Consider the following 57,671-nt stretch of genomic DNA (forward strand, 5'->3'; position numbering starts at 1 on the left):
GATAAGTTAGATAAGTTAGAAGAAACAGCGCCAATTCGGTGCTGTTTCTTCTTGTTACTGACCTCTTAGCCTGTCTTCAGGCTGGCATTCCTATCACACATCAACAGAGAGCTGATGCTTCAAGGAAGGGACAAAGGTTATTGAACCTTTTGCTCTGCTTGATCGAGCAAGCCTTGCATCTTTTTCTGAGCTCTGCGACTCACACGTTTTTTTGCCGCGGTGCGAGCTTCTTCTAAGTTAACACTTGGATCACCAACAACCACAAGTGCCACCATTCCGTGTCGGTGATGTACTTTACATTTTATGCCATAAACTCCGGGCTTATCAAAAGTGACTTCCTGAGCATTTGACCCAGATATCATAAGAGGTTTAGCTCCGTCAGGAAGCATCCCTTGAATGCTATGAGCAGTATGAGAGCCAACGGTTCCTTTAAAAAGCACCTTGTCACCAGGTTCGATCTCTACGTAATCAGGAATGAATTGATACATCTTATCGATGTTTTCAGAATTCATGTCCATCACTTGTTTGATGACCTTTGTTTCAGCAAACGCAGGGGCTGCAATTATAGATAGGATTAGTAAAATTAGGCGCATCGTATTCACTCTATTAAATAAGAATTATTTTCAACAATGCTAATTTATTCAGGGTTTGGTTGGAAGTTGATTTTTACATCACACATGTGAATCAAAAGGGTTCTTGTGTTAGATCAAGCAAACAAACCGATGACCCAAGCTATAAACTGAATTCATCACGACATTAAAGGGCGAACAGCTTTGTTTACATTCCGAATAGGTAGGAGTGGTTTTCACAATTACACATAGTTTTTCACGCAAACGGTGTTCTACATGTATTTATAGGCTTCTATATATATTTATAAGAACCTAAATGAAAATGATTGTCATTTACTTACGTTATTGGTAACCTATTGTGAAACTTTACAACACTCTTTCAAGTGCGCCAAAGTGTATATAAAATCCCGCTAAACCCTATCAAAACCAAGGTTATTCGTTTGCTCAGCTCGATAAATAAGCAGATCTACCTCTTTTGTTCTACCCCTTTCGGGTAGTTCGTTTTCGTAATTGATTTACATCATATTTTCATTTTCTTTCATAATTCATTATTCGTGTAGTTAAGAAATATATAACCTTCAGGAATTCTTATGAGCAAGATGAAGCTAGTCGTAATCGGTAACGGGATGGTAGGCCATCGCTATATCGAAGATTTAGTCGAGAAGACAGATGTTGCAAACATGGACATTACGGTGTTCTGTGAAGAACCACGTGTTGCGTATGACCGTGTTCACCTTTCTTCTTACTTTTCACACCACACTGCAGATGAACTTTCTTTAGTTAAAGAAGGTTTCTACGAGAAACACGGCATCAATATGCTGATCGGTGAACGTGCTATCAACGTTAACCGTGAAAAGAAAACAGTTTACTCAAGCACGGGTCGTGAAATTCAATACGACAAACTTGTTCTTGCGACTGGTTCTTTCCCGTTTGTACCGCCAATTAAAGGCCACGAAGGTAAAGACTGTTTTGTTTACCGTACTATCGAAGACTTAAAAGCTATCGAAGCGACGGCAAAGAATTCTAAATCTGGTGTTGTTGTTGGTGGTGGTCTACTTGGTCTTGAAGCGGCTGGTGCACTAAAGGCATTAGGTGTGACGACTCACGTTGTAGAGTTTGCTCCCAAGCTTATGGCAGAGCAGCTTGATCTTGCTGGTGGCAATCAACTTCGTCAAAAAATCGAACGTATGGGCGTAAACGTTCATACAAGCAAGAACACGCTTGAAATTGCTCCTGAAGGCACTGAAGCTCGTAACGTAATGCGTTTTGCAGACGGTACAGAGCTAGAAACTGATTTCATCGTATTCTCTGCTGGTATTCGCCCACAAGACAAACTTGCTCGTCAAATGGGCCTAGGTATTGCGCCTCGCGGTGGTATCGAGATTAACGATCACTGTCAAACGACAGACAAAGATATCTACGCTATCGGTGAGTGTGCATCTTGGAACCAAACGTTCTACGGTCTAGTGGCTCCTGGTTACAAAATGGCGACCGTTGCGGTTGACCACGTTGTTGGTAACGAAAGCACATTTGAAGGTGCAGACATGTCTGCGAAGCTTAAGCTTCTTGGCGTGAAAGTAGGTTCTATCGGTGATGCTAACGGCCGCACTCCAGGTTGTAAGAGCTACGTTTACCAAAACGAAGAACAAGAAATTTACAAGCGACTAATCGTTTCTGAAGACAACAAGAAGCTGCTTGGTGCGGTAATGGTCGGTGATACGTCTGACTATGGTGATCTTCTTCAGCTAATGCTGAATGAAATCGACCTGCCAGAGCATCCAGATGCATTGATTCTTCCTGCTCACGCGGGTGCTGAAAAGCCAACACTTGGCGCGGATTCTTTACCGGAAACTGCTGTTATCTGTTCTTGTTTCGATGTAACTAAAGGCAAGATTGCACAAGCCGTTGCTGAAGGTCACCACACAATTGGTGATATCAAAGCAGTAACTGGTGCTGGTACTGGCTGTGGTGGTTGTATTCCACTTGTGACTTCAGTACTGAACGCTGAACTTGCTAAAGCCGGTGTTGAAGTGAAGAACGACGTATGTGAGCACTTTGCTTACTCTCGTCAAGAGCTTTTCCACCTGATTCGTATCGAAGAGATCAAAACATTTGATGAGTTACTAGAGAAATACGGTAAAGGCTACGGCTGTGAAGTATGTAAGCCTCTAGCGGGTTCTATTCTTGCTTCTTGCTGGGGTGAGCACATCCTTAAGCCTGAGCTAGTGAAACTGCATGATACCAACGATAACTTCTTAGGTAACATCCAAAAAGACGGTACTTACTCTGTTATCCCTCGTATGGCAGGTGGTGAAGTAACGCCTCAAGCACTAAGCGTTCTTGCTGATGTAGCGGCTGAATACAACCTTTACACCAAGATCACAGGTGCTCAGCGTATCGGTCTATTCGGTGCTCAAAAAGATGACTTACCAGCAATCTGGAAGAAGTTAGTTGCTGCGGGCTACGAAACAGGTCAAGCGTACGCGAAGGCGCTACGTATGGCTAAGACATGTGTCGGTTCAACTTGGTGTCGTTACGGCGTTCAAGATTCAGTTGGCCTAGGTGTGATGATCGAGAACCGTTACAAAGGCATCCGTACTCCTCATAAGATGAAGTTTGGTGTGTCTGGCTGTACTCGTGAGTGTGCTGAAGCTCAAGGTAAAGACTTAGGTATTATCGCGACTGACGCAGGTTGGAACATGTACGTATGTGGTAACGGTGGTATGAAGCCTCGTCACGCAGACTTACTTGCAAGCGACCTAGACCAAGAAACGCTGATCAAATACATCGACCGTTTCATGATGTTCTACATCCGCACGGCTGCGCCACTACAACGTACTTCGGTATGGATGGACAACCTAGAGGGTGGTGTTGACTACCTACGTGAAGTGATTGTCGACAACAAGCTTGGCATCAATGACCAACTTGAAGCGGACGTAGCTGGCCTTGTGGGTAACTTTGCTTGTGAGTGGACTGACACTATCAACGACGAAGCTCAACTTAAGCGCTTCTCACACTTCATCAATGCTGACGACCGTGATGAAAACGTTGTGTTTGTTGACGATGGCCGTGAACAACACCGCCCAGCAACATTCACAGAAAAACACCCAGAAGCGAAGGGCGATATCCTTCACGTTGAACTGGTTTAATTGGGAGACGACATCATGGCATTTACCAAAGTTTGTAAGATCGAAGACATTATTCCAGGTACCGGTGTTTGTGCGTTGGTTGGTGGTGAGCAAGTTGCTATTTTCCGCCCAACTAAAGCCGAAGAAGTGTTCGCTATTAGTAACACTGACCCGTTTTTTCAATCAAACGTTTTATCTCGCGGTTTAACGGTTGAGCACAAAGGTGAGCTTTGGGTGGCAAGCCCACTTAAGAAGCAACGCTTTAACCTAGCAACAGGTGTGTGCATGGAAGACGAGAGCTTCAGTGTAAAAGCGTATAAAGCTCGCGTTACTAAAGGTGCTGTAGAAGTTTCAGCATAGTTAATTCGAAACCATAGCTAGTGCGAAACCATAGCTAGTTCGAAACTTCGACACAGTTACTTAGCAAGATTTGATAGATCAAGGGTTCTAGTTATCGACATTGCCTTAATTCGGCAATTAGAACCTTTTCCTATCCGATTTCAACTTTTAATTTTAACTTTTTAAGGACAATCTTATGTCTACTGATTTTAAACCAGCAGAATTCGTTCAAACAATGATCGATGTAGGTGAAGCGAAAACGAAAACAAGTACTCGTGATCTACTGATTCGAAGCACAATGGCAGGCATCATTCTTTCTCTTGCTGTTGTAGTGGCAATCACGACTATCGTGCAAACAGGCATTGGTATTGTTGGCGCTCTTGTGTTCCCTGTGGGCTTCGTCATTCTAAGTGTAATGGGCTATGACCTAGTAACCGGTGTATTTGGCCTTGCTCCTTTAGCGAAATTTGATAACCGTCCAGGTATTACTTGGGGTCGTATTTTACGTTGTTGGGGTCTTGTTGGTCTTGGTAACCTTATCGGTTCTTTAATTGTTGCAGTGTTAGTGGCAATTTCACTCACAGGTAACTTCTCTTTAGAACCAAACGCAGTTGCTCAAAAGTTCATTGCTGTTTCTACAGGTCGTAGCCTAGGGTTTGAAAACATGGGCATGGACGGCTGGATCACATGTTTCGTGCGCGGCATCTTCTGTAACCTAATGGTTTGTCTAGGTGTGATTGGTAACATGACTGCACGTACAGTTGCTGGTCGTGTAGCAATGATGTGGTTCCCGATCTTCATCTTCTTCGCACTTGTATTTGAGCACACAGTGGTAAACATGTTCCTATTCCCACTGGGTATGATTCTTGGCGCTGACTTCGGTATCGCGACATGGTTGAACTTCAACCTTATCCCAACAATCTTAGGTAACATCGTTGGTGGCCTACTGTTAACGTGTGTTCCTCTATACCTGACTCATGCTAAAACAGCTCCTTCTCTAGGCGCGAAGTAATACGGTAAACGTAAGTTAGTATGAGATTGAAAGCCCCAACAACGTGTTTGGGGCTTTTTTAGTTGGAAAGCTGTCAGTGTATTCTCGGGCAGACAACATCTTAGTTATCATAGATGCGTTGTTTGCTATTGAGCAAAACATCCGCAATAGATTGTTTTGTTATAATTATTTCTATCTTCGTTAGTATTTAGACTGAATATTTATTTCAACACCTGATAGTCTAAGAGTTAAGGATTTTGATAAGTCATCATGAATACAGTGACTTATCACATAGATTGAAGCTTGAGATAAAACAAGCAAACCTTCGGAGCGCAGAATGTCAGAAGTATCGTCATCGAATGTTAAAGAAGTAAGCAATGGATTTGTTTCATTGGTAGGTGCAGGTCCGGGCGACCCAGACTTACTTACACTAAAAGCCGCACGAGTGATTCAACAAGCAGACGTGTTGGTTTATGACCGCTTGGTATCAAAAGATATCTTAGCGATGGCTAATCCAGAAGCTGAAATGTTGTATGTGGGTAAGAAGCTCGATCATCACTGCGTGCCACAAGATCAGATCAACCAACTATTGGTGACCAAAGCACAAGAAAACAAGCACGTTGTGCGTCTAAAAGGTGGTGATTCGTTTATCTTTGGCCGTGGTGGCGAAGAGTGCGAAACGTTAGCTGAGAATGACGTGAGATTTGAAGTGATTCCTGGCATTACTGCAGCCGCAGGAGCGACCGCATATGCGGGAATTCCATTGACTCACCGTGACCACGCGCAAAGCGTACAGTTTATTACGGGTCATTTGAAGAAAGATGGCGAAGATATTGACTGGCGTTCTCTTGCTCAGCACAATCACACGATCGTGTTTTACATGGGCTTGAAAGAGAGTCCTAATATTCAGAAGAATTTACTCGATAACGGTATGCGAGAAGACATGCCAGTTGCGATTATCGAAAATGGCACTCGCCAAGAGCAGAAAGTGTTTAGAGGTGGGCTACGTGACCTAGCTGATCTTGCTGGCGTTGCAAAGAGCCCTGCACTGATTGTGGTTGGAAGTGTTGCTCAGCTCCATGAAAAACTGGCTTGGTTTAACAAGCAAGCTTAAGTGATTGATGATCAAGCTTAGCTTGTTAGCTTGTTAGCTTGTTAGCTTGTTAGCTTGTTAGCTTGGTTGATGGTTAACCAAAGGCTTAGCTGACTAAGAATCAAATACTGCAGCGGCTACTCTGTCGCTGCATTTCTTGTTGGCGCATGGGCATTTCGTCAATAATATTAGTGATTAAACTCCAGTCGGTTTTACCACTCCACCTATGTTTCTCTTTCCCGTCTTTACCAATCAACACGGCAGTGTGTGAACCTTTGGGTATTCCATAACTGTTAGTCACTGCATCCAAATTAAACTCTTCAACTAACCATGCAGGAACGGTGTAGCCGCTTTCGGCGATGACCATGATAACTACATCTCGCTCGTCCAATTGACAATTGTTAATCAAGACTTCATTGAGAAACTCTTTTACGATCGAATCTTCTGTTGGAGCGAAATAAATAACACTGCGGTGTGGCAGAGCTTTGGATTGAGAGTAGGCTGGGTAGGCGTGTAACGAGTTGACTGACAGAATCATAAACATAACCGTGCTTGCTATTAGAGCGTTCAGTGGTTTGGAAATTACGTTTGTTCCCGATGCCTTAGTTATCGCTGCCTTAGTTATGGCAGCGTTAGTTATGGCAGCGTTAGCTATTGCCGCGCAGCAACGTGTCAATACTGAGTAAATGGTGTCGCTGCCAAGGCATGATCTGATTATTTGTCGGTACTTCATGTTCCACCTTCCTCGATAAACCCAAACAAGCTCTAAGTTAATAACAACTACGTTAAGCCAATAACAACTACGTTAAGCATAGCTAATGAGTTCATTTTTATTAAAGAAAGCGACTCGCATTTTAGAAGTGAATAGAATAGGGTATACGGAAAATCTAAAGGTATGAATTTATGGAAAACATAGCAATTTTGGTCGACGTTCAGAACGTTTACTATACAACACGCGATAAATACCGTTCTAACTTCGACTATAACCAGTTTTGGTATGTTGCCACGGAAGGACGTAACGTTGTCGAAGCCAATGCTTACGCAATCTCAAGCCAAGATCCTAAACAGCGCCAATTCCACCATATCCTTCGTGGTGTTGGTTTTAATGTGAAGCTAAAACCGTTTATTCAGCGTCGTGATGGTAGCGCCAAAGGGGATTGGGATGTCGGTATCGCGTTAGACGCGATAGAGCTTGCGGAGACGGTTGATACGATTGTTTTGGTATCCGGAGACGGTGATTTTGAAATCTTGGTAGAGCGAATCAAAGAGCGTTTTGGAAAGCCTGTTGAAGTGTATGGCGTTCCTGGGTTAACAGCTCAAAATCTTATCGATTCTGCCTCAAAATTTGTACCGATTGAAAAAGATTTTCTTCTATAGAGGAAATCACGCACTTTATAATTGAAATCAATAATAACGATAATTAGAATGCAAACAGTTCTTATTTATCGGTATGTGAAATGTCTCGTGTTTTAGTTGTTGATGATGATATTCAGTTGTGTGAGTTACTGGGTGAAGTGTTGGAAAATGAAGGGTATCACGTTGATACCGTTCATTGCGGTGAATCAGCTCTAGAGTTTATTCAATCAAATCCTGTTGATTTAGTCTTACTCGATGTGATGCTCCCCAATTTAAGTGGTATTCAAGTCGCTAGACGTATTTGTCAGCGTTTTGCTACTCCTATCCTTATGCTAACTGCGCTTAATGATGATGCCTCCATGCTAGATGGCTATCAAGCCGGGGCAGATCAATACATCGCTAAGCCTTTCAATGTTCCTGAGCTTTTGACCCGGATTAAGGTGATCTTACGCCGAGTTGGGTTTGAGCGTCAAAGACAATCAATGGCTTCATCTAATCAAGGTTTGTGCGAGCAACTTACCCGTTTACCTTTAACGGGCACTGAAAAAGAGTTGCTCGATTATCTGATCAAAAATAATGGCATCGTTGTATCAAAATCTGACTTGCAAATACATGTCTTGAAGAAAGAGCTGTGCCCCTTCGATCGTAATCTAGATATGCATATCAGCAATATACGTCGAAAATTGGTGCAGGCTGGCTTATCAAAGCAACATATTAAAACTGTGCGCGGTCAAGGCTACAGTTACCTAGAGTCGGTAGGAGTATGAGTAACTGGTTTCTACGGTGCCCTGATTTTGTTATCAAGCGTAAGGATGGCTTAACGTTTCAGCTGTTCAGTTGCCTGACAGTGATTTTAGTCAGCATACTCATCCTTCAAGGTGTCGCAGAACGAGCGCTGATGAAAGCTTTGTTGAAGGTACCTGAACCTGTCAAAGCTGAAATGTTGGATTTGGCTTATCAAGCTAATGTACTGATCGAAGAAGGGGACATGGATGAGCTTGCCGACTGGGGCAATGCCCAACGTTATTATTTATTCATCATCGATGAAAACAACCGACCGATTACCCACCGACACATGCATCCGCATTTTGAATTTAAGTTGAAGTATCTGCGTACATTAGACCATCAACTCAGTGATCGTGTGAGTAAGCCTATCTTCGGCTTGCCACTTGATAACGGCAATACACTCGTGATCCAACTGCCAGGCCAGTTTCATCCAGCAAAATCCTTTGCTCCGTATTCCTATGCGCTGAAAGCTGTGATTGCTTTGATCGTGTTATCGCTGTTTTCCATTATTATGGCGAAAAGTTTGCAGCAGCCACTCGATCGTTTAAGGGAGGCCAGTCGAAGGCTCGCACAAGGAGACTTTTCAGTGAGTGTTGTGTCTGAGTTGGATTCAACTACACGTGAATTCAATGAGCTTGCCAAGGATTTTGACCATATGACCTTTGAGATTAAGTCTCTGGCTGAAAAGCAGCGTCGTTTGATTCGTGATGTATCACATGAGTTGAGGACACCGTTAGCAAGGCAGAATCTCGCATTACATTTACTACGTAGTAAAGTCGATGAAAAAAGTATGGGGTTACTCGAACGGATGGAAAGCGAAACGGAAGAGATGAATAAGCTGGTGGGTGAAATTCTTGAGTTCAGTCGCCTAGAAACCTCTCGTTATGATTCTAAGTTAACTCCAATGCATCTTGAGCAGTATTGCTCAATGCTAATTGTACAGATGCAAAATGATTTGAAACCTAATCAAACCTTGACTGGTGATTTGGAAACAGCGACATCAATGGTTAATGTTGATGAGAGGCTACTTTTGAGGGTGATCAGTAACCTTGTAGGAAATGCGATCAAATACGCAGGGGGCAATGCGGATATTGTCGTCAAGACCTACGGGCAGGTCAATGATAAGCGTTACAGTGTCATTTCTGTGGAGGATGATGGTGAAGGTATTCCAGATAACAAGATTGCAGATATCTTTGACCCGTTTACCCGCATTGAGTCAGCCAGAGATAAACAGTCTGGTGGTTACGGTCTTGGACTCGCGATCGTTAAGGAAGCCATGGGAGTGATGAATGGGCATGTTACCGCTGAGAACAGAGAAGGTGGGGGACTTAGAGTGAACCTTATGTTTCCTATCGTAGATTAAGCGTTAGGCTCGGCACTCAACGCTCAGCCCCTGTAATGAGAAGATAGATGAGAGTTGAATCGTTTCGGCTCAAAGAGAACCCAATTAAAAACGCCACTTTATCAGCAGTGGCGTTTTTGTATACACGCTTTTCATTATCAGGCTAAGGCACAGCCATTAATTGCGCCTTGGCTTGAAAGTAAGAGCACCAGAGAAGCTAGATTATGCCTGTTGGCGTGCTAGCTTTACTTCTTCTTCTTTTTCACCGGCTGCTGGGTCATTGAAGCGAGCTTCGTCAAAAGATCCTTCAGATTTAGCCACAATGATAGTTACGGCACTATCACCAGTGATGTTTACGGCAGTACGGATCATGTCAAGAAGACGGTCAACACCCATGATTAATGCGATACCTTCGAGCGGCAGTCCAACTTGGTTCAATACCATCGCCAACATAACAAGACCAACACCAGGAACACCTGCTGTACCAACAGAAGCCAGTGTCGCTGTTAGGATCACCATTAGGTAATCACCCATAGTCAGGTCGATGTTGTACGCTTGTGCGATAAACGCCGTTGCAACACCCTGCATGATAGCAGTACCGTCCATGTTGACAGTTGCGCCTAGTGGAACTGTGAACGAAGCGACTTTGTTGTCTACGCCCATGCGGTTTTTAGCCGTTTCCATTGTCACTGGAATCGTTGCGTTTGAAGATGCTGTTGAGAATGCAAACATGATTGCATCTTCCATCTTACGTAGGAACGTAATTGGGCTAAGGCCTGTAAACCCTTTAAGCATCGCACTGTAAGTTACTAAACCGTGTAACAGTAGAGTACCAGCTAACACTAAGAAGTATTCCGCTAGGTTCCAAATCGCGCCCAAGCCAAGGCCTGAGAACAGTTTAGCCATCAAGAAGAACACACCGTAAGGCGCAAGGTTCATCAGAAGAGCGACAAGCTTCATGATCACTTCGTTCAAATCAGAGAAAACCGCAGCGATACGCTCACCTGGTTTACCCGCTGCACTGATTGCAATACCAAACAACACAGCAAATACGATAACTTGTAGCGTTTTGCCCTCAGCCATCGCCTGAATAGGGTTGGTCGGGAACATGTCGATGATGACTTGGCCCAAAGAAGGAGCATCAGCTGATTTGAAAGAGCTCGCAGCAGTAAGATCCGCACCCGCTCCAGGTTGGAACAGGTTACCTATAGTCAATGCTAGAGTGATAGCAACGGCTGTAGTACCGATATAAAGTGCAAGCGTTTTGCCACCCATACGGCCAAGAGTTGATAAATCTTTAAGAGAGCTTGTACCGCACACGAGTGAAACGAAGACGAGTGGTACAACAAGCATTTTTAAACTGGCGACAAAGATCTGTCCGCCTACTTCAAAGAGTCCGTTAACGATGTAGTTGTTAACAAATCCGCTGTCTGCAAAAAGGGATTGAATGGCAAATCCCGTTAATATGCCCACGACCATGCCGAGGATAACTCGACCAGTTAGAGACATAGGTTTCTTGGTATTCATTTAGAACACTCCTTATTATTTATAACTTTGATACCTTTCCAAAGTGAGCAGGAGATTAGCAGTCGGTTGTTTAAATCGAAAAACAAAAAATGAGTTTGGAATTACAGATGTGATCATAATCACTGATAATCGTTCAAATAAAACAAATTAAAACAAAATAATTCACCAGTCATTTACATTTATCGAGTGTTTTATACAAAAATTCGTCGTTCTGAAGGTAATAAATAAGATAAGAGGATTTTGTTATAGATGTTTGCTTATTACATTGACTGCGCAAATGGCGGTGTTTCAAAAAGTTTGGCGCAGAGAACCGATTTTTAATTCAAGTGCTCGTTAAATGACTGTATTGAATTGGTTTCTTTTAACTGCAGGTTAACGACTGGTCAGCTCGTCTTTACAAAACTTTACGAATGCAAAGAATGTAAATTTAATGCAAATAGTAATAGTTATCACTTATATTCCCCCTCGAAATAATTCAGTGGTACCGGAAACGGTCTAACGGACACATCGAATAAATAACAAAGTGTTCGTCTAAAAGAATAAAAGTGGAGAAAAGGACATGTTTTCAAAAAAGCCATTGGCTTTAGTGATCGGCGCAGTATTAGCTTCACCAGCAGTATTGGCAGAAGCAGTAAAAACTGACGAGCATATGGTTGTTGAAGGTCGTGATTACGGTTATAAAGCCGACACGAATACAACAGCAATGCGCATGGAGGCGACTCAATTAGAGACTCCAGGACAAGTTACGATTATCAGTGAACAAATCATTGATGAGCAACGCGCAAGCACGCTTGGCGAAGTATTAAAAAATGATGCGTCAATTTCAGCGGGTTCTAAATCAACAAACCGTGAGCGCTTCAACCTACGTGGTTTCTCTCTAGGAAGCAGTTCTGGTTACTTGCGCGATGGCGTTCAACACTGGTCTCATTACCGTCAACCGGTAGAACTACTAGAACGTGTTGAAGTACTAAAAGGCCCTGCAGGTTTGCTCTACGGTAAATCAGCACCTGGTGGCCTTGTTAACATGGTTGCTAAGAAGCCTACGTATGAAACTCAAGTTAGCGTAAGCCAAGACATTGGTTCTGACAGCTACACACGTACTACCGCTGATGTAAGCGGTTCATTGAACGCTGATCAAACTCTACGTGCTCGTCTTATTGTTTCACAAGAAAACCAAGACTCTTACCGCACACGTTTTGACGGCACAGATGTAGAGACTGACCGCTTTGTTGGTGGCCTATTTGTTGATTACGATATCAACGAAGATGTGATGCTATCTGCGCATTACGACCGTACTCAAGAGTTGGGTGATCTAGATAACGGCTCAAAGATTGATACGAAAACAGGTAAAGCGATTACCCCAAATACGGTTAATGACCAACGCTTCGCACAAACAGACAACGACGTAGCAAACTACGGTGTGGCTGTTACAGCAAACTTGAGCGATACATGGGCAGTTAAATCGGGTATCAGTCGTCAGTTTTACGAACGTCGCCGTACTGAATCAGATAACGTTATTGATTCAAAGAAAGACAGAAAAACCAAGAAAACACTAGGTTATGGTTACAAAGTGTCAGACCGTCATGATGAGTGGACGTTTGATACGGCTTACGTAGATTTTACTGGTGATGTTGATGCATTTGGTGTGAATCACCGTCTGTTGGTGGGTGCAAATGGGTTGCACTACGATTACAAGCGCCTGTACGTATCAGATTACGCTTGTTTTAACGCTTCAGAAGCAGACACAATGAAAGAGTGTGGCAAAGGCTTTGATATGCCTGCAGACATTCACTATAACAACGATGATTCAGTATCACACTCGAAGAGCCAACACTACGGTCTATATCTTCAAGATTTAGTGACGTTCAATGAGCAGTGGCAAGCACTTGCTGGTGTTCGTTTCGCTTACGATGATACGACGAGCAGTTCTGGTAAAGAAGAGAGCTACAATAACATCCTACCTAAGTTCGGTGCGATTTACTCTCCGGCGCCAAACGGTTCTATTTACGCGGTTTACTCTGAAAGTTTTGAACCTGTAAGTGAGATTTCTGATAAAGATGATGTGAACTTCGGCCAGTCTCAAGATGCGAAGAAAGGTACACTTTATGAGCTAGGCTCAAAGTGGGAACTGTTTGATGAGCGTTTATTCGTATCAGGAGCAGTATTCCAGATCACACAAACGAACATGCAAGTTACAGAAGACCTTCCTGCATCTCATGCAAAAGATACTCGTACTACACAGGTGGGTGAGCAAGTTCACACCGGTGTGGAGCTAGCTGCGACGGGCTACGTGACGGATGCGCTCTCTGTAAGTGCATCAACAATGTTCTTAGATGCTGAATATAAGAATGACCCTGCTCTTAATGGTAAAACACCAGCAGACGTTCCTGAATTTACTGCAAGCATCTGGTCTACTTACGCATTCAACAACGGTACTGATGTAAACCTAGGTGTGTATCACGTAGGTGAGCGTTACACTGAAAGTGCTAACACATTTAAGAAAGACGCTTACACTCGTGTAGATGCAGGTGTTGCACATACTATCAAGTACGATGAAAACTTAGACTTTGTTGCACGCTTTAATGTAGAGAACTTATTCGATACAGATTACCTAGAAGGCGGCAGCACTCGCGGCGTTGTTGTTGGCGAAGGTCGTAACTACATGGCTACGTTACAGGTAAAATACTAATTTGTTAGTAGGGTACTATTGGTAGCTTAAATATTAAGGGGAAGGTTTCGACTTTCCCCTTTCTTGATTCTGCTATTTAGTAAAAATACCCCTAGCAATGCGAGTGGTTTTTAATGATAATGAGACTGCTTATCAATAAAACTCATTTGTTCTTCTTCTAAAGTAAATGACTACAATTATGAATCTTTTAAAAACTAGCCTAGCACTTGCCATCAGTTTGGTTGCAACGTCATCGATGGCAAACAGCTTGGATCAAGCTCAATCAATTCAAAACAAGACCAATAACGCGTCGGCTTCAAGCCAGAAGGTTATTGATAAAAGCTCACAAGCAACATTATTGCTGCAAGCTGAGGTTGAGCGTCTGCAAGAAGAAGTGAAAAATTTAGAAATCTATCACGATCACCTTGCCGCATTGGTTAAGAGCCAAGATCAAGAAGCGCAGAGTATTGAAGGGCAGATCGACGAAATCAAACTAACACGTCAAGGTGTAGTGCCTTTGATGTACAAGATGATCGATGGTCTCCAAGAAGTTATTGAAAGCGATCTACCTTTCAAGACAAATAGCCGTCTGCGTCGCGTTGAAAAGCTGAAAGCGATGATGACTCGTGCTGATGTCAGTGATGCTGAAAAATATCGCCGTATTTTAGAGGCGTACCAAATTGAAGTGGATTACGGTATTAAGCTAAGTTCTTATTCAAGCCGTGTCGAGTTAAGTCAAGATAAAGTGCTTGAAGTTGATATTTTGCATCTTGGCCGCATTTCACTGGTCGCTCGTAACTTAAATGGTACCCAATATTGGTCTTGGGACCAAAATAGCGATCAATGGCAAGAGTTGGATTCTTCGATGAAATCTGAGTTGGACAAAGCGTACGATATTGCTAATAAGCAAGCGTCTCCAAGCTTAATTACTTTACCTGTTTCTTTAACTGTTGCGGAGGTTAAGTAATGAACTTAAAGCCATTAGCAGCATTGCTTTGCATTACGTCAATTTCATTTTCTGCTTTCTCTGCATCAGACACGACAGCTCAGCTTGTTAACAAAGCAAAATCAGAGAGTCGCACGCAAGCGTCTCATAACGTAATTCGTGAAGCTGACTTTAAAAAGACAGAACAACAACTCAAAGCGATCAAAGCACAGCTTGAAGCTAAACGTAGCTCTATTCAAGGTGCGACCGATGTTCTGACTCAGACATTCAGTGATAACGAAAACAAGCTTGCTCGTTTAGAAGAGAAACTGCGTTTAGAAACAGGTAGCTTAGGTGAGTTGTTTGGCGTTGTAAGACAAAATGCAAAAGACCTTGAACATGAGCTTACGGATACAGTAACTAACGTAGATCGCGCAGCGTATACAGAAACTGTTTATCAAATCGTGGACGCAAAATCATTACCGTCAATGCCCCAGTTAACAGGTCTTTGGTTGAGCATGATGGAGCAAATTCAAGCAAGTTCAGAGATAAGCAAGTCGACAGTTTCACTAGTTAATAGTGAAGGGGTTACTGAAAAGGCAGAAGCTTATCGACTGGGTTCTATTGGCTTAGTTGCTGAGTCAGGTTACGTATGGTGGGATGCTAGACATCAAGATGCAATAGTTTACTTGAAGCAGCCTTCACAAGGTCCAACACTGGCGTCGCTTTCTACTTTAGCGAATGGTGAAGTGTCTAACGTGGTCGTCGATCCCTCTCGTGGATTCATGCTAGAACAATTAGCTTTGGAACCAAGCCTAGCTGATCGCCTGCAAGCAGGTGGCCTAGTTGGTAAAGTTATTCTTGGCTTGTTGGCAATCGGCTTAATCATCGCATTGGTTCGTGGTATTTCTTTGGCTATCGCTCGTCAGAAGATTCGTGCACAGCTTAAGAACCCAAAACAAGCTGGCAATAACCCTCTGGGTCGTGTTCTTGCGGTTTACAGCAAAGAGAAAAATCAAACAGTAGAAGCATTAGAACTGCGACTTTTAGAAGCGGTAGTGGATGAACAAACTCACCTAGAGAAAGGTTTATCAATGCTGAAGCTTCTAGCTGCTCTAGCACCAATGCTTGGCTTGCTAGGTACCGTAACCGGCATGATCGAAACATTCCAAGTGATCACACAGTTTGGTAATGGTGACCCTAAAGTAATGGCGGGTGGTATTTCGATGGCACTTGTTACAACGGTACTTGGCCTTGTTGCTGCAATGCCACTGCTATTGGCACACAACATTCTGAGTACTCAGTCAGAGAACATTCGCAATATTCTGGAGAAGCAGGGCATTGGCCTTGTTGCTGAGCAGGCAGAGAAGTCTATTGAACCAAGCGCTGTTATTTCACAAGTTGGGACTGCCGCGTAATGGATATTTTGTCGGGTTCTCTATTACCAGCGAGTTGGTTAACGAGTAACTGGCTGCTGTCTTTATCAAACTTTATGGAGCAGGGCGGTTTCGTTCTGTGGTGGCTAGCGGCTGTCGTCCTCGTTTTTTGGGTACTTGTGGTAGAACGTGTGCTTTATCTCGCGTTCTACTTTCCAAAGCAGCGTCAAGCTTGGATTAATCAGTGGCATGAAAGAGAAGATCACTCTTCTTGGCATGCTAAAGCCATTCGTGAAGGTTGGTTGGGGCAAGCGAGTATTTTACTTAACCAAAACTTGAACTTTATTAAGCTGTTAGTTGCTATTTGTCCAATGCTGGGTTTGCTCGGTACCGTAACCGGTATGATCTCCGTTTTTGATGTCATGGCGACTCAAGGAAGCAGTGACCCTAAATTGATGGCTTCAGGTATCTCGTTGGCAACTTTACCAACGATGGCGGGTATGGTTGCTGCATTAGCGGGCATGTTTGTTCATGCTCGTTTAGCGAAAGTCTGTAACCGCTTAGAATTGAAATTAGAAAAATCTTTAAGGAGTCAACGATGAGACTCGGTCGACGTCATTCTAAAAACGAAGAGGCTCAAATAGACCTTACTTCGATGCTTGATATCGTATTCATCATGCTTATTTTCTTCATTGTGACGAGTTCATTTGTTCGTGAATCTGGTGTTGAAGTCAATCGCCCGCAAGCTTCAAATGTAGTGAGCCAAAAAGATGCAGGTATCTTTGTCGCGATTACTTCTGCGAATGACATTTTCATAGATAAACGTGTTGTGGATGTTGAACGTGTTCAAGCGACGTTAGAACACTTGTTGCTAGAACAACCTGATGCTTCTTTGGTTATTCAGGCGGACGAGCATGCTTATAACGGTACGGTTGTTAAAGTGATGGACGCTGCCAAAGGTGCGGGTGTTAAAAATATTGCGCTTGCAGCTGAAAAGCGATGATCTTGGAGGATCTTAATCAATGATTCGCCTATTTCTTGCATTACCTTTAGCGGGAGCGTTGGGTTTAGCACTATTTTCTTTCATGGCTTGGATGGTCGATAATGGACACCAACGTTCGCCAGAAAATGGTGAGACGTTAAGTTTCAACATGGTGATGGTTGAACAAGAACAAGAAGTACAGAGAAGACAACGTGCAGTCCCGGAACAACCCGAAATGCCAGAGCCGCCACCGCAAGCGCAAACGTCTCAGTCGCAAGCTGAAGTAACGCCTCTGAATTCAATGTCTTCACTGTCTTCACTGGATTTGAATACTTCAATTGAAGGCCTAGCGATTAACGCTCCAACATTTTCTGATTTTGGGTCAAATCAACAGGTAATGCCGCTTTATCGAGTTGAACCTCGTTATCCAGCAAAAGCGCTAAAGCGTGGCGCAGAAGGGTATGTCATTTTGTCTTTTACAATCGATGAAACAGGACGTTCTGTTGATATTCAAGTTACGGATGCAAATCCACGTCGTATGTTTGAACGTGAAGCGATAAGAGCACTTAAAAAATGGAAGTATCAACCTAAAGTCGTCGATGGAAAAGCGGTAGCGCAGGTTGGTCAAACCGTGAAACTAGAGTTTAAGTTGGCAAAATGATGAAACAGATATGGATATTAGTGGGCTTGTTGATAATGCCCCTTACAGTACCGGCAAAAGAGCTTACCCAATACACCGTTATTCGTGTTCAAAAGGCGAATAAACTTGCTCAAGAGGAGCAGGTTAAACAGGCGATTGAGGTTTTGGCTAGTTTGGAGTTATCTAAAGGCTATGACAAAGCCTATGTCGCTCGCATGCTTGGTGTGTTTTACTGGCAAGATGGTAAAACAGAGACGGCAATCAAGCAGCTTACTTATGCAGTGGATAGTCGCTTATTGGTCGATGAACAAGCTTGGGTAACGAAACGTATGTTAGCTGATTTACTGCTTAGCGAGCAGGATTTTAAAGCGGCATTACCACACTATTATGAGCTCGTTAAAACAGCACCGGAAACTGAAAAGAAAGACACACTATGGATGCGAATTGCTCAAGCTGAATACCAAATTGAAAACTGGACGAAAGTACTGGCGGCTATAGGTAGTCATAACAAGTTTAATTCAAAACCACAGTTGTCGCCTCTCTCGTTAAAGCTGGGTGCTCAACTACAGTTAAAACAATGGAAGCAATCAATTCCTACGTTAGAAAGTTTAGTTGAACTTCAACCCGAAAAAGACAACTGGTGGCGTCAACTGGTCGGGATTCAGTTAAGGCTAGAGCGTAGCCGAGATGCGTTGAATACCTTAGCGCTTGCTGAGCTACAAGGTGTTGAACTGAATAATTCAGACCGTAGGCTACTTGCTCAACTGTACGCGAAACGAGGCATCCCTGAGCGCGCTGCGCAAGAAATTAGCAAGTTAGATGACGCAAACAGCGATGTTCAACTTCTGGCTGAGCAAGCAACCTACTGGCAGCTAGCGAAAGAGTGGGACAATGCTATTGAAGTGTGGACGTTAGCGTCGAATATGAACACTCGATACCATTGGAATGTTGCTCAATTATTGGTTCAGCAAGGTTACTACAAGCGAGCTCTGGTTGTTTTAGACAAAGTGAAAGACAAGAACAAGCAAGCTGACGTTGCATTAGCGAAAGTACGTTCATGGTATAAGTTGAAGAACTTAGATAATGCTCTCGCTCAAGCTAAGCGGGCGAACAACATTGAACCGTCTCCTGAGGCTAAAGGGTGGATCAAATATTTGACCCAGCTGAGAACGGTAAGCGAAAGTGGAAACGCCTAATCACATATAGTTAGAAGCTAGAAAACAGAGTACTAAATAAGACAGTGAAAGGGTGTCATTTGAATGTTCAAATGACACCCTTTTTTTGTATTCAATAGACTTAAACCTTAAACCTTGGTGCCTGAGCGGTGCTGTTGTTTGACTGAGGTAAGAATATTACCAATCACAGTAAGTAAGTGATCATAAATAGCGCAGGAAAAATGCTTGAGAACAAGGCGGAAATTTTCGATAAGTAGTTATTCTACAATGAAAATTTCTAACGATGTTATCGAGTGTTTTAACCAGCTAGGATGAACAGTTATTTACTACGATTGGTATAAAGATAAAGAGAATTCTAGTTAAAGGCTGCACATCTCGCCACTGTGTGATCCCGCAATGATCATTCCGCTTTGGTTTACAATCCAGTTAATGGTGCAGTCACGATAGGGGTTTTTGAAAGAATGCTGTATTTCACCATTCTCGAGTGAGGTTTGAGTTTCTACCCAAGCAAATGTGCGTGACTCCCAAAATGTAACAGCTTGAGAGTGGGGCGTTAAATACAAAGCTTGAGCATCTGCAATATTGGAACCGATGTAACTCTCGACATGTTCGTCAGTACTAACAATCTGGCTAGTACAAGCGCTGATAAAAATCATAGCAATGGGAATATAGATACGCATTAAAAATCCTTTTTAGTGAGTATGATTATTCATATATCTAAATATACAACAGCGTTATTTAAATTAGTAAACACGCCATTGCAGTATCTCTATCTTAGCCATGCTTAACCCCCAACCTTTGTCTGAAAACGTGACATACCGACGAACCGGAGTGGACATACTGAGTTATCTCAGTGAAGAGTATTTTATTGCGTCCTTTTCAAATTGAGCGACTTTAGAGCCTACTGATTTTAGTGCTCGTTGATATGCATCAACATCATGCCCGACAACAGATAATGCAGCGTCGTAAGGCGACATTGCTTTTTCCAGTTGTTCTATTTTGTAACCAAGTTGGTCTAAAAGATAAATGACAGAGGCGCCACTGTTATAAAAAACGTAGAATCCAAAGTGCCACTTTACGTCTTTTTTATTTTTTAGATTCAAGCTAAAACTTCTTCCTTTATCGAAGCTCAAGCTATTGTTTTTATATACTTTTCTGGCTGTTAAGACGGTGATGTATTCTGCCGAGCCTTCTATGCGTTCTTGTGCTAGGGCCATGTTCTCAACCAACGATGTATTGTCGTTAAGCATTTGTCGTTGCCTAATTGCCACATATTGTTTCAACAGCTCACGAGCTTCCACCTTAGTCAATTTTCTAGGTAGTCCATCAAACAGCTCGGTGAGTATTAACTCGTCTTGGATAATGCTTTTGGTTGTAGGGTAATTGTCAACGTCCTGTCGCCAATTGCTTTTTTTCGCCCAAGAGGTTTGATAGATGTGGAATACCTCATGAGGCGCAAATAAAAGGTCATTGGTAAATGGGTGTTGATTGTTAGCGACTGCATCCGTGTATTTTTGTGCGTAGTATTTGTGACCATCAATAAGTAAGTCGAAGGTGTACAGGTTATTTGAACCGTTGTTTATCTTAGTTACGGCACTATGCATTTCCTTTTTGTATTCATAGATTTTCATACCACCAGATTCTGCTGAACTGATCTTGGTCGCACTTTTTAGAACTGACTGAGGATTAATAATGAATGCATTTATAGGCTCATCTTTAGCATTGACACGAATCAGGTAGTGGGGTCTTTTGGCGTAATTATATCGATCCCAGTAATTCAATTTCATGTACGCTCCGATCTGCTTGATCATCGCTTTGTCAGCCACATTTTCAACGCTAGCAACGGCCGTCGGTGTCGTGGATTTAGGTGAACTCGAGCTTGAATTTGAATTACAAGCAGACAGTAGAAGAATGGTTACCCCTAGCAATAAACTTTTCATGATGACCCTTATCTAAGCAAATGTTGCTTAATACATTAACGGTATTCTTAGGAGCGTTCTGTAATAACTTGTAACTCGGCCACTTACATTATGGATAACGTAAATAATGTAAATTGAATGCCAATACGAATGATTATCAACTAAATTGTCGCCATAAAATCTATAGGTATTGGTTTGTATGTCGTTAAAAAGTAGGGCGGTTCAATCATGGGCTCGTCGACTTCATGTTTATATTTCAATGGCACTGTTGTTTGTTGTTCTCTTCTTTTCAGTGACAGGTATTACCCTTAATCGCCCTGAGCTGTTCGAATCAAGCCAACCCAATATCCAACACTCTACGCTAACGCTTCCCACGAGTTTGTTTACGATTCAAGACGGTCGACTGAAAGCCGACGAGTCTGCTTTTGAAACGTTTTTATTTGAAGAAGCAAACCTATCTGGCGTTCCTTCGGGGTTAGACATATACGCAGAGATTGAAGACGGTGAGTTACTCATCGGTGAAGTGTCTATGGACTTCAAAGGACCTGGCTACAACGCTTCTGTGTTTGTTGATGTGACTTCTGAAATGGTGGAAGTCGAAACAACGAATTATGGCGTTATTGCATTGTTGAATGACCTACACAAAGGGCGTAATAGCGGTGAAGTGTGGAAGTGGTTTATCGATATCACTGCGCTGCTGATGATCTTCTTTGTACTGACTGGCGTGTGCTTACTGTTACCTAAGAAAAAAACACTCAATACCTCTATTAAATGGACGGTATTTGGGTCTGCAATTTCACTTGCTATCTATTTTGTCGCCGTACCGTAACCCGCGATCCGATCCATGAGGCGGTGTGAAGGTGAATTAAAGGCGCAACGGATTTGAAAGGTTGTTAAACATGAAAAAAATGAATTGGAGCAAATCGCTCCTTGCTTTGTCTCTTATACCAAGCTTAGGCATGGCTGAGGTGCTTCCTGACACAGCAAAGCTCGATGTGCATTTCGAGTTACCAAGAATTGAGGCTTCTCCATACAAGCGCCCTTACGTAGCGATATGGGTAGAGAACAGTGAAAGAAAGTCAGTGAAAACCATTGAGCTTTGGGTCGGCCAAGATGAATGGCTTAAAGATTTACGAAGTTGGTGGCGAAAAGTCGGCCGTTACGACCGCGAACTCGTTGATGCCGTGACTTCCGCAACACGTCCTGTTGGTCAATATCGTTTTGCTTGGGATGGCAAAAATGATGCCGGTCAATCGTTAGAGCAAGGTGAATACACTGTTCATATTGAAGTTGTACGTGAACATGGTGGCCGAAACTATCTTCGCCAAAAAGTAGCACTCACTGACAAAAATGCTTCTTACCAATTAGAACCAACGGAAGAGACCGGTCAGATTGCGCTCAACTATATCGTTAAGTAGTAGATAAAGAAGCGATAAATAATGGTAGCCATCGTAGACGCTCATTGAGTGACACGATTAAAAATTACAAATAATGGAATTGAACATGATGAAACAGACAAAAATAAAGGCACTTGCTCTAGCGGGTGTTATGGCGTTCGGCCTAGCGGCTACGACAACAGCACAAGCCCACCCACGCTGGATTTTGCCATCACACTTTACCGTATCGAAAGAAGGCGGTGATTGGCTAACGTTCGACGTGACTGCGTCTCACGGTACGTTTGTTTTTGATAAGCCTGCAGGCAGCGAAAATGCACATGTCATCATGCCTGATGGCCGTAGCGAGCGTCCAAACTTTGTTGTTCGCGGTAAACGTCGTTCAATCTTCGATTTCTACTTCGAAGAAGAAGGTACACACAAAGTTGCGATTAACAACCAGCCATCTTACTACACACAGTACAAAGCGGGCCGTCGTGACACTGTGAAATGGATCAAAGCAAACAAAGCGGAACGTGACTCTGTACTTCCTGAAAAATCACGTGACGTGGTAACACAAATCAGCTTCACTCGTGCTGAAAGCTACATCACAGTAGGTAAGCCAACGGATTCAGTATTCAAAATTGAAGGGAAGCTTCTAGAAATGAAGCCTGTGACACACCCTTCAGACATCGTTGAAGGCGAACCAGTCACGTTCCAATTCTTCTACAACGGTGAAATTCAAAAAGACGTGAAAGCTGAGATCACTCGTGAAGGCACGCTTTACCGCAACCACCAAGAACAGATTGATGTAGTGAGCGACGAGAACGGCGAAATCACGTTCACTCCAGATGTAGCGGGTCGTTACGTAATGAAAGCGAACTACAAAGGTGAGTTGATTGACAACCCACTGGCAGACAAAGCAAGCGCGAACGTTCACCTAACGTTCGAAGCACTGCTTCAATAGTCTGTGATGTCGGGGCTAGATCCCTGATTAAGCAACCAAAAAACTTAAGGGCTCATTTGAGCCCTTTATCGCTCAGTTTACTACTGAGAATTTGCAATGTGGCTAGGGTACGAACCATGACAATAAAAACAAAACTAAAATCGATAATCACTCCATGCTTGGCTCTGGGACTTGGTTTCGCTGCATTACCTGCGCAAGCACACTTTCCATTGATGAGCTGCTGGTTTGAACGCAAAACAGTGGCTTGCGAAGCGGGCTATTCAGACGGTAGTAAAGCGATTGATTACGCGGTTGAGATGTATGACTACGAAGACAACTTGATTGCAAAAGAGATGACGGATAAACGCTCTATTGTCGAATTTCCAAACCCAAATTCTGAGTTTTACCTCGTGTTTGATTCAGGTCACGAGTTTCCTGTTGAAGTCGACGTTGTAGAGATCAAAGAAAAATGATGATTCAAAGTGTACGCGCTGACACAGGCGGAAGAGAGGGCAAGTGGGTTGGCCTAATCATTATATTCATCCTTTGTTTTGCGACGGTTGCTATTCCGTTTAATCAAGCAGAATCTCATATCGAAGTGACCCTTGATCACCAAGTCTTAGTGACTGATGTTGAGCAAGAAAACTTGGCGATGCTGTCAGAACTCCGTTTGGCTCATGAAGAGATTCGAGATCTTCGCATGGACTTAGACGGCGAATGGCCAAGCGTTGTGTCGCTGAAAGACGAATGGGTCGCGCCTTTTGTTGAAGACCAGAGTTGGAAGCGCAAAGGTTCTCATACTTGGTTATTGGACGAGCGTGGTTATTACTTCTCTACGCCAAGTGAATACGCTACACCAAGCGAACAAGCTACGCCAAACACTCATGGCTTCGCGGACTCGTTTATTTTAAACGCGAACAGTGTTTCTCCGGAAATCTGGATTTTCTTTGGTGGTGTCGCAAGCCAACCTACTCAATTTGATGAAAACACATTGGAATCCGCAGGCTGGAAACTGGTGGTGAACGAGTCAGAAGTATCTGAACAACATGACGCTGCTTCTCATTAAGCAATGTTTCAAACTTTAGGTTCTCATCAGCAATATGTTCAAAAAGAAGATGTTCACAAAATCAAAAAGCTTACGGACTAATCAGCTCATTGACCATAAGTTCACAAATAATAAGAGATTTACTATGCGATTCATGACTCTATTGATGTCGTTAATGGCGGTGTTATCGACACCCAATGCATTGGCAAAAGAATACACAGTCGACAGCGATAAGTTGACGATAGGTATTACCCTACAGCCTTACTATAGCTACGTAAAAGCAGTGGTAGGTGACAAAGTGAACATCCTTCCTTTGGTTGATGCTGGCTTTAACCCGCATAACTACTTACCACAACCAAATGACTTGAAGCGATTGAGCCAGATGGATGCAATCGTGGTAAACGGTATTGGCCACGATGACTTCGCACTAAAAGTCATTTCAGCTGCGCAACGTGATGATTTAATGGTCATCGAAGCGAACAAAGAAGTACCTCTACTTCCTGCATTAGGCCAGTCTGTTGGCCAAGGCGCAGTGAACCCACATACGTTTGTTGGACTTTCTACAACAATCCAAAAGGTGTACACCATCGCGAGTGAAGTTTCTAAGCTCGACCCAGACAACGCGGCGTTTTATCGCAAGAACGCGCGTAAGTACGCCAAGCAATTTCGTTTTATGAAGCGTGATGCGATGTTGTCATTAGGTGAACTCGATACTTCAGGCATGAAAGTGGCGACCACGCACAATGCTTATGGGTACATTCTGCAAGAGTTTGGTGTTGATGTCGCGGCGGTGATCGAGCCGGCACACGGTGTTGAACCAAGTGCGAGCCAACTGCAAGATACGATCGAGAAAATCCGCGCATCAGGCATTGATGTTCTGTTCTACGAGCTAAACATGCCAAACCGCTTTGTTGACACGATTGAAGCAGAAACAGGCGTTCAGCTTTACCGTTTCTCTCACATGACGCACGGTGAGTATCAAGACGATAAGGTAGAAGTTGAGATGAAGAAGAACTTAGAAACGTTAATCGAAGCCATGAAATTTGCTGCGGCTAACCAGGCTAAAAGTGGGAAGGCGTAATGCAAGGTCCATCGATTTCAATCAACCAACTCGGTCTGCAATACGACAACAACGTGATTCTTGATGATATCACGCTAGATCTTAAAGCGGGTGAGTGCCATGTGATCATGGGGCCAAACGGCGGTGGCAAAACCTCTTTGCTACGTTCAGTTCTTGGTTTGACGCCTTTCTCTGGTCAAATCAACATTCATTGGCCAGAAAAGCCAAGCATTGGTTACGTTCCTCAGAAAGCGACCTTCGAATCGAGTTTACCTCTGACGGTAATGGACTTTGTACTACTCAACCAAACTCGAATTCCGCTATTTTGGCGTCGTAAGTCTAAGCAATTGGATCTTGCATTAGCGCAACTCGACCGTGTGGGTATGGCGACTCGTAGCGACCGCCGTATGGGGCAGCTATCGGGTGGTGAGCAGCAACGCGTGTTGTTTGCACAAGCATTACTGGATAACCCAAGTTTATTGGTGTTGGACGAACCCACTACCGGCATGGATGAACAAGGCGTTCGTTATTTAGAATCGCTAGTTCGTGAATGCGTTGATGAAGGCCGTACGATTCTTGCCGTTCACCATGATGTAACCGCAGTGCGTCGCCTTGAAGCGAATGTACATGTTGTGAATCGATTCTTGGTGGATAGTGGTCCACATGAACAAGTACTACACCCTACTAAAATCGAGAGTCTGTTTCAGCACTATAGCAGTGGATCTGCCATCCCCAAATCGAAGGAGGTTGCGTAATGGAGTGGTTACGACAACTTGCCATTAGTGGCGTTGAAGCGGGTTGGTTATCAGACAGCTTCATGTATGCGTTTATGGTGAATGCACTGGTTGCCGCATTGTTACTTGGCCCGTTATTAGGTGGCCTTGGTACTTTGGTGATTGCTAAACGCTTGGCATTCTTCTCTGAAGCGGTAGGTCACGCAGCATTAACCGGTATTGCCATTGGTGTTTTGCTTGGTGAGCCACCAGAAAACCCAATTATTGGCTTGTTTAGCTTCTGTATGATCTTCGCTTTGCTTCTTCACTTTGTAAGAAACAGAACCAATGTGCCATACGATACCTTAGTCGGTGTTTTTCTAGCGCTAGCATTGGCAGTAGGTGCGGCATTGCTGATGTACGTGGCGCGTAAGATCAATATCCACATGCTTGAGAACGTGTTATTTGGCTCGATTCTCACGGTAACAGACCAAGATTTAGCAATTCTCGCAGGCAGCTGCGCGCTCATCATTTTGCTCTTGATACCGACGTTCAACCGTATTCTTCTCACTTGTATTAGCCCGGATATTGCCAAGGTGCGCGGCTATAACACCAGCTTCTATGACTACCTGTTTGTGATGATGATTACTTTGGTGACGATTGCTGCGGTGAAGATCGTGGGTGCTGTTTTGGTTGGTGCGTTATTATTGATTCCGGGTGCTACGGCGCGATTGTTGACTAAACGCATGGGGAGCTTTGTTTTGCTTTCTGCGTTGCTGGCAACCATTGCATGTTTAGTCGGAACGGTATTACCGATGGAACTTAAACTGCCTGTGCCGTCAGGCGCTTCAATAATCATCGTTTCTGCAACGTTTTTCCTAGCGGCAACGCTATACCGAATTATAAGAAAGGCATAACCATGACTCCTTTGATGAATCGTATTTCAAGCTCAGTAAAAACAGCGGCTCAAGTGGGTGTACTTGGTAGTGTGTTAATGGCTGGATCTGTGGTGTCACTGAACGCTAATGCAGAAGATATCTTAACGAGCACACCTGTGACTTATGCATTGGCAACAGAGCTAACCAAAGGCACTGACATTACCACTGAATACCTACCACCAAAACGTTACGGCATTGATCGCTTGCCTAACTGGTTTGGCACTAAGGGTGAAAGCAAGGTGCTTAAGTCAGGAGAGAAGGCGACCGTTGCATTAACACTGTCATCTATTTGGCAAGCGGATCCTACATTTGTATACGCAAGGCAGGGTAACATCCGTTTGGTAGAGGTGGATGCGGCTCAAGCGATTACTCCACGAGCACAAGGTGTCGCTGCGTTGACGTTATCGAGTGGTGATGTGTCTAAGTATGCTTGGTTAAATCCAACCAATCTAACGCGAATGGCCGCTATCGTGGCTGACGACTTTAAGTTATTGTGGCCAGCGCAAGCAGAGACGATTGATCGTAATTTGCAGCGTGTGATGCTTGATGTACGTGAACTGATTAACAAGCAACAAGCGGTATTATTGGATAACGATGTAGATTCAGTATTGTTGCTTTCAGAAAGCTTGGAAGATTTTGCTTCTGGCAGCCAACTGTTTGTTGAAGAACGTATGTTCAAAGCTGAACTGGAATGGACAGAGCAAGATAAAGCGAAGCTCAAAGCGATGTTTTCAGAAGACGATGCGCTATGGTTAGTGACAGCGAAAAAGCCGACGACTTTGATTAAGTCATTGGTGCCTAATGAGCGAATTCTTGTTGTTGACTCGGTAGACCGCTGGGGAAGAGCAGGGATTAATGCAAAAGCGCCGTTCGCACGCTGGGAAGTTAAACCATTCAAAGGTTAATTGAATCGCTAAGTCGCTAGGTTAATACGGTAGGATCAAAAAAGCAGCCTAAATAGAGGCTGCTTTTTTTGTTCTTGTCTACAGGCTCTGATTTGAGCGCTGAGCAAGAGTATCTCGTGAGTCAAAAGCTTACTCTGCAGCTTTTGTCTCTTCAGTTTCGATACCAGCTTCTACAGATCCTTCTGCTTGTTCTAGAGCGGCTTTCGCTTGCTCTTCAGCTTCCATTTTTGCGCGATCAGCTTTAGAAATATAGCGAGGCTTGTTGCTACCATGCAGTTTAGAATTCGCCTGTTTCTGTCTTTTCTTTAGAATTTGATTGATTTTTTTCTTACGGTTCATTGCTGCATAGCCTTGTATTTAGTTTATGCGGTGGAGGATAATCATTTTAGATCTAGAACTCAACCTGTACGGTCTCTCATTAGGTAATTAATCATGTTCCAACATAACAACATTCTACAAGGCGAACTCGCAACGGAGTACAAAACCGTTATTGCGATGGTACACATCTACTGCAAAGATCACCACGGTGCGGTTCGTCAGAATAACGCGTTATGTGAAGAGTGCGAGCAACTGTTGCGTTATGCTGAAACACGACTTGATCGCTGTCCTTATGGCGAGGCGAAGCCAACCTGCAATAAGTGTCCGATTCATTGCTATAAGCCTGATCCTAAAGAGCAGATGCGTTTAGTGATGCGATATGCTGGGCCAAGAATGCTACTCAAGCATCCGATTTTAGCGATACGACATTTGATACATGAGAAGCGTAAAGTGCCTGAGAAGCCACTGCCGAATGTGTCGAACCGCCATATCCGAATGAATAAGAAGTAACTGGCGTTTTAAAGTGGTTGCTGAAGGAACGAAAAAGGTCTGATTTCTCAGACCTTTTTGATGTAGATACGCTGCTATCTCAGCTTAAATGTAGCCAAATAGCCTATGCTGCTTGAGGCTCGTCGTAGGTCACTGTGAGGTTGTTGATCCAGCGTCGGCTCAAATATCGGTGCGAACATATAGCTAACTTCACCACTTCTTCTACCAACATCAAACCATAGATGTATTTGAAATCCCATCCAGCGACAAACGCACCGTAAACACATACTGGAATACCCACCATCCACATCGCGATGAAATCCATTCGCAGGCAAAAAGCGTTATCACCACCAGCGCGAATAATACCGTTAATGATCACCATGTTGAGCATACGAATGACTACTGCAAAACACATAATAGTCATTGCAGGTGCAGCGAGTGGGTACAATGCATCGGTAGAAAGGTTTAGCCATGATAGAACATGTTCTTTACCCATAAACAGTAGCAACCCAACGACCGCGCCAAAACCAACGACGGCTTTAATGAAGGTTAGACCCATGCTCATCGCGTCATCAAATTCATCACGGCCTAATGAATGGCCTAACAAAACAGAACACGCCACTGAGATACCAAAGAAGAGCGAGTAACACAGCGATTCAAATGGTGCGAGCATCGAGAACACAGCAAGCTCAGTCGTGCCCATGTGACCGAAAATCATTTGATATGCCATGGTGCCCATTGCCCATAACACAGCATTCATCGTCAACGGCAAAGCAATGCGACGGTAAGACAACCACAATGACGGGCGATGTGGTGAACTCGGCGTCGTTAATAGCCAATGTTTACGCATACGCATGTAGCTATACATCAAGCCCACTTGAATCAATCGCGCTAAGGTTGTCGCCAATGCGGCACCCGCCACGCCCATTGCTGGAATGCCGAAAGCCCCTTTAATTAGAACGAAGTTAAGCGCAATGTTGAGTGCAATAGTAATACCACCTAACAATAGTGGTGTTACGGTGTCACCTGATGAGCGCATGCTTGCTTCTACCACTACAACAATGTGAGTTAGAAGTAGAACAGGGAACCCATACCATAGGTAAGTCGCTCCAAGCTCAATCACGGTTTGATCGCTAGTTTGCAACATCATTAAAAACTGAGAACCAAGAGTGATGATTGCTGTAACAGGCAGCAGAACTTTCAAACCAAACACCATCGCGATGGATGATACTGTTCGTGCGCTTTTTCGGTCATTCTTTCCCCAGTATTGAGCGACTAATGTACCGTTTGCTGAGGCCAACCCTGCCATAATCATAATAGCAACGAAGTGCCATTTTGATGCAATTCCCACAGCGGCTGCTGCTTCCATACCAAAATCACTGACCATCAAGACGTCAGCAAGGGCAAGAATAGCAACCAGCGCACTTTGCAAAGCTACAGGTAAACCAAGTTTAACGATACGAGGTAATATGCTCTCTGGCTTGTTATTCATAGATGAGTTAGGGTTGATGTTAGTTGTCATAAGCTCTCCGATTTATGGCAGAACTATAGTGATTTGAGTGAAGTAACAACATGTTTAAAAAACAACAAAACCTGTGCGAATCCGTCATTGATACCATGGAGCCTAAATCAACGTGGCAAGATGATGTTTTTCTCGCGGAACATTGCAAAGAACGTTTTTTGACCGTTGAAGATATCCCAGAGATGAAAAGCTTTGGTGTATATATGGGCGGTATGGCAAAACTATACGACGGTTATTGGGTTGAGCGAGAATCCGTTAATGTTCATACGTTGATTTTCACTATGGAAGGTGGAGGCATTCTAACAACCACAACATCAGTACAAGCGATTACACCGTTTACGCTGGTGGTTCTTCCTGCCGGAACCCCATTTCGTTTTGAACTCGACCCGCAATATAACTATTGGAAAATGGCGTGGATGTTGACTCCCGATACTGAGCAGTGGCAGCACATCGCAAGTCTAGGTCAGGGGATTGTGCCGTTCGGAGAGTGTGAACAGGTTTGGTCACTAATGAACTTGGTTTACTTTGAGATAGGGGGCCGAGCCAGTTACCGTAAGTTACTCTTGAGTGAAATAGTCCGAACGTTGACGGGGTTTGAACCCAAATCAACAAGCACCACCGCTCGTGTTCAAGCGCTCTATAATGAGATTGAAAGTAGTCTGCATCAACCATGGACAGTAGCTGGTATGGCTCAAAGGGTGTTTATCAGCGAAGAGCAGCTTAATCGAGTTACCAAAACGCTCTTCGACCTATCCCCACGCAGCAAGTTGATTCAACTAAGAATGGATAAAGCGACCAGCTTGTTAAAATACCAAGATTGGTCGGTATCGATGATTGCCAACCGTTTGGGTTACAAAGATCCTTATAACTTCTCACATCGCTTTAAAAAGCATTTTGGTTTATCTCCAAGCCAATACCGTAAAAGCCATCGACTTCCCGGGTAGAGTTGGTAGTCCACTAAAAATTCGTTTCTTAGAACAATTCCACAAGATCAATTTTGCAGTAAATGTACGGTATTAAGTGATCTATCAATTTAGTATTTTTGTACCATTCGATAATATTGGAAATATCTTAAAAGACGACTGCTTATGAAACGTAAGGAATCCATACCAAAAATAGCGGATCACGTAGACGATTTTAAACTTCCGTCTAAGTGGGTTCTAAATAAAAAAGAGTTTCAATCTGATACGAGGATCGTCCGAAATCAGGAGTGTGGCTCGATAATAGGGACGCTTGCTGAACCTCATCGTAAGGTTCTTTTTTACTTATATCAAAATAAAGGGCACGTGATCAGTAAGCGGGTTTTGAAGCGTGTAGGTTGGGCGGGGAAAGCCGTCACATCTGCGTCAGTTCTGGTTGCTATCTACGAGATAAGAAGGATCTTAGACTGTCGTTGTATAAAAACGGTTTCCAACGAAGGTTATGTACTGGAGGATTAATTTCCCTTTATTGATATCCTGTTCATATATTAATAATAAAAATTTAATCTCTTTACCGTATACGCTGCTTTCATTATCTTCGATTTTAAACGTCCACTTATAAGCGACGTTATACAAAAATGACTGAATTTAACTTTGTTGCTGGCTATATCGTAAGGGAATTGTATAAAAATGGACGCCTATCCTGTAATAGATACTCACCACTCTGAACACAACGTAATACTTGAACTCAACGGAAAAATAGTTGAACTCGACACCAAACTTATTCGCAATGTTGAAAACGGCTATGTTCTGGCTACCATGCCTTTAGCGTATCGTAAGATCATTCTGTTTATGAATCAAAACCGAGGGAAATTGTTCAGTGTCGGGCAATTGAAGAAGATTGGCTGGGAGAATGGGTCAGTCACTAACTCGTCAGTGATTGTTGCGATATCTGAGATCAGATCACTATTCGGGGATGGCCTAATCATTACCATTACTGGTGAAGGCTACATATTTCAGCCTTAACCTGAAGAACACCTCTATTTCTAGTATTGATGCTTTTGTCGACTTTTGCTCAGAAGTCATCAAACAAAAAGAGCTCTTCGTTAGACGGAAAGTCATAACTAAGAGCTCTAGAGGTAACTATCCTACCTGAGGAGGATAGTTGTCATTCGAACTTACTCGCCTGCAATCTGTAGAGGAGAGCGTTTTAAGCTAGCAATCAACATGTAGATCGTTGTAGCGAGTAAAGACGCGAACAGGTAAGTGAATAATCCCGCTTGTGAATCCATAAAGCTATCTGCAACCAATGGTCCTGCGACTGAACCGATGCTGTAACACAACAACATAACCTGAGTCACTGAGACCAAGTAGCTCGGGTCTAAGTTACGACAACCCAAGTTAATCGCGATTGGGTAAAGTGCAAAAGTCGCCATACCTAACACAAACAAGCTCATACCAAGAACATAAAAATCATGGTTAATCGTTAGTACACCAATGCTTGCAACCCCTAGTAAGCAGAACAGCGCCATCAATAACACTTGTCCTATGTGATGAGATAACCATGTCACCATTGGTTGAACGGCCATACCACCCATAATCACTAACGCCATCAAACCACCAATATCTTGGTGTGCGATGTTGCGTTGAGCAAGCTCAACAGGCATCAGCCCGTAAATAGATCCAAGTGTTAATCCAGATACAATACAGCCAATCAAAGCGCTGTGGCTCAGTTTGCTGATTTGCTTTAATGATAAAGACTGCGCATCGTGAATTTGTGGTGCTGTCGCTTGTCCGTACATCAACACAATGATTGCACCAAACAACAAGGTGAACATTGCAATGAAAGGTACGCCACCTGTAATACCAAGGTAACCGATGCCGAGTTGGCCAACGGCAGAGCCGCCGTATAGCGAACACATGTAAACGCCTAAGCGTTTCGCGCGCTGAGATTCGTCACCGCTCATTAACCAAGACTCTACAATCACAAAGATACCTGCAACCGCTACACCAGCGACAAAGCGGGCTAATAACCATACAGCTTGATGTGGGATGAGTGGTAATACGAGGATCGTTGCGATAAAAATAGCCAGAGCGATAACAAACGCATCTCTGTGACCAACACGTGCAATCGCACGTTCAATCAATAACGTACCGGTTAAAAGTCCTGCATAGAATGCACTCGCCAACCAACTCGATAGATTTTTGTCTAAGCCATACTCAGACAACATTAATGGTAATGAACTCATTAAATAGCCTGAAGCGATCGCGTAAAAAGACAATGCAATAACCGGAACAGTTATGCGAGTTGTTGGTTGGATGTTGTCCAATGCAGGAGCCTCTAAATAGTGAAAGAAACGATGAATTTTCCGCGACTATGGGGGAGAAACTGAATTGGGTAAAACGAATAAAAATAGTCGTTAAGATAAAAGAAATTTATCGAGATCTTGAGCTAAAATACCATAACGGAATTTACGATTTGGCGAGATTTTATGCGGACGAAAAGCCATTAGGATTATGTTTATGATGGTTTGAAAGCGATACAATCATCCGCGTAGGTCACCCGTGATGGTTGTTGATCATCACGATAATTCAAGCGAAGAAAGTTAAGCTCATTGGTGCTTCATGAACATACGCACGTCATAGAGCAGGCCAGAGAGGAATGGTATTGTGTTCAACTTGATGATTACAAATCCCCGCGTAAAATGTTCATTCGTATGGTGTTATCAATGACGGCAATAGCGTAAACGAGAGCTACATTCAATGGAGATAGGCAAATGGATAGTTATGATTTTATTGTTGTTGGCGGGGGCTCGGCAGGATGTGTAATGGCTGCAAGGCTGTCTGAAGATCCCAATGTCACGGTTTGCCTATTGGAAGCAGGTGGTAAAGACACAAGCCCATTAATCCATACACCCGTAGGTATAGCCGCGATGATGCCAACTAAGCTAAACAACTGGGCCTTTGAAACCGTTGAACAGCCGGGTTTGAATGGTCGTCAAGGTTATCAACCAAGAGGTAAGACACTTGGTGGGTCTAGCTCTATCAATGCGATGATGTACGCTCGTGGGCACCGTTCCGACTACGATACATGGGAAAGCTTGGGTAATGCAGGTTGGAACTATGATTCGTGTTTGCCTTACTTTAAGAAAGCGGAAAATAACGAAGTTCACCAAGATGAGTTTCACGGCCAAGGTGGTCCTCTGAACGTGGCTAACCTTCGATCGCCAAGTCCGATGTTGGAACGTTACTTAACGGCGTGTGAGTCGATAGGGGTTCCCCGTAATGAAGACATCAACGGTGCTGCTCAGTTTGGGGCGATGCCGACGCAGGTAACCCAGTTGAATGGCGAACGGTGCAGTGCTGCCAAGGCTTACTTAACGCCAAACCTTTCGAGACCAAATCTTACGGTCGTGACCAAAGCAACCACACATAAAGTTTTGTTCGAAGGTAAGAAAGCGGTCGGAGTCGAATATGGCTTTAACGGACAGCGTTATCAGATCCAATGCAACAAAGAGGTGATTCTATCTGCTGGTGCATTTGGTTCTCCCCAGTTGTTATTACTGTCTGGTGTCGGTGCTAAAGACGATTTGGAGGCGCATGACATCGAGCAGGTTCATGAGTTGCCTGGAGTGGGCAAGAACCTCCAAGACCATATCGACTTGGTGCATTCGTACAAGTGCAGTGAAAAGCGTGAAACTTTTGGTATCTCGCTACAAATGGCCTCTGAAATGACCAAAGCTCTGCCGCTATGGCACAAAGAACGCCGTGGCAAGATGAGCAGTAATTTTGCAGAGGGGATAGGTTTTCTTTGTTCCGAAGATCATATCGCGGTGCCGGATTTAGAGTTTGTATTTGTGGTCGCTGTTGTCGATGACCATGCAAGAAAAATCCATACCAGTCATGGTTTTACGTCTCATGTCACCTTGTTGCGTCCGAAAAGCAACGGCAGCGTAACGCTCAATAGTAATGATCCTTATGATCCGCCTAAGATCGATCCTGCGTTTTTCAGTCATCCTGAAGATATGGAGATAATGATTAAGGGCTGGAAGAAGCAGTATCAAATGTTAGAGAGTTCGGCGTTTGACGACATCCGTGGTAATGCTTTCTACCCAGTAGACGCCAGTGATGACGAGGCTATCGAGCAAGATATTCGCAACCGTGCAGACACTCAGTATCACCCAGTCGGGACCTGTAAAATGGGCCCTAACAGTGATTCATTAGCCGTGGTAGATAACAATCTGAAAGTCTATGGGTTGAATAACTTAAGAGTTATTGATGCTTCTGTGATGCCGACATTGATTGGGGCAAACACAAACGCGCCAACCATTATGATTGCCGAAAAAGTCGCAGATCAAATCAAAAAGGAATACAGACTAGGTAAGCAAGAGTCTAGTATTCGAGCGAAAGGCGAAGCTGTGGTTTAATTCAAGAAGTTAAGTGATAACCATAAATAAAACAGTAGGTTAGATAGTCTTTGTTTGATAAGACTCTCTAACCTATTTTTGTGTGCTTACTTAGAATAAAGCAAAAGTTAATCCAATCGCTTAAACGATAGCTTAAATAATAGTGTTACTTGGTTAGAGCTTGATTAAGCCATTGATCAAATTGACCTTTTGGTAATGCACCGTTAATCGTATCGACACGTTTACCATCTTTAAACACCATCACGGTTGGAATGCTTCTGATTTGGTACATCGCGGCAAGCTGTTGCTGAGCTTCAGTATCAATCTTAACGAATCGAATATCTCCTGAACGCTCTTTAGCAACGTCACTGAACACTGGCGCAAAGCCAACACATGGGTTGCACCATGTTGCCCAGAAATCGACAACCACTGGCTGTGAACTATTCAAAATAGATTGGAAATTAAGTGACGTTCCCTCGATAGGAGCGCCATCGAGCAATGCTGTTTTGCATTTACCGCAGGTTGGGCTTTCTGAAATTCTTTCTGAAGGAACTCGGTTTACGCCATTACAAGAAGGGCAACGTGTGTTGAATGTAGACATAACTTTCTCTTTTTATTGTAACTCCGTGTCTAACGCGATTTACGAATCACGCACGGAGCGCTTATACTGTTTAAAACTAGAATACGATACTTAAATAAAAACAAACAATAAATAGGTAAATGATGACAAAATTTTACGCCGAAATTACTGGCTGGGGAAAGTGTCTACCACCAGCCGTGCTGTCCAATGATGATCTAAGCACTTTCATTGATACGTCTGACGAGTGGATTCGAACTCGAACTGGTATCGAAAACCGTCGTATCAGTCATGTAAATACCTCTGAGTTAGCGACTGTTGCTGCTCAACACGCAATGGCGTGTGCTGGTCTTACTGCCGAAGATATCGACCTCGTGATCATCGCGACGTGCAGCCCAGATTCCCTTATTCCAAATACTGCGTCTAAAGTTCAACAGAACCTAGGCATCAAGAGCGCAGCGGCTTTCGACCTTAACGCAGCGTGTACTGGCTTCATCTATGGCGTTGAAACCGCAACTCGACTGATTCAAGCGGGCAACTACCGCAATGCCATTGTTGTGGGTGCAGAACGTCTTTCATTCTTCATCGACTGGACCAAGCGTGATACTGCGGTTCTATTTGGCGACGGCGCAGGTGCTGTGGTTCTATCTCGCACTGAAGAGCAGGTTGGCTTACAAGAAGCGCAAATCGGTTGTGACGCCGAAGGCCGTGACATTTTAGCGGTACCAAAATTCGGTACTTCTATGGATCGCTTTGCTGCAGATAATGGCTACTGGGACTTTGATTTCGTAGGTAAAGAAATCTTCAAGCGTGCAGTGAAAGGCATGGGCGCTGCGGCACACACAGTATTAAGCCGTACTGGCATCTCAACCGACAATATCGATGTTGTGATTCCGCACCAAGCCAACATCCGAATCATCCAGACTTTGTGTGATATGGCGGGTATTGAGCGCGAGAAAGCGTTTGTTAACATCCAAAACTACGGCAACACATCCGCAGCGACTGTGCCAATTGCACTGTGTGAATCATTGGAGCAAGGTTTTGTTAAACCTAACTCAAACATTCTTGTGGCGGCATTTGGTGCAGGTTTAACTTGGGGTGCTGGCCATATTAAGTGGGGCGGTCGTGTTGAACCGTTAGGTCAATCGGATGCGAAGCTTCCAGAAGCGGACAAATCTGCTTTGGAGCTTCTAGAAAGAGCCATTTTACACTGTAAAACGCGTCCTAACTCAGAAAGTGAGTAGCGGAGTATGGTACGAGTTCGCCTTTTAAGTCGGATTCGCCTCATGATATAAATCGACCACCATAGTGCTCGTTTAATCAGGGACAGATCTCGTCCCTTTTGTTATTTCTTAGGAAGTGTTTTGAAGAAAGTTTTAGCAATTGGCTACGTTTGGCCAGAACCGAATTCATCGGCGGCTGGCAGCCATATGATGTCTCTTTTACGCCTGTTCAAGAGACAAGGTTGGTCCGTTGAATTTGCAACGCCAGCTCAAGAAACCGAGCACATGATCGATCTCTCTGAAGAGGGCATCACGAGCCAATCTATACAGTTAAATTGCGATAGCTTTGACCAGTACATTGAAGAGCTGCAACCCGATGTCGTGATGTTTGACCGTTTCATGATGGAAGAGCAGTTTGGTTGGCGCGTGGAAAAAGTATGTCCGAATGCCTTTAAGTTACTGGATACGGAAGACTTACAGTTCCTACGTAACGCGCGCCATGAAGCAGTTAAGAAAGAGACTGAACTGACCAAAGCGCATTTGTACAGTGACTTGGCTAAACGTGAAATTGCCGCAATCTTACGCTGTGATCTTTCGTTGATCATTTCAAGTTACGAGATGGATCTGCTTAAATCTGAGTTCAATATCGATCCAAAACTGCTTCATCACTTGCCGTTCATGGTTGATCTTAATACACTTCCTGAAAGCACGAAAAGCTTTGAAGAACGTAAGCATTTCATGACGATAGGTAACTTTAGACACGCACCGAACTGGGATGCTGTGCTTCAGTTACAGAAGATTTGGCCGAAAATTCGTAAACAGTTACCTGAAACTGAACTTCATATTTACGGATCTTACCCGCCGCCGAAAGCAACGGCTTTGCACAACCCTAAAACCGGTTTCCATATCAAAGGTTGGGCGAAAGACGCTCAAGAAGTGATGGAGCAAGCTCGTGTGTGTGTTGCACCACTCCGATTTGGCGCGGGCATTAAAGGCAAGTTGCTTGATGCGATGAAGTTACAAACTCCGAACGTGACGAGTGAAATCGGCAGCGAAGGCATGTTACCACAAGGAGAATTGCAATGGCCGGGCGCAGTGGCTGATGACATCGACGAGTTTGTTGAACAAGCTGTCGGTTTATACAAAGATGAAGAGAAGTGGCTTAAAGCACAAAGCCAATGTCATTCAATCCTTGAAGCGCACTACGAGCAGAATCAACTCGGCGACACATTGATTGAGCGATTAACGGCGTTAGAGTCCGATCTTGAATCTCATCGACTGGATAACTTCTTTGGTTCGATGCTTAAGCACCACAGCATGGCGAGCACCAAGTATATGTCGCAGTGGATAGCTGAAAAGAACAAGACTAAGTAACTGACACAATAAACCGAATCAAATAATAAGCCCTTAGGTTAACGCCTAGGGGCTTTTTTCATGCAGGACGCTTATTAATTCCAGACTTACAAACCGAAACATTCTAGCAATACATTAGCATTGACTAATTTATATTTATTAGTAAACTCTAATTTAAATTGAGGATGATGAGTTAATCGACGTTATGAGAGAGGTCAGTGATGAGTTTAATACCTTGGGGTGCATTGTTCGGTGGCATGTTGTTAGGCGCGTCGGCAATTATTCTTATGTTAGGAATAGGGCGAGTAGCAGGAATTAGCGGTATTGTTGGCCGCTTGTTACCGTCGAGAAAGAACAAAAGATTAGAATCAGGATCCGAATCGAACTCGGACTCCAGCATTGAGAAAACCGAAAAACATTGGCGACTTGCTTTTGTTGTCGGAATGGTCGTGAGCGGCTGGTTATTGATTCCAACAGGCTACCAACTTCCGCAATTAGAAGAGATCAACTTCGCAGTGGTTATCATAGCCGGATTATTGGTGGGCTTTGGTACCAAGATGGCGAATGGCTGTACTAGCGGCCATGGCATTGTGGGGATGGCTCGTTTGTCCAAGCGCTCAATCATCGCTACTTGTGTATTCATGGGTGTGGCAATCGTAACTGTGTTTGCTAAGAACTTGATCGGTTTGGGGGCGTAATGAAAAACTCTTCACTTACTATCGTTATCGGTTTGGTCGCAGGTATTCTTTTTGGCTCAGGTATGATCATTTCAGGCATGGTTGACCCGAACAAAGTACTTGGGTTTTTAGAGATTGCTGGCGACTGGGACATTAGCTTGGCATTCGTCATGGGTGGCGCGTTATTGGTCTTCGCTCCGTTTTATCACTTGGTCATTAAAAAGCGCGCTCAAGCCGTCAATGGCGAACCTTTAGATAGCAGTAATAATCCACTAATAGATAGAAAGTTGATCTTAGGTTCAACTGCTTTTGGTTTAGGCTGGGGGATTGCAGGCTTTTGCCCGGGCCCTGCAGTAACCAGCCTTAGTGGGGGTAACCCAACGGTATGGCTGTTCGTCTTAAGCATGCTGGTGGGGATGTGGCTGGCGGGTCGAACCAATAAAAGCTGCTAGCAGTGCGCCTACCATTTATTGCATGGCTGAGAGGATTCGATCTTATCTGACCAAACAGAGAGGTTGACTCGCTTTTAGCAAAAAAGCCAGTCAGCCTCTTTCTATATCTACCGTTAGCTATGATCTGCCGTTATCTAAAATCTACTATTTAATAGTCGTTGAAACTGGGCAATGGTCGCTAAGTTTGTAATCAAGCACATCTTGCGTTTCAAAGACCTTCTGTTTAGCAGGAGAGGCATCTAAGGATTTGCTCACTACAATATGATCAATCACAGAACGGAACTGGTGTGTGCGATGGTTATTGCGGTTAGAGCGTACCTTACAATCTGCTCGAGTTTTTCTTGTCGCCAACTGAGCATCGGCATTTTGAGTTAAGTCTTTCCACATCCAATCTCTTGAGTAAGAAAGGTTATGGTTGAAATCGCCTAATATTGCGTAATCCTGACCTTGGCGTTCTCTTTGCTGTATCCACTTATTAAGTTGTTGCGCTTGGTCTTTGAGCCTTGAACAGTCACGGTTCGACTTATAAGCGCCGCTGCAACCTGCCTTTAAATGCACAGACAGCATGTGAATTGGTTTTGTATCCGTTTCCACAACCATATAACTGGCAAACCTAAGCTTGCTGTTAGCGCTCGATTCGAGAGGAAAGTCAGCGTAGTCGGTGAGTATGATTCCTTTACGAACCGCGAACCCTGTGTATTGATTCACTTCTTTGAACTGATGGTTACTGTTTTCTGATAATGCCCGGTCAGACATCAATATCTTGTATTGATCGCCAGCGATGCGCTGAATGGCATTGATGTCATCGACTTCTTGGAAAGCCACCACATCCGAATTTAAGGATTGGAAATACTGTTCGAGCTTATCGAAATCCGCTTGATCACGTTGGTCAGAAAACTTATTCACAGCCTCATTGGTTGATAACCATTCGATATTCCAACTGGATATGGTTAAAGGTTCAGCAAAAGTCTGGCTACTTAGTAAGCAACCTAACATTGTCCAGTTTTGAAGTCGTTTCATCCCAAATATCCCTAATTTTGGTGTGCAATATAGTTGAGCCGTTATCCTACAACACTTACCGAAAATTCAACTCTTTTTAGCAGTTTTTTTATTGTTACATTGTTTCTTTTCGACTTGAGATCTCACGTAATAATATTGGATTTATCTTGTTCGGCGTGCCTATTTTATTGATCCAAATCAATACTCAATGTTGGTGGTTCTCGTTAAATACGCCACAATATCTAGTGTTAGTTAAACGATAAATCGCTCTATAGTGTGTTTGTGGATAAGTCTGTGAATACCTCAAGAGTAAGGAGAAGTGGTGAAATCAATCGTAATCAAGCGTGATGGCTCAAGAGCTCCATTCAGTAGAGATCGCATCCAAGCTGCAGTGGAAGCAGCATCAGACAAAACCGATAAGGAAATTGCTATTTATGCTCTGAATGTGGCATTAGCAGTTGAGTTGAAGCTCGAAGACTACGATGAAGTTCATATCTCTGAAATTCAAACCATGGTCGAGAACGAGCTAATGCAGGGACCATACAAGTCTCTTGCTCGTGCCTACATTGAATATCGTCATGACCGTGACATCGCACGTGAAAAGCAAAGCGCTTTAACTCGCGAGATCGAAGGTCTGATCGAAGAAAGCAATGTTGATCTGATCAATGAGAATGCCAACAAAGATGGCAAAGTTATCCCAACTCAGCGTGATTTGCTAGCGGGTATCGTGGCTAAGCATTATGCAAAAACTCACATTTTGCCGCGTGATATCGTACAAGCTCACGAGTGTGGTGACATTCACTATCACGATTTAGACTACGCACCGTTCTTCCCAATGTTTAACTGTATGCTTATCGATCTTAAAGGCATGTTAACGCATGGCTTCAAGATGGGTAACGCGGAAATCGACACACCTAAATCGATCTCTACTGCGACAGCGGTAACTGCACAGATCATCGCGCAAGTGGCAAGCCACATATACGGCGGTACAACGATTAACCGTATCGACGAGGTTCTAGAACCTTACGTAATGGCGAGTTACGAGAAACACCTATCACTAGCGAAAGAATGGGACATTCACAGCCCAGAAGCTTTTGCTATATCTCGTACAGAGAAAGAGTGTTACGACGCTTTCCAGTCTTTGGAATACGAAGTAAACACGCTACACACGGCTAACGGTCATTATGTAGTAAAGCACTTTATGAAAATTATATGTGTGTGTGCGTACTATCTAGAGCAAGGAGATTTCACCTTAGCCCTTCAAGCCTCTAAAATGTTGGATTTTTCTATAATAGAGAATTCATTTCACCTCGCTGAGTTGGCTGTTTTTTCGAGAGAGTACTCTCGTAAGTTTCAAAAGAAACAAAACTCACAAAAACAAGCCTTTCAAATTGCAGCTCAGAAAATGAAACTATAAGGAGAAATGAATATGATTATGAAGCAACACGAATTAGCAGTTGTGGTTAAACGTGACGGTGCAAAAGCAACCTTTAACGCACAACTCATTAAGAATGCTGTTCAAGCAGCAGCGGAAAGCATCAACAGCCCTAAGCGCGAACTTGGCGATATTGTAGCCGCTAACGTATGCGAGAAGATGAATGGTAAAGTCGAAATAGAGATTTCCAAGATCCAGTCTCTGGTCGAAAAAGAATTAATGCATGTAGATGAAGATGTAGCTCGTGCTTACATTGAGTATCGTCATGACCGTGATATACAACGTGAAAAAGCAAGTGCATTAAGTGCTGAAATTTCTGGTTTGGTAGATCAAAGCAACGCTGACCTACTGAATGAAAATGCAAATAAGGATGGCAAAGTCATTCCCACACAGCGCGATCTTCTTGCAGGTATTATCTCTAAGCACTATGCAAAACACCACATGCTACCGCGTGATATTGTTCAAGCACATGAGATTGGTGAGATCCATTACCATGATCTGGATTACTCTCCATTCTTTCCGATGTTCAACTGCATGATTGTAGATCTAGAGAACATGCTGAAGAACGGTTTCAGAATGGGTAATGCAGAAATCGACACACCTAAGTCAATCCAAACAGCAACAGCCGTTACTGCCCAAATCGTAGCGCAAGTAGCTAGCCATACTTATGGTGGTACTACATTGAACCGTCTAGATGAGGTACTAGCACCTTACGTTACAGTCAGTCATGAGAAGCATCTCGCTACGGCAAAAGAGTGGGATGTACCAAATCCTGAGGCTTATGCACGTAAACTTACAGAAAAGGAAGTTTACGACGCATTCCAATCTCTTGAGTACGAGATCAATACGCTTTTCTCAAGTAATGGGCAGACTCCGTTCTTGAGTGTGAACCTCGGTCTAGGGACAAGTTGGGAATCTAAGCTCATTCAAAAGTCAATTTTCCAGAATAGAATCAAAGGACTAGGTAAAAACAAGAAGACTGCGGTTTTCCCTAAATTGCTATTTACAATCAAAGATGGCATCAACCTTAAAAAAGAAGATCCAAACTACGATATTAAGGAGCTTGCTCTAGAGTGTGCCTCAAAACGTATGTATCCAGACATTCTGAACTACGACAAAGTAGTAGAAGTTACTGGTTCATTCAAAGCACCAATGGGTTGCCGTAGCTTCCTAGGTCGTTATGTAGATGAGAATGGCAATGAAGTTCACGAAGGACGTAATAACCTCGGCGTAGTGAGCCTTAATCTACCTCGGATGGCTATTGAGGCTAATGGCGATGAAGCGAAGTTCTACGAAATCATGGAAGAGCGCACTGAGCTTGTTCGTCGTGCTCTCGAAACACGCATTGACAGACTTCGTGGCGTAAAGGCACGAGTCGCACCAATCCTATATACAGAAGGCGCTCTGGGTGTTCGACTGAACCCAGATGACGAAGTGTTGGACATATTCAAGAATGGTCGTGCTTCAATCTCGATGGGATACATTGGTATTCATGAGACCATCAACGCTCTTTACGCTAAAGATGGTGAGCATATTTTTGATGATGAAACTCTTCGTCAGAAAGGTATCCAGATCGTTAAGTTCCTCAAGAACAAAGTCGATGATTGGAAAGAGCAAAGTGGCTGGGGCTACAGCTTATACAGCACGCCTTCTGAAAATTTGTGTACTCGATTCTGCGCACTAGATACTAAAGAGTTCGGCGTACTAGATAGCGTGACTGACAAAGGTTACTACACGAATAGCTTCCATCTTGATGTGCAGAAGAAAGTTAATCCATACGACAAGATAGACTTCGAGATGCCATACCCTGAACTAGCGAGTGGTGGCTTTATCTGTTACGGCGAGTTCCCTAACATGCAGCGTAATATCGAAGCGCTAGAGAATGTGTGGGACTACAGCTACGACCGAGTGCCATATTACGGCACTAACACGCCAATTGATGAGTGTTATGAGTGTGGTTTTACAGGTGAGTTCGAGTGTACAAGTAAAGGCTTTACGTGTCCGAAGTGTGGCAACCACGATCCTAAAAAAGTATCAGTTACACGCCGTGTTTGTGGTTACTTAGGTTCTCCTGACGCTCGCCCGTTTAATTCAGGTAAGCAAGAAGAAGTTATTAGACGTGTTAAGCACATGTAGTATATTATGAATTACCATAAATATCAGCAAGTTGACGTTGTAAATGGTGAGGGTACACGTTGCACTTTGTTTGTTGCAGGTTGCGAGCATAACTGTCGTGGCTGCTACAACAAATCGACATTGAATCCAAATTCTGGTCATCCATTTACTCAAGAGATGGAAGATCAGATAATCGCAGATCTTAAAGACAAACGTATTAAAAGGCGCGGTTTATCTTTGTCTGGCGGTGATCCTCTTCATCCTGCTAATTTAGAGCAAATTTATCAATTGGTTTTAAGAGTAAAACAAGAATGCCCAGACAAAGATATCTGGATGTGGACTGGTTACATTTTGACTGAATTGAATCTAACGCAGCAGGCAATCGTGGACAATATCGATGTGCTAATAGACGGGAAATTTGAACAAGATAATTATGATCCTGAGTTGCTGTGGCGTGGCTCTAGCAACCAGGTGATTCATCGCTTTAAAGACATTTAACCACTGATAGACAAGGAGCTGCCATGGCAGATTATATTAAGTACTTACCAGTTGACAATGGTGATAGCATTTTAATTAAGTCGGGTTACAAAGCAGTACTCACCGATATTAAATACCGTACTTCGGATGATGATGTATATGATATTTATAATGACATTAAAGATTCATGTTCAGATAACAAATTAAGCCTGTTTGTGTCTACTCACCAAGATCAAGATCATGTTTTGGGTTTTTCCGATGTATTTCATTGCGGTACTCCTGACAATTGGAAAAACGATGGGAAATCCCTGTTAGTCTGTGAGATTGTATGTTCCGAGAGAGCGTTGACAGAAGAGAAAACAGATCAATCAAGAGCTATATTAAATGAAATTCGCCGTCGCAATCGACTTAAAGGCACTAAGGATGCTGATAAGGACGGGAATCGTTTAAATATCGTCAAAGAAGGTGACAGCCTTTCGGTAGGCACTAAACTTAAAGGTAAGGTTTTAGCGCCAAATAGCGAAGAGGTTGAAGGCGAAAGCAGAAATAATAGCAGTGTTGTGGTGCGTTGGATCTATAGTGGCGAAAAGAACAATACAAAGATACTTTTAGGCGGCGACGCTGAATGTGAGGTATGGGAGCGCCTTGATACTGACTATGAAAAAGAAGATCTTGATTGGCATTTGTGCTCGGCACCACATCACTGTAGTTTGACTCCTTTTGCAAAGAAAGATGACAAAACAGATAAAAACAGTGACTACGTAGATAATGACAAGGCGATTAGCGCCCTTAGTCATCCATTAGGCAAAGCATTTGTTGTTTCTTCTTCCAAGAAAATTAAGCGTGATGATGATAATCCACCTCATTACAAAGCTAAGAATAAGTGGATCTCAATATTGAAGACTTCTGAGAGCGATGAATCTAAAGAACGTTTCTTTTGTACAGCAGACCACGAAGGAGAAACAGCACCGATAGTTTTTACATTAAGTGATAAAGGTATAACCCTAGAGAAGAAGACAAAGAGCAGTAATGCGACTAAAGCGTCCGCAGTCAACAAGCCTACAACATACGGATAATTGAAATGCCAACTCTACCTGATTGGATTGGTTACGATGTGAGGGTATTAGAGCAGCATGAAGAAGTGCTGCTTTCTTCTGTTAAGGTATTGGAGCATACGATTGAGGTTTGTTTTGATATCAAATTCCCGCATTATCCTCAAGCTTGCGACAAGCGTATTCATAATCCAGAAAAAATAAAATTAAGTTACTCAAAAACTGACGTGAGAAATGCGCCTGATATTCTAGCGATACGGAACGACTTCCCTAGAGATCTACCTCACTTAAATCCAACTAAGGTGACTTCTCCAGCTTCAATTTGCCTATGGCGAAAAGGTGGAACTGACGCTTTATACATGCAAAAAGGTATCGAAAGTCTTATTGATGTACTTCGAGAATGGTTAGTTGATGCATCTTTGGGGGATCTAAATACTGACGGATGGGAGCCATCCCCTCGAACGAGCTGTGCAAGCCTAGTTGTGAATGCACCTAAGTTGCAAGAGATGGTGTGTAATCATAAAAATGAAGGGATGTTACTTAAACTCAGTACAAAGGTCTTTTTTAGTAGGTTTAGGGAGACGCTATTTGGTGTTTCTGCCTGCAATTCAGATATTAACCTCAAAAACATTAGCAGTTATGTAAATGCAAGAAAAAGTGGTCAATGTGCTACGCAACAGGCAAGTATAGATGGCAAAAAGCTGGAAGCTCTAAGTACGTTTGTTATTGTACCCAATCATGATCGTGTAGATGATGTTAACGACTGTCGAGAAATAGAATCTTTAGCTGATCTTAAAGCGTTTACTTGTGATGATAGGTTTAACAGTTTTTCTGATATTGTAGAGTCTGAGTTCTCTCGCTTCAATGAAGAGCGAGCAGTTATTATTGTTATTGCTAAACGTAGACCTAAGGCGTTGATCTCCGAAATTATGGGACTTTCTCAAAATGAAGATCATAGAAAAATTGAGTTACTTCCATTTCTAATCCACTATCGTAAACGAAAAATTCAGGTAGATTTTCTGTCGTTACGTTCTCGAATGAGACCAAGAGAGTTAGCTCAAATTTCAGGGGTTGAATCTAACGAAAGTTCGGTTGGTTTTATTGGCGCAGGAGCTTTAGGGTCTGCTATCTCAGATCAGTTGGCTAGATCTGGTGTTTTCAAAATTAAGCAATGGGATAGGGATAGTATAGAATTACACAACTCTGCTCGTCATGTTTGTATCGATCCTACTTTTGAAACACCCGTGCTATCCACTAAAGCAAGAATGGTTGCTGATCGGTTAAAACAGTTGAGTGAAGAACATCGAAAGGGGGTTGAAGGGTTCGATAAGCATTTTGAACTTCAAAGTGAAAAACTCATTTGCTCTAAGCTAGATTTACTTGTAGATACGACGGGCACTGACCTCATCGGCTCATGGCAAGAACGTCCTTCATGTGCAGTAACGCGAGTTTATGTTTCCGATAGTGGTCGTATTGGTGTCATCCAATGTCTGCAAAGTAATGGTGAAGGTGCAGATATCCTAGACCTTGATGCATATATGCTCTTGTCTTCGTGTCGGGTTGAAGCATTGCGTCAATGGTTAGTTCGAGATGCCGCCCTAGAATCTAAATTAGTAGGCTTGAGTTGTAGTAGCGAAACTTTGGCCTTACCGTGGTCTTCGGTACTTAATCATGCTTCAACCTTCGTCCCTTTAATTAGAAAGCAAATGTCTCAGTCTACAGCAATGCTGGGAGTCAATGTTTTAGATGATGATGGTCTACCTCGCGGATATGTCCCAGTAGCACTTCAAGGCGAATTGTGTTTTGAGGAGAAAAAGGTTACTGATGCTAATGGAATAGAGTGGTATATTACCATTCACTCTTCTGTTATTGAAAAATGCGATTTAGTGACACATGAGTATTCACCAAATGAAGCAGGCGGCTACCTATGTGGACTTGTGAGCATGGAGTTAAACCGTATCTCAATAGTATTTGCATCGAAAGGCACATTTACGTCAACTCCAATAGGTCTGACTTTGGAACCTATTGATAAAGATAGGGAATGTAACGATTTAATGGACAATTGCAATGAGATGTTGTTGCCACTAGGCACATGGCACTCACATCCTTGTTCAACATCTAAAGAGTCGGGCACGGATTTGCGTACATTGAGAGATGTTACGAAACAAAAACAACCTTTGCCATTTGTGATGCTTATCAAAGGAGCTGATGGTATCAACTTGCAAGTAGGGTACAACAGGAATTTTGACATAAAATGAATGAATTACTCGCTAAGATATCATCTTATAACTTGTTTAATTACTTGTTTCCAGGGGCATTATTTATTGTATTGTTGGAGGAACTTACACAGTTTTCGTTAAGGCAGGAGGATCTAGTTTTAGGTGTATTCTTTTACTATTTCATAGGTTTGGTCATAAGCCGTATTGGCTCAGTATTGGTGGAACCAATACTCAAGAAGCTACGAATTGTTAAGTTTGCAGACTACACAGACTATGTAACCGCTTCAAAAGAGGACGGGCTTATTGTTACTCTTTCAGAGCAAAACAATATGTTTCGAACTTTGTGCTCTGTGATGTTTTGCCTTAGTTGTGCCAAGGTATACTCGTTAAACGTCTCGTGGCTCAATGACAATATGGAAGTTATTGTTATTTCTGGGTTAGGGATTTTGATGGTATTGGCCTATAGAAAACAGACTGCTTATATTCGTGCTAGAATTTCCCGTCATACTAATAAAGGATGTTGATAGTTAGCTTTGTATAGCAACATAGGCAAACTAGCTCTTTTATGTTTAGTTTAGATCATATGAATCTACCGTCTTTGATGGGGATTCTAGTTAGTTGAGTCTAACTTTGGCTGAACACCTAATTCAAACTAATCTATGTAAAGGGAACATAGATTAGTTTGATGGAATCAAGGCCCACATTATACTTTAAAAGCTTAATTACGCTTTATGGCAACGATCTCTAGTTTTTTGCGGTAAATACTGATTGAATGGTCAGAGAGAAACTTCTTGTATGGAAGTTTTCCTATTAAAAGGGCTTTTAGCCTGAACAACAAAGAGACTGAGTAAAGTAGCTGAACATCTTCATATTCACCCTTCTTACAGTTTGTCAAGTAACGCATATTACCGCCGTGCATATATCCACAGAACTTTTCTAATAAGAACTCCTTTGCCTTGACTCCAACCCAAGGTATGAAACTAACCCCCGTACTAATAGCACCAATTGCTAGGCCATTGGGTGGTAGCATCGTCACAGAATCCGCAGCGTTGACAACTCGGTAAATCGGTGTCTTTATTGTAGAAATCCACTCTTTGTCCCCAACTCTTGGTGAACCGAATGTATAGCAGGCTGCTATGCCAAAATCGAATTTTAACCGTTTCGCGGCAATTGTTGCTAATGCGCCACCTAAACTATGACCTGTAATGAACAATGGTTTAGCCTCTGTCAGTTTACTCAGAGCAACACTAAGTTCTTCCTCAACCGATTCAAAAGCTTCATGAAAGCCTTCATGTACTTTTCCTGGGCTTTTACATTTGGTTATTGTAGCTTTGGCGTCTGATTTTATATCGTTAAGGCTCGTAGCTTCAGTTCCTCTAAAAGCCAAAACATAGAAGGTAGGGGTTTCTACCAATATTGCTTGGGTTCCTAGTTCAGTACTGAAGGTTTTTATTAGCTGAGTCTCATTAAGAGTATTTAACTCATTGACTAGTTTATTCTTTTCTTCGTCATGATCCCAGAGTAAACCTTCTATAGTAGATAATGCTTTAGACACATTTATGCTAGTAGATCCATCTGCGAGCCGTTTCAATGCTTCACTTAATCCTATCTTCTGCAACCTGCTTGGTAGTGCTGGATTAAAACGTATATACGCTAGCTCTGAAAAAGTAGCCATTAACCAAGCTGTTCTATCGCTGTATGCTTGGCGATAACTTGGTTGTGTTAAGCCTAATAACGTGGATTTTCGATCTAGTTCAACATTAACACTCTCTAATATAGACATATTCAACAATCTCTTTTGCAATCAAGTTCCTATGTGGGTAACATTTAATCAGTCATTAAAGAGACTTTCAATTAATCAATTGAATTAATCACTCAATATATGGAAATGATTAGATGCGCACACTTTTATTAGTTCTGCTCGGAGTACTTGGTGGATGTTCCCAAGTTCCAACTCAGTCTGTCGAGCTTTCTGCGACAGTTGGGCGTGACATAGAAAAAATGCATAAATCTCACGTTCAAACCATTAGTATTTTGTACTCACGAATGAGATATGATGTGAATGAGTTTATAGATAATGTCTATACACCCTATGCCATCCGAGAATCGATAAAAAAAGATCGTACTAGGCTACAAAATGGCCATACCTCGTTTATACGGATGATCTCTAATGGGCTATCCACTGATGCAAGTTCAGAACAACAAGAACAGGCTATAGATGCTATGGAAATTCTTGTAATAAATGTGACTAAGTCAGTAGATAGGCAGCGCAAGCAATTGCTCGATAATTTAAATGCACAAGAGAGAGAACTCTTGGCTTCTACTAATCGCTCTTACTTAGCTATTCATCAAGCTAACTCAATTGTTACGGGGCATTTGGCTTCAATAGCTCAAGTCCATGACGCTCAAAATGAGTTGTTGAGTGAGATTGGTATTGAATCTGATGTTGGTGGGTATATTGCGACAAAGTTATCTAAAGCCTCTAATGAGATAGCTGAACTTTCGAAAAAAAGTGAGACAGAATTGAATGGAATAGGTGGTGTTGAAGGTGCGCGAGCAAAGCTTCAAGACTCAATCGATAAACTGAACTTCAAACAATAAAGGATTAAGTATGAGCAGCCTAGAAGATCTAGATAAATTACTCAGCGACGATTTTGAAACTATAGAAGCTACCTTCAATGGTAGGTATGGGGCGGAGTTAACTAAGCTATCTGGATTGTCAATCACAGAACTTAAAAATATACATACAGCAGTCAATATTGTGGAGTACGAAAAATTAAAAGCTGTCGTGCTCAGGGCATCCCAACAAAACCTTAGTCAGGCTGAATTGAAAGCACGTATACATGCTTTGGGCAAAGTTGCGGTCGAGATTGCAAAAATAGCGGATATTGCAGTCTAAATATAAAAACACCGTAACGGTGCGCCTTTGAAGTCGCTCAGGTTCAAAGAGAAGATGGATGAGCTAGGCATTATCTCATAGTATAGCAGCCCCAAAGTCGGTGATGATAACCCGTATGTCGAGTCGTTGTCCCGCACGCAAAGTACATTGCGTGCGGGCCGAAAATGGGTTGAAGCCTCCTTCGCTAGTACAGCAAACATAAATTATGTCACGTCTTCACAGAGTCAACGTGCGGAGGCATGGCTCGCTGCAAAACAGCGAAATCCTGAACGATAGGCAAGTGCTCTAAGAAACTATGAAGCTGTTGGTGAGGTTCACTAAAACCCAGAAAGAAAACCTGCTTAATAAGCAAGCAAATAATGACAACTACCTTGAAAAGCGCCGTTAGCTTAAAAGCGCAGGAGTAATGGGTACTTATTCATCAAGCATCTAGAAAATGGCACTCTGGCTCAAGGTCAAACCCAGTGCAAATTTTTTTATAGGCTGGCTTATCGTTAATGGCTCTTTTAAGGGTATCCGTATCTCCGATAAAAATAGTAGCCGTTTTTGAACGTGTTAATGCCGTATAAATCATGCTGTTCTCCACAAATGATGTGGAGGTAGAACTAGGTAGTAGAACGATAGTATATGCAAACTCAGAGCCTTGGGCTTTATGAATTGTGATACCGTAACAATGTACTAACCCAGTATCAAAACATGCACCTTCATCGATATAGACTGTCTTTTCAGCAAACTGGCAGACTAACTTCTTTTGTATGTTTTCACCTGCATCTTCTTGTAAGTAGACAATATCAGCGACAGTTGCCATATCACCGTTGTATAGGTCAAGAGATGCGAAGTTCTGAGTGGCAATAACGCGATCACCTTTGGCAAACCCCCACAGGGTATCAGAACTACTACTGTATCGCTCGTTTGCTATAAAATGGCTGTTGATGGACACTGTCGATAATGGGTTATCAGCATTAGAGTAAGGCGTGATAACTTGCGATTTATCTAAGCCTAGTTGCTTAGATAATGAATAAGCGTTTTGGATAATTTGTGAGTCACTAATTTGCGAATAGTACACGCCAGCCTGACCAGAAAAAGAACTCAGGTCTCTTAGCTCGGATAAAGGATTGTTTGAAAACTCATGTGTTCTGTTGCTCCACTCTGATTTCATTGAGTGACCCACAGTTCGCACCAATGTTGCAACTTCTTTGATTGGGTTGCCAGCTCCTTGCCTGTGAACTCGTTTAAGCTCGCAGTAAGGCACTGTATCGGCATTTAATGCACCAAGACTGACAACATGCTGCCAAACTACTCCAAACCCGACAGGGGCTATTTGAGCAATGTCTCCAACCATTGAAATGCTATATCTAGAAGCGTGCTTATCGAGAAGTGACAAAAACTCTACCACAAGGGATAAATCAAGCATTGACGACTCATCAAAAACAATTAGTGGATTATCGTTAAGCTGTATTGCCCCTTTGATGTCAGGGCTATTTAAGGTTAGTTCGATCTGTCGAATTAACCCTCTAACCGTATAGCTACAGACCTCATATTCGCTCTCGCCGAAAAGGTTTGTGTTTTGTTTTCGGATAACGCACATTCGTTCTAATTCATCATTAACTCTTTTCTTAGCTATGCCTGCTACTGCCACAAAATATGCAGGTCGGTCTAAACGGTTACATACGTACTTAACACATGCCATAGCTGTGCTTTTACCTGTACCGCCTTCACCCTGCGCGATTGACAGGTCATTGGTCAGGGTATTGAAAGCGAGTTTTTTTTGCTCTTCGGTGAGGTAAAACCCATTCACCCTTGATGAGTATTCGTCAAATTCATTAATGAGAGAAAATATGCGTCCACTAGGTAATTTACCTTCCCTAGAGGTGGCGATTTTTGATGCCATTGATCTTTCGACTATACTCTCCAGATTTGCTAGCCCAACGCCCTGATAGTCGCCTCTATTCGTTCTGCATATGGCTGTTAGTGAAAGACCCGTATCAATCGCAATATCAATCAAGCTCTCACCAATCAACGATGAAAGGGCCACCCTAAACTTCTCCTTAGTGATAGCTGTATGGTTTTGCTTCAGTGCGCGATACACCACGCAGTCAATAGCACCAATCAACCGAACAGGGGAGTCGTCAGGAATATTAATTTTGCTCGTCTTTCTTAGTCGTTCAGCAACGCCCCATGCATTATTAAAGCGGGTTCCCATGCGTATAGGAGCATAAGGGTTACTTGTTAACAAGCTCTTTGTTGAGCGACCTAACAGCCTGAATAGCCGATGTGCTGTTCGTTTGTCATAACCAGCCTGGTCGATGAATTCAATAGACTCAAACTCAGCATGTACATTTTGGTATGCTGTTAAAAACGCCATGCCACGTTCAATGCTGTTGAATGCATCAACGAGAGCAGCGAGATTTCCATTTTTTAACTCATTCAGAAATTGCCTTGCAGAGCCTACTCTTTTAATCGCCTTCATAATGCGAGACTTGCCACATCCGATACCTCGGAACTCTGGATGTCCGAGGAATAGCTTTTTAGTTAGAGTTGGCAGTTCATATTGTTTTAATGCTCGCTCGAAGAGCGCAAGCTCCCCCTCTACATCGAATGAGACAAGTAATAATTTACCTGAGGTTGCATGATGTTGTGGGCGATAATTAATCAATTCCTTTTGATTGGTACATGAAAATAGCCACACTTCCGCTTCGCTCGGAGCCTTATACGCGAAAGCCTTTTTGATATGAACTGACAATCGCTTGCTAGTATTGATACAGTTACCATAAACAATGTATGCGTTTAGCAGAGGATGTACACTGGTAACTAATAATCTAAGTTCGGTCAAATGTTCGCCCCCCACTGAGGATAGAGTTTCTAACCTGCTCCGCATGACACCTAATATGGTCATCAACAGATTGTTTTGAGGCAGCCAACTTCAGTTCCAACTCATGTATCCGTGCATTCCGTTCATCAACTTCTATTTTCAGCTTCTGTTCCAGTGTTTGAATTTGAGCGTTAAGCGTTACGATTAATTGACCTTGTTCGTTAATATCGCACTGCTGACTGGCAACTAGGTCATCTCGTTTTTTCTCAGTTATGGATCTTGGCTGAGAGTCCTCAATACCGATATTTTTCACATCTCTGGGAAGCGCATTCCTAATTACAGAGTTTTTGTACAGAGTTGCACGATCCTTGAACGCACACCATCTAGCTAATTTACTGGCATTGATTCCTAGCTCGTTCGTGCCACGCTCGTCTCGTGGAAATCTGATTCCCTTCTCCTGCATCTGGCTAATAACTAGTTTATAGCATTCGACGTATAGAGCAGATTTAGCAGTACCTTTCAGTTGTTCTTGTTCAGGGGTTAATTTAATAGGTTCTATCTCCATAACAATTTAACCCCTGTGTGAGGTGGGTGTGGTTCGTGCCTGCCATGCTAGATATGGCTGTGTCTGCTCTGAATTGACTAGGGTTTCACCAAAATATTCAATTCGCCCATCTGGCATCAGGTCTAGCCCTACATCCTCGTGATCAAGAATTCGAGCTAACGCTCTACATAGTTTCTCGACATTAATGTCAGCTTGTCTGATCTCAGTTGCATCTTGTAGCGTCAGTTGTGAGTTCGATGCATCAGAAATAGCAAGTTCTGCCTGCCTTAGTTCAATTTTCAGCTTTTTTATCTCGTTATTTAGAAGCCCAATCTTTGACCTATAGATAGCCTCTTGATGTACCCAGTTTTTAGGCTGAGGTTCTGCTAGGGAGCCAAGGCTATTCGTGCTAGGCGCGACTTTTATCAAGGCGGTCTCAAGGTATCCTCGGTAGTATCCACCCTTATCCTCACTTTTTAGAAGAGTGGAATAACCAATCCCTGTATCCCGCTCCAATTTTTTTGCAAGCTGATCCATATTAGAAATACCAGCCTTGAGACCAGGCGTTGCGATGTATGTATCTAGAGTTTTAGTAACCAACTCGATTCGCCCTTTCAGGGATTGTGTCCTTTTGTTAACCATTAGATAACGCCTTTGTTACATTGTTTTGTAGGGGACTTCTCATTAGAGGTTGAGTGTTTGATAAATCACTCTCGATAACATCCAGAATCTGAGATTTGGTAATAATATTCGCGTCTAGCATACTCATGATTGGGGACATAATATGTCGAGGGTCTAAGGAATCATTTACGAAACAGGCTTCAACCTTTTTCATGATCTCATCACTAGCGTTCTTAGAATCGTTTAGGATTTTCTTCTCAATCCTGGCTACAGTTTTTTGGATTTCAGGGCTATTCAGTGAAGGCACGTCACTCATACTGGTCATATGGTTGAGTAACAACTCAGCTAAAGACATTTTCAATGTTTCGCATGATATTGATTCTTTGAGCAGGCGAGGGGCAGGTACAACAAACTTATTAGTATTCTTTTTGCCTAGCAGACTGATCCGTGTTTGCTCAACAATCCTCAGAGCTGCCTGCCAACCGAGTAGCTCTGACTTTAAAACAGATTCGTTGCGTTTTAGCTGAGCCACTTCGACTTTATGTACAGTTTCGTCAGCAACTTTGTTTCGGTTTAAGTTAATCAGTGATGTCACATTAGTCTTCAAATCTAACTCAAGTCGTTGCACCATCCTTGAAATAGAAATCAGGTTATCTACATGGCAGATCTTTATTCGACAAACGCCGCATCGTTGATAACCACCATTTTCAGCTATGATTTCTGAGGGGCATTCCATATTGTGAACACAGATATGGGTTGATGAAAATGCGATCATGGATAAAGGAGTGGAGGCAACCAGATCCATACCAGTATCTTTAATGATTTCATCACCATCATCGTCAACAGTAACAATTGGAATCGATGTGAAACCGTACAGGCTCATCGTCTCTCTGGGGTTCTGCTTGAACGATTCCCGAACCTGCTCCTGTGAAACATCACTAGTGCACATAGGCATTATCTCATCCTTGTTTTTGTTACCGCGCACTACCATTAGGTTGGCTCTACGATACTCCCCGACCTTACGTGCTCGATCCTCTTCAGTCTCCCTGTTGTAATAGGCGGTTGTACTGATTTGCATGTGACCGATGTTTTTACTGACAGTCTCTATAGGTATATAACCAACCCTGTGGCTAACGTAGGTCGTTCGAGATGAGTGAGGAGTTAGTATCGCCAACAATTTCACACGATGCCCATCAGCATCAAATCCAAGAGTTCGATTTTTACCTGAAACCTTAGCTCGCGTGACGAATTCACTATCAGCAGTGATGGTTCTCTCTACTGTTTGTGCTGTCATAGAGTCTTTAGCGGATAGAGGCACCATTTTAACAAACTCACAACTTTCCATCATATCAGTGAAGGAGCTATTGATAATACCTTGAGAAATCGTAAGGAATATTTTCCAAATGTCGCTCCATACCAGTTCTGAAAATGCCTCTCCTGGTGCGTTGCGAAAAAGGACGTCTATCTCTTTCTCGTCATCATAAGGTACTAGGTGGTCAACATCTGTTCTCAAATTTTGAAATTCTCTTTCTGCTCTTAGCATTGCTATAACATCAATATGAGAACTGGCTTTCCATGGTTTGCGACGACTTTTATCAGTGCTTACCAATAGCTGAACAATACCGTCCTCATTTGCATCATCTACATATTTGTCGAAATGACGTTTGTCTAGGTAGCGGATATGTTTGTGTCGTATTCCTTGTTCAAGAGCTACAATAATACCCCTGATTGGCCCAAGTAATGGAGTGACTAACTGCGCCTTATCCGTATCTATGGTTCCATACTTAGTCATCGAAAATGGGTTCTCAATGATTTTCGAGGTTGCGTCCAGCCGCTTGTAGGAGTATTTCAGTTGATCATCGACGTACCAAACGATTGGGGAAAATCCTGCACAATCATGAGAGTAAACAGCTCTTCTTAGCGCTTTATTATTGTTCTCTCCAACACGAAGAGAGTCATGATAGTGCTCCAATGGCACTGCCCAGTGGAAAATATTGGCTAAAGGCTTACTCTCAGCAATATCACCGCTTAAAGGGGAGTTGTGTAATTGATATCTCAATATTCCAACAGGCGCAGTAATTTTAGCCCCAATTTCAATCAGCCTAAATGGGTTGTCAGTATGGTAGGAATTTACGGATCTGAAACCTAGCAGTTCAGGGGTATAACCTTCGAGAATTCGCTCTTGCAGGTATGAGCCAAATTTTTCTAGGGCGTAGCCTACTTGCAGAGATACTGCGTATTCATCCCGTGTAAATACATTCTTCACTGACTCGCTCAGAGAACCGAGTTTGATACCACGTTGCGACTTATGCCATGCATTAGTGAACTCCTTAGGTTGTAAGAGCTTACCAATGGAGCTTACGTGTTCGTTGTCAAAACGAAAATTGGTTTCAACAGAGTTTATGGCTGCTTTAACCCATGTAGCAACTGAAACCGACTTGCGCAGTAAAAACTCCCCTAATGTGCGAGGCCATTGGTCTGTGTCGATGTCCTGATTGGAAAACGAGCGAATTACGAACGTCTCCCTATCTAATTCTCTTAGTGTCGTAGGTGTGGATATAGCTTCGTTTTTAGCCTGTTCTGGATACATCGCGCACCAGCAGGATATGTACCCAAGGTACTGGTAGATTACATTCCAACCCCACTTAGGGTTACTAGAAGAGCTTGCAGTCATTGAGCTGAGGTGCTTGTCCTTGTACACATCCCAATTAGTGTGGTCAGGCTCATGAATCAAACCACGATTATAAAACTCCTGAGTTGATTGG

54 protein-coding genes and 1 pseudogene (1 of these 55 cut by a window edge) are annotated in these 57,671 nt (G+C 43.0%); 40 read left to right on the top strand and 15 right to left on the bottom strand.

Annotated features, from left to right (window positions below; translation table 11 throughout):
* Window positions 1–137: 137 nt before the first annotated feature.
* Window positions 138–593, bottom strand: coding sequence for a plastocyanin/azurin family copper-binding protein (locus tag AB4180_RS19680; protein ID WP_102249622.1), 456 nt, complete (start codon window positions 591–593; stop codon window positions 138–140).
* Between the two features lie 566 nt (window positions 594–1,159).
* On the opposite strand from AB4180_RS19680, the gene nirB reads away from it, so the two are divergent.
* The 4 genes from nirB to cobA all read left to right on the top strand — a co-directional run bounded on the left by nirB (window position 1,160) and on the right by cobA (window position 6,141).
* Entirely contained in the window at window positions 1,160–3,718 is a 2,559-nt protein-coding gene (gene nirB, locus AB4180_RS19685) for a nitrite reductase large subunit NirB (RefSeq protein ID WP_017098594.1), read from the top strand.
* A 15-nt stretch (window positions 3,719–3,733) separates the two neighbouring features.
* Window positions 3,734–4,057, top strand: a complete 324-nt coding sequence (gene nirD, locus AB4180_RS19690; protein WP_009845418.1) for a nitrite reductase small subunit NirD — start codon at window positions 3,734–3,736, stop codon at window positions 4,055–4,057.
* A 175-nt stretch (window positions 4,058–4,232) separates the two neighbouring features.
* The gene (locus AB4180_RS19695) at window positions 4,233–5,048 is read left to right on the top strand and encodes a formate/nitrite transporter family protein (RefSeq protein WP_012600575.1); all 816 of its coding nucleotides are present in this window, start codon (window positions 4,233–4,235) and stop codon (window positions 5,046–5,048) included.
* 316 nt (window positions 5,049–5,364) lie between these two features.
* Window positions 5,365–6,141, top strand: a complete 777-nt coding sequence (gene cobA / locus AB4180_RS19700; protein WP_012600576.1) for a uroporphyrinogen-III C-methyltransferase — start codon at window positions 5,365–5,367, stop codon at window positions 6,139–6,141.
* 100 nt (window positions 6,142–6,241) lie between these two features.
* Here cobA and AB4180_RS19705 read toward each other — a convergent pair whose 3' ends face one another.
* Window positions 6,242–6,853 (bottom strand): DUF4174 domain-containing protein, encoded by a 612-nt coding sequence (locus tag AB4180_RS19705; RefSeq protein ID WP_102249621.1) that lies wholly within the window; start codon window positions 6,851–6,853, stop codon window positions 6,242–6,244.
* A 170-nt stretch (window positions 6,854–7,023) separates the two neighbouring features.
* Here AB4180_RS19705 and AB4180_RS19710 point away from each other — a divergent pair, with 170 nt between their 5' ends.
* The 3 genes from AB4180_RS19710 (at window position 7,024) to AB4180_RS19720 (ending at window position 9,625) form a co-directional block, all read left to right on the top strand.
* Window positions 7,024–7,497: an NYN domain-containing protein gene (locus AB4180_RS19710; RefSeq protein WP_009845414.1), complete on the top strand. Its 474-nt coding sequence runs from the start codon at window positions 7,024–7,026 to the stop codon at window positions 7,495–7,497.
* A gap of 80 nt (window positions 7,498–7,577) precedes the next feature.
* A complete protein-coding gene (locus AB4180_RS19715) occupies window positions 7,578–8,243 on the top strand; it encodes a response regulator transcription factor (RefSeq protein WP_009845413.1) in 666 nt (221 codons plus the stop codon).
* A complete protein-coding gene (locus AB4180_RS19720; RefSeq protein ID WP_102249620.1) occupies window positions 8,240–9,625 on the top strand; it encodes a sensor histidine kinase in 1,386 nt (461 codons plus the stop codon). The genes AB4180_RS19715 and AB4180_RS19720 overlap by 4 nt, the downstream gene beginning before the upstream one ends.
* Before the next feature lie 201 nt (window positions 9,626–9,826).
* On the opposite strand, the gene AB4180_RS19725 is transcribed toward AB4180_RS19720, so the two are convergent.
* Entirely contained in the window at window positions 9,827–11,131 is a 1,305-nt protein-coding gene (locus AB4180_RS19725) for a dicarboxylate/amino acid:cation symporter (RefSeq protein WP_102249619.1), read from the bottom strand.
* Window positions 11,132–11,690: 559 nt separating this feature from the next.
* On the opposite strand from AB4180_RS19725, the gene AB4180_RS19730 reads away from it, so the two are divergent.
* From AB4180_RS19730 to AB4180_RS19760, 7 genes are all read left to right on the top strand, one after another.
* Window positions 11,691–13,820, top strand: a complete 2,130-nt coding sequence (locus AB4180_RS19730; protein ID WP_102249618.1) for a TonB-dependent siderophore receptor — start codon at window positions 11,691–11,693, stop codon at window positions 13,818–13,820.
* A gap of 178 nt (window positions 13,821–13,998) precedes the next feature.
* Entirely contained in the window at window positions 13,999–14,766 is a 768-nt protein-coding gene (locus tag AB4180_RS19735) for a DUF3450 domain-containing protein (protein ID WP_017102102.1), read from the top strand.
* Window positions 14,766–16,142, top strand: a complete 1,377-nt coding sequence (locus tag AB4180_RS19740; protein ID WP_102249617.1) for a MotA/TolQ/ExbB proton channel family protein — start codon at window positions 14,766–14,768, stop codon at window positions 16,140–16,142. The genes AB4180_RS19735 and AB4180_RS19740 overlap by 1 nt, the downstream gene beginning before the upstream one ends.
* Complete coding sequence (locus tag AB4180_RS19745; RefSeq protein ID WP_065680030.1) at window positions 16,142–16,702, top strand: MotA/TolQ/ExbB proton channel family protein; 561 nt, start codon at window positions 16,142–16,144, stop codon at window positions 16,700–16,702. The genes AB4180_RS19740 and AB4180_RS19745 overlap by 1 nt, the downstream gene beginning before the upstream one ends.
* A complete protein-coding gene (locus tag AB4180_RS19750) occupies window positions 16,699–17,103 on the top strand; it encodes a biopolymer transporter ExbD (protein WP_004731145.1) in 405 nt (134 codons plus the stop codon). The genes AB4180_RS19745 and AB4180_RS19750 overlap by 4 nt, the downstream gene beginning before the upstream one ends.
* A gap of 19 nt (window positions 17,104–17,122) precedes the next feature.
* Window positions 17,123–17,743 carry an energy transducer TonB gene (locus tag AB4180_RS19755; RefSeq protein ID WP_102249616.1) on the top strand — a complete coding sequence of 207 codons (621 nt, stop codon included), beginning with the start codon at window positions 17,123–17,125 and terminating at the stop codon, window positions 17,741–17,743.
* Window positions 17,740–18,918: a lipopolysaccharide assembly protein LapB gene (locus AB4180_RS19760; protein WP_102249615.1), complete on the top strand. Its 1,179-nt coding sequence runs from the start codon at window positions 17,740–17,742 to the stop codon at window positions 18,916–18,918. Before AB4180_RS19755 ends, AB4180_RS19760 begins: the two co-directional genes overlap by 4 nt.
* Window positions 18,919–19,256: 338 nt before the next feature.
* Here AB4180_RS19760 and AB4180_RS19765 read toward each other — a convergent pair whose 3' ends face one another.
* Window positions 19,257–19,577: a hypothetical protein gene (locus AB4180_RS19765; protein ID WP_102249614.1), complete on the bottom strand. Its 321-nt coding sequence runs from the start codon at window positions 19,575–19,577 to the stop codon at window positions 19,257–19,259.
* Window positions 19,578–19,742: 165 nt separating this feature from the next.
* Window positions 19,743–20,837, bottom strand: coding sequence for a hypothetical protein (locus AB4180_RS19770; RefSeq protein WP_133151483.1), 1,095 nt, complete (start codon window positions 20,835–20,837; stop codon window positions 19,743–19,745).
* Between the two features lie 178 nt (window positions 20,838–21,015).
* On the opposite strand from AB4180_RS19770, the gene AB4180_RS19775 reads away from it, so the two are divergent.
* The 9 genes from AB4180_RS19775 (at window position 21,016) to AB4180_RS19815 (ending at window position 27,796) form a co-directional block, all read left to right on the top strand.
* Window positions 21,016–21,645 carry a PepSY-associated TM helix domain-containing protein gene (locus AB4180_RS19775; RefSeq protein WP_102249612.1) on the top strand — a complete coding sequence of 210 codons (630 nt, stop codon included), beginning with the start codon at window positions 21,016–21,018 and terminating at the stop codon, window positions 21,643–21,645.
* A 70-nt stretch (window positions 21,646–21,715) separates the two neighbouring features.
* Window positions 21,716–22,234 carry a DUF2271 domain-containing protein gene (locus AB4180_RS19780; protein ID WP_102249611.1) on the top strand — a complete coding sequence of 173 codons (519 nt, stop codon included), beginning with the start codon at window positions 21,716–21,718 and terminating at the stop codon, window positions 22,232–22,234.
* Window positions 22,235–22,319: 85 nt separating this feature from the next.
* Complete coding sequence (locus AB4180_RS19785) at window positions 22,320–23,156, top strand: DUF4198 domain-containing protein (RefSeq protein WP_048608220.1); 837 nt, start codon at window positions 22,320–22,322, stop codon at window positions 23,154–23,156.
* Window positions 23,157–23,272: 116 nt separating this feature from the next.
* The gene (locus tag AB4180_RS19790; protein WP_102249610.1) at window positions 23,273–23,608 is read left to right on the top strand and encodes a rod-binding protein; all 336 of its coding nucleotides are present in this window, start codon (window positions 23,273–23,275) and stop codon (window positions 23,606–23,608) included.
* On the top strand, window positions 23,605–24,201 hold the full coding sequence (locus AB4180_RS19795; RefSeq protein ID WP_017102110.1) for a DUF6162 family protein: 597 nt from the start codon (window positions 23,605–23,607) through the stop codon (window positions 24,199–24,201). Before AB4180_RS19790 ends, AB4180_RS19795 begins: the two co-directional genes overlap by 4 nt.
* Window positions 24,202–24,325: 124 nt before the next feature.
* Complete coding sequence (locus AB4180_RS19800; protein WP_029222760.1) at window positions 24,326–25,261, top strand: metal ABC transporter solute-binding protein, Zn/Mn family; 936 nt, start codon at window positions 24,326–24,328, stop codon at window positions 25,259–25,261.
* Window positions 25,261–25,995, top strand: a complete 735-nt coding sequence (locus AB4180_RS19805; RefSeq protein WP_017097630.1) for a metal ABC transporter ATP-binding protein — start codon at window positions 25,261–25,263, stop codon at window positions 25,993–25,995. The genes AB4180_RS19800 and AB4180_RS19805 overlap by 1 nt, the downstream gene beginning before the upstream one ends.
* The gene (locus AB4180_RS19810) at window positions 25,995–26,870 is read left to right on the top strand and encodes a metal ABC transporter permease (RefSeq protein WP_012600593.1); all 876 of its coding nucleotides are present in this window, start codon (window positions 25,995–25,997) and stop codon (window positions 26,868–26,870) included. Before AB4180_RS19805 ends, AB4180_RS19810 begins: the two co-directional genes overlap by 1 nt.
* A 2-nt stretch (window positions 26,871–26,872) precedes the next feature.
* Window positions 26,873–27,796 (top strand): ABC transporter substrate-binding protein, encoded by a 924-nt coding sequence (locus tag AB4180_RS19815; RefSeq protein WP_009845394.1) that lies wholly within the window; start codon window positions 26,873–26,875, stop codon window positions 27,794–27,796.
* 129 nt (window positions 27,797–27,925) lie between these two features.
* Here AB4180_RS19815 and AB4180_RS19820 read toward each other — a convergent pair whose 3' ends face one another.
* Complete coding sequence (locus AB4180_RS19820) at window positions 27,926–28,135, bottom strand: DUF2986 domain-containing protein (protein WP_102249609.1); 210 nt, start codon at window positions 28,133–28,135, stop codon at window positions 27,926–27,928.
* A 93-nt stretch (window positions 28,136–28,228) separates the two neighbouring features.
* On the opposite strand from AB4180_RS19820, the gene AB4180_RS19825 reads away from it, so the two are divergent.
* Complete coding sequence (locus tag AB4180_RS19825; protein ID WP_065680040.1) at window positions 28,229–28,624, top strand: nitrous oxide-stimulated promoter family protein; 396 nt, start codon at window positions 28,229–28,231, stop codon at window positions 28,622–28,624.
* A gap of 103 nt (window positions 28,625–28,727) precedes the next feature.
* Here the strand turns inward: AB4180_RS19825 and AB4180_RS19830 are convergent, their stop codons facing one another.
* On the bottom strand, window positions 28,728–30,125 hold the full coding sequence (locus AB4180_RS19830; protein ID WP_102249608.1) for an MATE family efflux transporter: 1,398 nt from the start codon (window positions 30,123–30,125) through the stop codon (window positions 28,728–28,730).
* A 50-nt stretch (window positions 30,126–30,175) separates the two neighbouring features.
* Between AB4180_RS19830 and AB4180_RS19835 the strand changes: the two genes are divergently transcribed.
* From AB4180_RS19835 to AB4180_RS19845, 3 genes are all read left to right on the top strand, one after another.
* Entirely contained in the window at window positions 30,176–31,069 is an 894-nt protein-coding gene (locus AB4180_RS19835; protein WP_012600599.1) for a helix-turn-helix domain-containing protein, read from the top strand.
* A gap of 144 nt (window positions 31,070–31,213) precedes the next feature.
* Entirely contained in the window at window positions 31,214–31,564 is a 351-nt protein-coding gene (locus tag AB4180_RS19840; protein WP_102249607.1) for a winged helix-turn-helix domain-containing protein, read from the top strand.
* A gap of 171 nt (window positions 31,565–31,735) precedes the next feature.
* Window positions 31,736–32,071 (top strand): winged helix-turn-helix domain-containing protein, encoded by a 336-nt coding sequence (locus AB4180_RS19845; RefSeq protein ID WP_012600601.1) that lies wholly within the window; start codon window positions 31,736–31,738, stop codon window positions 32,069–32,071.
* 152 nt (window positions 32,072–32,223) lie between these two features.
* On the opposite strand, the gene AB4180_RS19850 is transcribed toward AB4180_RS19845, so the two are convergent.
* Window positions 32,224–33,375 (bottom strand): MFS transporter, encoded by a 1,152-nt coding sequence (locus tag AB4180_RS19850; protein WP_017102114.1) that lies wholly within the window; start codon window positions 33,373–33,375, stop codon window positions 32,224–32,226.
* On the opposite strand from AB4180_RS19850, the gene AB4180_RS19855 reads away from it, so the two are divergent.
* On the top strand, window positions 33,375–33,572 hold the full coding sequence (locus AB4180_RS19855) for a hypothetical protein (protein WP_102249606.1): 198 nt from the start codon (window positions 33,375–33,377) through the stop codon (window positions 33,570–33,572). The two genes, AB4180_RS19850 and AB4180_RS19855, sit on opposite strands and share 1 nt — an antisense overlap.
* Window positions 33,573–33,822: 250 nt before the next feature.
* A complete protein-coding gene (locus AB4180_RS19860) occupies window positions 33,823–35,472 on the top strand; it encodes a GMC family oxidoreductase (RefSeq protein ID WP_102249605.1) in 1,650 nt (549 codons plus the stop codon).
* A 145-nt stretch (window positions 35,473–35,617) separates the two neighbouring features.
* Here the strand turns inward: AB4180_RS19860 and trxC are convergent, their stop codons facing one another.
* Complete coding sequence (gene trxC / locus AB4180_RS19865) at window positions 35,618–36,052, bottom strand: thioredoxin TrxC (protein ID WP_017097619.1); 435 nt, start codon at window positions 36,050–36,052, stop codon at window positions 35,618–35,620.
* Between the two features lie 122 nt (window positions 36,053–36,174).
* Here trxC and AB4180_RS19870 point away from each other — a divergent pair, with 122 nt between their 5' ends.
* From AB4180_RS19870 to AB4180_RS19885, 4 genes are all read left to right on the top strand, one after another.
* Complete coding sequence (locus AB4180_RS19870; RefSeq protein ID WP_102249604.1) at window positions 36,175–37,272, top strand: ketoacyl-ACP synthase III; 1,098 nt, start codon at window positions 36,175–36,177, stop codon at window positions 37,270–37,272.
* A 120-nt stretch (window positions 37,273–37,392) separates the two neighbouring features.
* Entirely contained in the window at window positions 37,393–38,625 is a 1,233-nt protein-coding gene (locus tag AB4180_RS19875) for a glycosyltransferase (protein ID WP_017101878.1), read from the top strand.
* A 200-nt stretch (window positions 38,626–38,825) separates the two neighbouring features.
* Window positions 38,826–39,302: a YeeE/YedE family protein gene (locus AB4180_RS19880; RefSeq protein ID WP_102249603.1), complete on the top strand. Its 477-nt coding sequence runs from the start codon at window positions 38,826–38,828 to the stop codon at window positions 39,300–39,302.
* Window positions 39,302–39,733: a YeeE/YedE family protein gene (locus AB4180_RS19885; RefSeq protein ID WP_017102118.1), complete on the top strand. Its 432-nt coding sequence runs from the start codon at window positions 39,302–39,304 to the stop codon at window positions 39,731–39,733. Before AB4180_RS19880 ends, AB4180_RS19885 begins: the two co-directional genes overlap by 1 nt.
* Before the next feature lie 144 nt (window positions 39,734–39,877).
* Here AB4180_RS19885 and AB4180_RS19890 read toward each other — a convergent pair whose 3' ends face one another.
* On the bottom strand, window positions 39,878–40,753 hold the full coding sequence (locus tag AB4180_RS19890) for an endonuclease/exonuclease/phosphatase family protein (RefSeq protein ID WP_102249602.1): 876 nt from the start codon (window positions 40,751–40,753) through the stop codon (window positions 39,878–39,880).
* A 301-nt stretch (window positions 40,754–41,054) separates the two neighbouring features.
* Between AB4180_RS19890 and nrdD (AB4180_RS19895) the strand changes: the two are divergent.
* From nrdD (AB4180_RS19895) to AB4180_RS19915, 5 genes and pseudogenes are all read left to right on the top strand, one after another.
* A pseudogene (gene nrdD / locus AB4180_RS19895) lies at window positions 41,055–41,912 on the top strand (anaerobic ribonucleoside-triphosphate reductase); the annotation flags it as partial.
* A gap of 249 nt (window positions 41,913–42,161) precedes the next feature.
* A complete protein-coding gene (gene nrdD, locus AB4180_RS19900) occupies window positions 42,162–44,303 on the top strand; it encodes an anaerobic ribonucleoside-triphosphate reductase (protein ID WP_017097613.1) in 2,142 nt (713 codons plus the stop codon).
* 6 nt (window positions 44,304–44,309) lie between these two features.
* Window positions 44,310–44,780: an anaerobic ribonucleoside-triphosphate reductase-activating protein gene (gene nrdG, locus AB4180_RS19905; protein ID WP_017097612.1), complete on the top strand. Its 471-nt coding sequence runs from the start codon at window positions 44,310–44,312 to the stop codon at window positions 44,778–44,780.
* A gap of 23 nt (window positions 44,781–44,803) precedes the next feature.
* Complete coding sequence (locus tag AB4180_RS19910) at window positions 44,804–45,835, top strand: hypothetical protein (protein ID WP_017097611.1); 1,032 nt, start codon at window positions 44,804–44,806, stop codon at window positions 45,833–45,835.
* 5 nt (window positions 45,836–45,840) lie between these two features.
* Window positions 45,841–48,069 carry a ThiF family adenylyltransferase gene (locus AB4180_RS19915; RefSeq protein WP_017097610.1) on the top strand — a complete coding sequence of 743 codons (2,229 nt, stop codon included), beginning with the start codon at window positions 45,841–45,843 and terminating at the stop codon, window positions 48,067–48,069.
* A 679-nt stretch (window positions 48,070–48,748) separates the two neighbouring features.
* Here AB4180_RS19915 and AB4180_RS19920 read toward each other — a convergent pair.
* Window positions 48,749–49,834: a lipase family protein gene (locus AB4180_RS19920; protein ID WP_372069640.1), complete on the bottom strand. Its 1,086-nt coding sequence runs from the start codon at window positions 49,832–49,834 to the stop codon at window positions 48,749–48,751.
* 92 nt (window positions 49,835–49,926) lie between these two features.
* On the opposite strand from AB4180_RS19920, the gene AB4180_RS19925 reads away from it, so the two are divergent.
* Window positions 49,927–50,631: a hypothetical protein gene (locus tag AB4180_RS19925; protein ID WP_017097607.1), complete on the top strand. Its 705-nt coding sequence runs from the start codon at window positions 49,927–49,929 to the stop codon at window positions 50,629–50,631.
* Window positions 50,632–50,641: 10 nt separating this feature from the next.
* Window positions 50,642–50,929 (top strand): hypothetical protein, encoded by a 288-nt coding sequence (locus AB4180_RS19930; RefSeq protein WP_017097606.1) that lies wholly within the window; start codon window positions 50,642–50,644, stop codon window positions 50,927–50,929.
* A gap of 421 nt (window positions 50,930–51,350) precedes the next feature.
* Here AB4180_RS19930 and AB4180_RS19935 read toward each other — a convergent pair whose 3' ends face one another.
* The 4 genes in view from AB4180_RS19935 to AB4180_RS19950 are tightly spaced (at most 6 nt apart) and all read right to left on the bottom strand, a layout consistent with a single transcriptional unit that may run on beyond the window.
* Complete coding sequence (locus AB4180_RS19935) at window positions 51,351–53,762, bottom strand: AAA family ATPase (RefSeq protein ID WP_158008818.1); 2,412 nt, start codon at window positions 53,760–53,762, stop codon at window positions 51,351–51,353.
* Window positions 53,749–54,306 carry a hypothetical protein gene (locus tag AB4180_RS19940; protein ID WP_017098257.1) on the bottom strand — a complete coding sequence of 186 codons (558 nt, stop codon included), beginning with the start codon at window positions 54,304–54,306 and terminating at the stop codon, window positions 53,749–53,751. The genes AB4180_RS19935 and AB4180_RS19940 overlap by 14 nt, the downstream gene beginning before the upstream one ends.
* Before the next feature lie 6 nt (window positions 54,307–54,312).
* Window positions 54,313–54,927, bottom strand: a complete 615-nt coding sequence (locus tag AB4180_RS19945) for a hypothetical protein (RefSeq protein WP_017098258.1) — start codon at window positions 54,925–54,927, stop codon at window positions 54,313–54,315.
* Window positions 54,920–57,671, bottom strand: the 3' portion of a protein-coding gene (locus tag AB4180_RS19950) for a hypothetical protein (protein ID WP_017098259.1). It continues 1,088 nt past the right edge of the window; the window shows 2,752 of its 3,840 coding nt (coding positions 1,089–3,840); its start codon lies beyond the right edge, outside the window — the gene reads right to left on this strand; it ends in the stop codon at window positions 54,920–54,922. Before AB4180_RS19950 ends, AB4180_RS19945 begins: the two co-directional genes overlap by 8 nt.

The sequence above is a fragment of the Vibrio sp. 10N.286.49.C3 genome (assembly GCF_041469545.1).
Lineage (GTDB): Bacteria > Pseudomonadota > Gammaproteobacteria > Enterobacterales > Vibrionaceae > Vibrio > Vibrio tasmaniensis_A.

Coding starts and splice junctions, on each gene's coding strand:
- AB4180_RS19680 (WP_102249622.1), bottom strand. CDS start 593: ATGCGCCTAATTTTACTAATCCTATCTATAATTGCAGCCCCTGCGTTT.
- nirB (WP_017098594.1), top strand. CDS start 1,160: ATGAGCAAGATGAAGCTAGTCGTAATCGGTAACGGGATGGTAGGCCAT.
- nirD (WP_009845418.1), top strand. CDS start 3,734: ATGGCATTTACCAAAGTTTGTAAGATCGAAGACATTATTCCAGGTACC.
- AB4180_RS19695 (WP_012600575.1), top strand. CDS start 4,233: ATGTCTACTGATTTTAAACCAGCAGAATTCGTTCAAACAATGATCGAT.
- cobA (WP_012600576.1), top strand. CDS start 5,365: ATGTCAGAAGTATCGTCATCGAATGTTAAAGAAGTAAGCAATGGATTT.
- AB4180_RS19705 (WP_102249621.1), bottom strand. CDS start 6,853: ATGAAGTACCGACAAATAATCAGATCATGCCTTGGCAGCGACACCATT.
- AB4180_RS19710 (WP_009845414.1), top strand. CDS start 7,024: ATGGAAAACATAGCAATTTTGGTCGACGTTCAGAACGTTTACTATACA.
- AB4180_RS19715 (WP_009845413.1), top strand. CDS start 7,578: ATGTCTCGTGTTTTAGTTGTTGATGATGATATTCAGTTGTGTGAGTTA.
- AB4180_RS19720 (WP_102249620.1), top strand. CDS start 8,240: ATGAGTAACTGGTTTCTACGGTGCCCTGATTTTGTTATCAAGCGTAAG.
- AB4180_RS19725 (WP_102249619.1), bottom strand. CDS start 11,131: ATGAATACCAAGAAACCTATGTCTCTAACTGGTCGAGTTATCCTCGGC.
- AB4180_RS19730 (WP_102249618.1), top strand. CDS start 11,691: ATGTTTTCAAAAAAGCCATTGGCTTTAGTGATCGGCGCAGTATTAGCT.
- AB4180_RS19735 (WP_017102102.1), top strand. CDS start 13,999: ATGAATCTTTTAAAAACTAGCCTAGCACTTGCCATCAGTTTGGTTGCA.
- AB4180_RS19740 (WP_102249617.1), top strand. CDS start 14,766: ATGAACTTAAAGCCATTAGCAGCATTGCTTTGCATTACGTCAATTTCA.
- AB4180_RS19745 (WP_065680030.1), top strand. CDS start 16,142: ATGGATATTTTGTCGGGTTCTCTATTACCAGCGAGTTGGTTAACGAGT.
- AB4180_RS19750 (WP_004731145.1), top strand. CDS start 16,699: ATGAGACTCGGTCGACGTCATTCTAAAAACGAAGAGGCTCAAATAGAC.
- AB4180_RS19755 (WP_102249616.1), top strand. CDS start 17,123: ATGATTCGCCTATTTCTTGCATTACCTTTAGCGGGAGCGTTGGGTTTA.
- AB4180_RS19760 (WP_102249615.1), top strand. CDS start 17,740: ATGATGAAACAGATATGGATATTAGTGGGCTTGTTGATAATGCCCCTT.
- AB4180_RS19765 (WP_102249614.1), bottom strand. CDS start 19,577: ATGCGTATCTATATTCCCATTGCTATGATTTTTATCAGCGCTTGTACT.
- AB4180_RS19770 (WP_133151483.1), bottom strand. CDS start 20,837: ATGAAAAGTTTATTGCTAGGGGTAACCATTCTTCTACTGTCTGCTTGT.
- AB4180_RS19775 (WP_102249612.1), top strand. CDS start 21,016: ATGTCGTTAAAAAGTAGGGCGGTTCAATCATGGGCTCGTCGACTTCAT.
- AB4180_RS19780 (WP_102249611.1), top strand. CDS start 21,716: ATGAAAAAAATGAATTGGAGCAAATCGCTCCTTGCTTTGTCTCTTATA.
- AB4180_RS19785 (WP_048608220.1), top strand. CDS start 22,320: ATGATGAAACAGACAAAAATAAAGGCACTTGCTCTAGCGGGTGTTATG.
- AB4180_RS19790 (WP_102249610.1), top strand. CDS start 23,273: ATGACAATAAAAACAAAACTAAAATCGATAATCACTCCATGCTTGGCT.
- AB4180_RS19795 (WP_017102110.1), top strand. CDS start 23,605: ATGATGATTCAAAGTGTACGCGCTGACACAGGCGGAAGAGAGGGCAAG.
- AB4180_RS19800 (WP_029222760.1), top strand. CDS start 24,326: ATGCGATTCATGACTCTATTGATGTCGTTAATGGCGGTGTTATCGACA.
- AB4180_RS19805 (WP_017097630.1), top strand. CDS start 25,261: ATGCAAGGTCCATCGATTTCAATCAACCAACTCGGTCTGCAATACGAC.
- AB4180_RS19810 (WP_012600593.1), top strand. CDS start 25,995: ATGGAGTGGTTACGACAACTTGCCATTAGTGGCGTTGAAGCGGGTTGG.
- AB4180_RS19815 (WP_009845394.1), top strand. CDS start 26,873: ATGACTCCTTTGATGAATCGTATTTCAAGCTCAGTAAAAACAGCGGCT.
- AB4180_RS19820 (WP_102249609.1), bottom strand. CDS start 28,135: ATGAACCGTAAGAAAAAAATCAATCAAATTCTAAAGAAAAGACAGAAA.
- AB4180_RS19825 (WP_065680040.1), top strand. CDS start 28,229: ATGTTCCAACATAACAACATTCTACAAGGCGAACTCGCAACGGAGTAC.
- AB4180_RS19830 (WP_102249608.1), bottom strand. CDS start 30,125: ATGACAACTAACATCAACCCTAACTCATCTATGAATAACAAGCCAGAG.
- AB4180_RS19835 (WP_012600599.1), top strand. CDS start 30,176: ATGTTTAAAAAACAACAAAACCTGTGCGAATCCGTCATTGATACCATG.
- AB4180_RS19840 (WP_102249607.1), top strand. CDS start 31,214: ATGAAACGTAAGGAATCCATACCAAAAATAGCGGATCACGTAGACGAT.
- AB4180_RS19845 (WP_012600601.1), top strand. CDS start 31,736: ATGGACGCCTATCCTGTAATAGATACTCACCACTCTGAACACAACGTA.
- AB4180_RS19855 (WP_102249606.1), top strand. CDS start 33,375: ATGCAGGAGCCTCTAAATAGTGAAAGAAACGATGAATTTTCCGCGACT.
- AB4180_RS19860 (WP_102249605.1), top strand. CDS start 33,823: ATGGATAGTTATGATTTTATTGTTGTTGGCGGGGGCTCGGCAGGATGT.
- trxC (WP_017097619.1), bottom strand. CDS start 36,052: ATGTCTACATTCAACACACGTTGCCCTTCTTGTAATGGCGTAAACCGA.
- AB4180_RS19870 (WP_102249604.1), top strand. CDS start 36,175: ATGACAAAATTTTACGCCGAAATTACTGGCTGGGGAAAGTGTCTACCA.
- AB4180_RS19880 (WP_102249603.1), top strand. CDS start 38,826: ATGAGTTTAATACCTTGGGGTGCATTGTTCGGTGGCATGTTGTTAGGC.
- AB4180_RS19885 (WP_017102118.1), top strand. CDS start 39,302: ATGAAAAACTCTTCACTTACTATCGTTATCGGTTTGGTCGCAGGTATT.
- AB4180_RS19890 (WP_102249602.1), bottom strand. CDS start 40,753: ATGAAACGACTTCAAAACTGGACAATGTTAGGTTGCTTACTAAGTAGC.
- nrdD (WP_017097613.1), top strand. CDS start 42,162: ATGATTATGAAGCAACACGAATTAGCAGTTGTGGTTAAACGTGACGGT.
- nrdG (WP_017097612.1), top strand. CDS start 44,310: ATGAATTACCATAAATATCAGCAAGTTGACGTTGTAAATGGTGAGGGT.
- AB4180_RS19910 (WP_017097611.1), top strand. CDS start 44,804: ATGGCAGATTATATTAAGTACTTACCAGTTGACAATGGTGATAGCATT.
- AB4180_RS19915 (WP_017097610.1), top strand. CDS start 45,841: ATGCCAACTCTACCTGATTGGATTGGTTACGATGTGAGGGTATTAGAG.
- AB4180_RS19925 (WP_017097607.1), top strand. CDS start 49,927: ATGCGCACACTTTTATTAGTTCTGCTCGGAGTACTTGGTGGATGTTCC.
- AB4180_RS19930 (WP_017097606.1), top strand. CDS start 50,642: ATGAGCAGCCTAGAAGATCTAGATAAATTACTCAGCGACGATTTTGAA.
- AB4180_RS19940 (WP_017098257.1), bottom strand. CDS start 54,306: ATGGAGATAGAACCTATTAAATTAACCCCTGAACAAGAACAACTGAAA.
- AB4180_RS19945 (WP_017098258.1), bottom strand. CDS start 54,927: ATGGTTAACAAAAGGACACAATCCCTGAAAGGGCGAATCGAGTTGGTT.